Below are 55,220 nucleotides of genomic sequence, written 5' to 3' on the forward strand. Positions count from 1 at the left end.
CTGCATCTGGCGCAGGTTGACCGCATCGGTGGCTGCGGTGGCGTCGGCGACGTGGATGATCTGACGTTCGTTGCCGGCCGCGCCGACCGCGACCGCGTTGGCGCGGTCGGCCACCGAGCCTGCGCCGATGGCGGCGCCATTGGCGGCCTGCACCTGCGCGCCGGCGCCCAGCGCCACGCCGTTGGCCAGGCCGGCGCCGACGTTCGCCCCGGTGCCGATCGCGATCGCATTGTCGGCGCCGTCCTCCACCGCGGTGCTGCGGCCGATGGCGATGGCCGCCTGCGCGCCGATGCCGGTCGCGGTGCCGACTCGGGCCCCGGTCGTGGGGCTGTCGCCGCCGCCGATCGCAATCGAGTACTGCGAGGCCGCCGGGTTCGCCCCCGTGTCGCCCAGCACTTGTCCGTAGCTGCCGAAGGCGCTGCTCAAAGTGCCCGAAGCCGTGTTGAAGTAGCCGAAGGCACTGCTGAAGCCGCCCGAAGCCGTGTTGCTGCGGCCGAAGGCGGTGCTGAAATCGCCCGAGGCCGTGTTGGATTGGCCGAAGGCGGTGCTGGCAACGCCCGAGGCCGCGTTGGAGCGGCCGAAGGCGAAGCTGAAATTGCCCAAGGCCGCGTTGAAATGGCCGAAGGCGCTACCGAAATCGCCCGAGGCCGTGTTAGAGCGGCCGAAGGCGCTGCTGCCAGTGCCCGAGGCCGTGTTGGATTGGCCACAGGCGATGGCGCCAAGACCGGCCGCGGTCGAGCCTCCGGTGCCGCCGGCACCATCGGCGTCGCAGACGTCGCCGGCCACGGCCACCGGCGACAGCCCGCTCGCCGCTGCACACGCCAAGGCCAGGACGCAACCACGCATACCACCGCGCCGCACACGGCGCACAGAAGTCTTCGCGACGAACATGGGTTCACTCCTCTTCGATGGCCCACAGGGATCGGGGAGCAAGCGGGGAGGAGTGCCGGGCGGATGCGGCCGGGGGGAGAGGGGCGAACGGTGGACGCATGCGGCGCGCGGCCACGGCATGGCGCGACGGCCGCTCCCTGGCTCGGCCTCCCCTGTTCCCCTCGTTCGAGTACTATGGATTCGTGATGCCGGCGCAAGCCGGGAGGCGGGCGAGCAGGAATCCGATGCCTGAGGGGAGGCCACGCCTTTCACCCCCCCATCCCGTCCCCGAACGCCACCCCTGCCGGGCCCCTGCCGACCGGACCGCAACCCACCCCTCCGCGGCCGGAGCCGTTGTCCTGTCGCGTTCCCCATGCCAGCCGGCACGCCTACGCGCCCCGCCCATGATGCACTGTGGAAGCTCGATCTCGCTCAGGGCGATCTGCTCGTCGTGCTCGGCGGGCCGATCGGGGCGGAGGAAGACGCGCTTTATCCGTACCTGACCGGGGAAGTCCGAAGGATCCGCGGGCGCATCGACAGCGGTCGGCCGCTCGGGTCGAGGCCCTCCCTGTGTCGCTGCGGCGTCCTGCGTCTCGATCGATGGATTCCGTTGTCCTGAGTGGTTGGTCATGCAAGCGCGATGGACAACCGATGGCAGCGGCGCACGCGCAAGTCACCGACGCAGAAGGCCGCCTGCGTGTGCTCCGGCGAAGAAGCTGGCGCGGGTTTCGAGAGAACTGAGAGCGAAGGAAAGTCGAACCGGGCGGTTTCCGGACGCGGTGTCACCACCGCGTGGCACAGGCAGATCGGCGCCGAACTCCCCGTGGTGTCGCGGAACGCAGAAATGAAAACGCCCAACCGGTAAAGGTTGGGCGTGAAAGGGTGGTGGTGGACTTTACCCAGAAAGAAAACCGGCATCTACAACGAGTGCGGCTTCGGGCGGAATCCATCGCGATGGCGCGGCAATCCTGGGGCCCTACGCCGGCATTTCACCGACCGCCAGAAAGTCGCCTTGATCGTCATCTCGCAGACTGACGTACTCTAGACGCCACTGATCCACGCGGCGCAGATCAGCCAGCGTCAAGTGCGTGTCTGCCACGGCTTCGCAAGCGTCTAGCGCGATCTCCGTGGCAACGTCGGGCTTGCCGTAGGTCTTTTCGAACAGCTCGCGCAGCTGCCCAGCGACACGCTCAGCCGACCCTCTCGCTTCGCCGCCTCCCTCGGTGGCGTCGTAGACAACGGACACAGAAAGCGTGTAGGGCTCCCCTTCGACCACTTCTGCGCCTCGCTGCTCACCCAGATCGAAGAACAGCCCGACCAGATACTTCGCATCAGGCTCCAGAATCTTTGCGATCATCTGCTCGACGGTGCGCTTGCCAGAGAGCTTGCGCAGCCGCTCCTCGAAAGCGTTGGGGAAGGCTGGTCGGCCGTATCGCGCAGCAAGCCATTGCTTGAGCGCACGCTTCGCGTCGACCGGCAGCGCGAGGCTGTTATCTTTGACTGCGCGCTCTGCGAAGTCGCCTTTCGGTACACTGCGGCGATCACCATGCCGGAGCTCAAGAATCAACGGCGCAGCGTCGGTGCCCTCGTAGGCGAGGTGGAGTCGTCGCGGGTTCTTGGCGTAGGAGAGCTGCGGGTCAGGCCTGGGTTCCTTCACGACCAACTCGGCGACGATGACCTCGACGCACAGCTCGCTGTCATGCGGCAAGTCGCAGTCATGGGTGATGACGATGACGCGGCGCCCGTGGTCGGTCGCGCCGACCAAACCCAATGCAGCAGCGGCCTCGCAAGTTAGAAGATCACCCTGTCGCCAGTCCGTATCGCGCGCCAGCATCCATCGCCCCCCGACCTATCGCTCGGGGGATCCGGGAATGGACACCTCGGTACGCCAATCGTCCGAGGGCTTCGCTTTCGACTTCGCCAAGCCTGATCGGTCGTAAGCCGCATCCATCGCCTGGGCTTCGGCGATCAGCGACTGGATGTGCGACGGCAAGAGCTGACCGGCAGCAGCGAGGTCCATCAAGGACCGGCCTTCAAATGCCTTCATCTTCAGCATGGAAGACGCGCGAGTGATGCCCGCGCCTCGGAAATCGTCGGCTGCATGGCTGAGGGCGCGAATCCGCTCGAACTTGTCGGGTTCGGGCGTCGCTTCCTCGCCGATCCACTTGTAGATCGCCTGTCTGGAGACGCCGAACACAGTGGCCAGATCCGCGATGGCCGGATTCAACACCTGGCGGATGTTGCTGAGGTGGTCAGATGCTGATCGAACATCAGGGCGTTGCTCCTGGCTGTCATCAGCCATCCCGACGTCGACGTGGAAGGGAACTCGCGCCTCCAGCATCCCGCGCCAGTCTCCGGCACGGGAGATCTCGAAAACGCTGCCGGTACCACCGACCGCAAGGGCTGAGCAGATCAGCGCAAAGGCTGCGGTCGCGGCAGCCCCAATCGGCGCGGCGAACGGCATGGGTCGATGAGAAGGGAGGATCGCGGTGTACATGGCGTCTGATTTGTCCGGTTCAGGCCCACGCGTCGCGCGCATGATCCGTCGTCGTTGCTCCGAAGACGGACTTGATGGTCGCATGCAGCGAGAGCAGCTGCTCACCTAGCTTGTCCATGTCGATCGGCATGCGGCCTTCGACGAAGTGGTCCGTATCGATGACCGCATGCGCCCGAGGTTCCTTCACCTCGAATTTCGGATTGATCATCAAGCCGTGGGGCTGCAGGTCTGGCGGGAACCCCAAAGACGCGGTCATCCTATACACCCGGGTCACGAGCGTACCCGTCGGCGCCAGTGGACCGGTTTCCGTGCCGAAGACTGACTCCGTCAGCCTGTAAAGCTGCGTGGCATTGAACTCGACCCCATGCAATCCGCTGACGAGGTACTGCTCCACGCTCTCACCGGCGCGAGGCAACACGGCATCCAAATAGCGAAGGCCCAACCGACTGACGTGATCGAGCGTTGCCACCTCGTGCACGGCCGTCAAGCCGCGCAGCAGCTCCGGGATGAACTCGTTGTACGTGTCATAGTGGGTCGTGTGATACGTGATGGCCGACGGTGCCAGGATGAACCCGGCCGTACGGTCGCTGCGCGTGATGAGCCAGGAGACCGTATGCGTAATCTGCGGCTCTGCTCGCTGCCCCTGGCCAGGACCCGGAACAACCAGGTGCGTGACCTGTTGCGGCTCGAACAACGGATATCCCTCGCGCCGCAGACGATCCTGGATCTGATCCACGTACTTGGACATCGCGACGACAGGATTGAAGTGCGCCTGCGCGAGCGCGTAGTACACCGGCGCGTTCGCCATCCTTTCGCTCACTTGTAGGCTCCGATCTCTTCTTGGTTGACAGTTCGGTTGTCAGTTTACACCTTGGTTGACGCGTACTGCCAGAAGGTTTGCGCGCGCGGTGCTCTCCGTACTCAAGCTGCGCCAGCGTTGTTCCGCTGTTGTTCCGATTTCGCTTGACCGCTCGTGCCGACACACCTATGATCCGCTTCGGAACAACAAATGAACAACAAGGTGCGGCATGGAAAAGCGTTTTGTGGCGACCCTGAGCCGGTCGCAGGGTCGCAGTGCATGGGCTGTGATCTTCCGCCACCCAGTTCGGGTCGACCCAAACACTGGCAAGCCGGGCCTGCGAGTCCGCCAGGGGCTCGGAACGTCCGATGAGGCCGAGGCCAATGATCTTAAGGATCAACTCAACCAGCTACTGGCAGAGGAAAGCTTCTGGAGCTTGCCGGCCAGGGCGGAGGCTGAAAAGCGGTTCCATCGCCGGGTCGTCGAGATCTTCTATCACGGCATGGAACCTGAGCAGAGCGACTTCGGTGCGATCCGCGAGTCGATCATTCCCCTCCCGACGTCGAAGGATTCCGACTATCGGCGGGCGCTGCTCCTAGGGACGACCGGCGCCGGCAAGACGACGCTGCTTCGGCAATTGATCGGCACGGACCCGGAGACCGAGCGCTTTCCGTCGACATCGACGGCGAAGACCACGGTGCATGAGACCGAGGTCGTGCTTGCGCCAGGCCCTTACAAGGCTGTGGTGACCTTCTTCCCCGTCGACGAAGTCCGTGAGCATTTGAACGAGTGCATCTCCGAGGCCGTGCTGTCCGCCTACCGTGGCGACGGCGACGGTGAAGTGCTGCGCAAGCTGTTGATGCATGTGAACCAACGGTTCCGCTTCAACTACGTGCTCGGCAACGGGCCGCAGGCGGCAGGCGCCGACGACGATGAGGATGACGAGGACGCCGCCGCGGAGCCGACCGAGGAGACCGCTGCTGACGGCGCGATTGATCTCGACGCCACCAATGCGCTGTTGACGAAGACGTTGACGGCGTTGCGCGCCATCGCCGCCCGCCACGGCGACCAACTGAAGACCGAGTTGGGCGCCACTGACGAAAAGGACCAGCGGGTCGTCGACGAGCTATTCGAGGAGGAACTTGATCGCCGGCTTCGTGAAGACGACGAATTCCACCGCATCAGCGACGAGCTCATGGACGAGATCGAGCTTCGTTTTTCGCTGCTTGCGGATGGCGTGGTACGCCGCAACAAGCAGGGCTGGCCGCAATCGTGGTCGTGGGAGACCGACGACCGTGCGACCTTCATTAAGACAGTCACGCGCTTCTCCAGCAACCACTCCTCACGCTTCGGGCGCCTGCTGACGCCGCTGGTTAATGGAGTCCGTGTGTCCGGCGCGTTCCTGCCGGCGTGGAACGGCGGCCAGCAGCCCAAGCTCGTGCTCCTCGACGGTGAAGGCCTGGGCCACACGCCCAAGTCGGTGGCGGCCCTCTCGACCTCGCTGACGCGGCGCATCGAGTCGACGGATGCCATCGTGCTCGTCGACAACGCTGTTCAGCCGATGCAGGCAGCGCCGGTTGCGGCCATGAAGGAGATGATCACGTCGGGCAGCGCCAGCAAGCTGCTGCTCGTATTCACGCACTTCGACGAGGTCAAGGGCGACAACCTGCCCAACGCGACGGCCAAGGAGCAGCACGTCCTGGCTTCCGCCGAAAACGTCCTCGCCTCCATTGGTGAGGAACTGGGCCCGTTCGCGGAACGAGCACTTCGCGGTCGCCTGAAGGACGCCTGCTTCTTCGTCGGCAGGATCGACGAAGACCTGGACGCCACGAAGAAGACCCACAAGCGGACCATCGGACAACTGCAGGCGCTGCTCGCGGCAATCGATGCCATCGTCGAGAAGCCCGAGCCCGTGCGCGCGAAGCCGGTGTACGACCGGATGAATCTCGTCCTGGCCGTGAAGAACGCTGCCGAGAGCTTCCACGATGCGTGGTGGCCGCGCTTGGGCCTCGACTACAAGCCCGGCGCCAGCAAGGAACACTGGAAGCGCATCTGGGCATTGAGCCGACGACTCAGCACGCCCGGCCTCGGCGACGAGTACGACAACCTCAAGCCGGTCGCGGATCTACGCAAGCAGCTGCAGGATCGGCTGTATGTGCTGCTGCAGAACCCGCTCCGGTGGGACTCCGTCGAGCCGACCGACGACGCGCACAAGCAGCAGGTGTTTGACGGCCTGGCCAACGCGCTGTCCACCAAGACGCTGGACCTCGCTACTCGCCGCGTTCGATCCGAGCGGATGCCGGAATGGCAGTCGGCGTTTAACCAGTCCGGGCGTGGTTCCAGCTACGCGCGCGCGTCGATCATCGGCGAGCGCATCTACGAGAGGGCTGCGCCGATTCCTGACGTCACCCCCTCGCCGGATCGCAATTCCTTCCTGCACGAAGTGGCGGCTGTGGTCGAGAGCGTCTGCGAAGAGGTCGGCGCCAAGCTCGCGTAGTGGACGGTCACAGACATTCGAGGAGGGGCTCGCCCCGGAGCGGGGCTAGGCTTGCGCTTGCCAGCGGTCTCGCTCGGCGGTCACCGGAGCTATCAGTACGCGGAGCTTGGTGACCGCATCCGATGCGACATGCGGCAGGGAGGTGAATACGATCTTCCTGCCGCCATCCAAGCTCCAGGGGCTGAACTGCTCGGCCTGCGGGATCGACGGCTGTGCAGGGTCCAGCGGGTAAGCCAGTATGCCCCAGGACATCCTGCCTACTGCAGGAGTGAACCGGCCGAGGTACGCGGCAATCTGGTACAGATCCTCGCGCTGCGGACCATTCGGCGCGCTTGCGGACGGATGCAGCGACTTGTACTTTGCGTCCACCACCCCTTGAACCTGCCCTCCGGCATGGAGGATCGCGTCCGGGTTCACTGTTGAGCCGTTGCGTGCCTACCGAACCCTCGTGGTCACGCAGCAGTGCGCGGGCTTGTACTCAATGCCCTGTGCGGCGGCGTCGAGCCTTGCGCCGGCCTGATGCCCTGGTCATCCAAGCGCGATGGACAACCGATGGCAGCGGCGCACGCGCAAGTCACCGACGCAGAAGGCCGCCTGCGTGTGCTCCGGCGAAGAAGCTGGCGCGGGTTTCGAGAGAACTGAGAGCGAAGGAAAGTCGAACCGGGCGGTTTCCGGACGCGGTGTCACCACCGCGTGGCACAGGCAGATCGGCGCCGGATCCCGCGTGGTGTCGCGGAACCCGCAAACGAAAACGCCCAACCGATAGAGGTTGGGCGTTGAATGGTGGTGGTGGAGTCCTAAGCGGAACCCAACCGGCATCTACATCGGGGTGGGAATGTAGCGGAAATGGTGGGAAATGAGGGGCGCATGGAGAGATTCGTCGTCCGCGGCCATCCCAAATCTGCGCATTGCAATGGCTGAGGCTGACCAATTGCGGCTGACTGGCAGCGCCGCCCACGACGCCCCAAGCTACGTCGCGGCCCTCATCCGAACAGCCACTTGAACAGTCGCTCGACCACGCCTGGTTGCTGCGACGGAGGTTGATAGGTGTGGCGGCCAGGGGAGACAGGGGGCGGAGTCGGCACTGAAGGTCCGGATGAGGCCCGGATCTTTTGGAGTACCTGCGCGTTCGAGGAGGGGGCTGGAGATGAAGCGCGTGGGCCTGCAGGGCTCGGTGCCGGGCCAGACACGCCCTTGATCTTGTCGAGCGTCTGCTGATTGCTCGTCGTCGCTGCGGTGAAAGCCCCTGCTGCCCTACCTGCGCCAGCCAAGCGCCATTGCGCCTCCTGCTCCGTGATCGGCGTCATCGTCCCTGCCGCGCCGACGGTGATCGACAGGTGTGAGTAGCGGAACTTCTTGTTCACGAAGGGTGGCTCCATCAACCCAACGACGCTGACCCACTTGCCAACCCAGGATGCGTCCGGCTTGGACTTCACGTGTGCCAAACCGTCCGACCAGATCGACACCTTGAAAATGCTGCCTTGCCAGGGGCCGAAGTTGACGAAGATGTAAGGCTTGCCGCCGCGTGTCTTGTCTAGCTTCACCTCGACAATGCGGCCAATGACTTCGACCTTGTCGCCAACAGCTCTGAGACAGGCCGCATAGTCGGTGGCCGAGAGCACGGGATACGCGCCCACGTAGCCCGGTCGGGCCGCGACTGAGATCTGCCCAGCGGTGGGCCTGGGAGGCGCGATGACAATGGGAATGGTGGGAATGTTCCGGCCAGCCAGGAAGTCCGCCAATTCCGGTGCTCGCGCCATCGGCGACTTGCAGACCGCGGCGAAATTCTTGACGTGGGTTGCGAGGCTGGTGTTCCTGGCAACGAGCGCGAATGCGCTGGACCCTGCCGGATCGAGGAAGTCGTTGGTACGGAAGAGGATGGCGTCCGCCTCCGAGTTGGTCTTGCTCCAAAGCGATGCGTCCAATTGCAGAGCGCGGATGGACAGCGACAAGGCGATCAGCGAGAAGCGATCGAGCGACGCATCAAACGGATTAAGGGACTTGCGCTGCGGGTGTTGGAAGTTGACGTGTCCTAGCTCCGCGCTGCCCAGGTCCTTGATCTCGTCGACGAACATGCCGTCATAGTCGATCAGCTGTACCGAAGAGCCGTCGCGGCTCACCATCAGATTGCCGCTTTGCAGGTCGCCGTGTGCGATGCCTTCCTTCTGCAAGTAGGCGGCGAGCTTTGCCAATGCGTCCGCGAGACGGCCAAGCGCCGCTGAATTTCTGAGGTTGTCCTCTAGAAACTCGCCGAGCGTCGTTCCACTCGCCCAGGCCATCTTGACCACCGGATAGGCGGCCCCATTGACTCGGATACCCTACGGCTGAAACTGGAAGTCCAGGAAGTAGGGCGAGCGCAGACTGGCAAGCTTCTTGGAGATCGCCGCGTAGCGTCGCTCAAGACCCTTGGATTCCCGATGAAAGCAGCGGACAGCAAACTTTCCGCGAGCCGTGCTGACCGTGTAGGTCAGAGCGAAGCCTCCGCTGATCGCCAGCGGCAGCCCAAGGCCGCTCTTGGCGAGGGTCCCGGCGCGCAGCTCAGGGTCCGCGAGCAACGTGCCGTGGGCGGAGAACGCTTGGTTGTACTGCTCAAGGGAGGGGTAAGCCAACTGCGTCCTCCCCAGCCCCAAACTTCAAGATCGCCAAAGTCGAATCGTCGACCCGCATGCGCTTCGCGTCGCGCTCTGCGACGACCAGAGAAGTGAGCTGCTCTGAGCTTCGGATGGCCAGAAGATCGGCCAACCGCCCCGGATCGTCGCTGGCCATTCGAAGTGTCCACTCCCCAAGCGCGTCGGTCATACAAAGAAGCTTGGGCTCGGGAAATGGTGCCAAGTCCAACTCGATACGCGCAAGCGATCCGAAATCGGGCGCCTGCGTGAACTCGTTGTGCGCTCGCAAAGTGGAAAGCAGTGTCGGTCGCTCCTTAAACCTATCCGGGTGATCCAACGGCCACGCGCGGACAACTTCTACGCCCACCAAAAGCACAGCAACGGAGTCGCCGACCCCAAAGAGCGATAGGCGGTGATTGACGGCGTCGTGCTCGACGCCGAGCAAGGTGGCGAAGCAGCCGCGCTCGAAAGCGAGCTGCTGCGACCAAGTCATGGCGGCGAAGTCATGCTCAGCCTGATAGGCCGCCACTGCGCTCTCGATCCACTCTTGGTCGAAGCGCGGATCGTCTGCAAACTTTCCAGCGAGCAAACGCGCCCAGAGCCGTGAGTCATAGGACTCACTGGCTCCGTCACTTAGCGCGAGGCGCTGCCGGTCGACGGAGAATGCGTAAGCATCCTCGTTCGTCTCTGGCCTGTCAGGCTCCTTCGCGCAGGTCCCCACGAACAGGGCCCGCATGGCGTCTGGTCAGCGAAGCTGGGACGCGCGCGTGCCAATGTCGAAGAAGTCGACGATCTCGCCGGCCTCAGCATTGAACATGTAGCCTCGCGACTCCGGACTCACCGCGTAGCCCTTGTCCTTCGCAAACGCGGCGACGTGTGGAGGCAGCACGCTCGACATCCGAAACAGCATCTTTGCGTAGCTGTCGGGCAGCCCGGACTCAGAACTCGGGAACTTGATGGTGTCAGAGCCAAGCGCGCTGACATGAATGTTCATCACGACCACCGAGCCGTCATTGGTCCGAAGTTGTCCCAAGTTTGCGGCGATCTCCTCGGGGTCTCCGTCGCCGGATTCGCCGTCGGTGACGTGCAGAATAGTTGGCGGATAGCTCTCGGGGTGGGCGTCGCACCAAGCCGCCAGTTCTTCAGCTGCCTTAGTGAGAGCCGCGCGCATGGGCGTTCCTCCGTCGGCGCGAGGCTCAAACCAGACCGGAAACTTCACCGATGTCTCAACGATGCCGCCCGCTCCATCGTCCATCTTCTTCTTGCGATCCTCCACGCGAGTCGGGTTCTGCTCGATCGCCGACACGGGGTTGAGCACGCGCGCCCCGAGCGCTCCGGAAAAGCCGTTGTCGACACCGCGCCCGCCGTAGCCGATCACGCCGACCTCAAAGTAATCGCGAACGCCCTCCGCCTTCGTGCAGCGGCCAATAAGGTTCATGATGGTACGGTTCAGCGCGTCGGAGACGAATTCCGCCTTGCTCTTGCCGATAGCCATGCGATCCGACATCGAGCCCGACTGGTCCACGACGAAGAGGAACGCGGTGGGGTTGTTGCGGCTGATCTGAGCCTCATGCGACATGAAGGTGCCCTCTCTTGTTCAAGAATTCGACAGCATCTTGCGGGTTACTGCTCCCGCGAGCAAGAATACTCACGGAACCATCGACGTCCCCCCGCTTTGAGTAGCGGGACGGTTTAGAGTCCGGGGTCACTGTAACTGCTTCGCGTAGGCGGCGGGCGTCAGCCCGCCTAATGCCTTCTTCGGACGCTCCTCGTTGTATTCCCGCCGCCAGCGCTCGATCTCGGCGCGTGCGTGCAGGAGGCTGGGGAACCAGTGCTCGTTGAGGCACTCGTCGCGCAGGCGGCCGTTGAACGATTCGATGTACGCGTTCTGGTTCGGCTTGCCCGGCTCGATCAATCGCAGCTGCACGCCACGCTCATGTGCCCAGGTGACCATCGCCTTGCCACAGAACTCCTTGCCGTTGTCACTGCGAATCACCTTGGGTAGGCCACGGCTGAGCGCGAGGCGATCCATCACCCGCGTCACGCCGATGCCGGAGATCGCCCGCTCAACCTCGATGACGACCGCCTCGTGGGTGGCGTCATCGACGACCGTCAGGCACTTCAGGACGCGGCCTTCGGCTGTGCGATCGAACACGAAGTCCATCGACCAGACCTCGTTCGCTGCCGTCGGGCGAGCCAGCGGCTGGCGTTCGGCCAGAGGCACCTTTTTGCGCTTGCGACGGCGCACCTGCAGCCGGGCTTCCTGATACAGCCGCTCCACGCGCTTGTAGTTCACCGGCAGCCCGGCCTGTTTCAGCTTCAGATGGATCATCCCGACGCCGTAGCGCTTGTGCCGCTGCGCCAGGGCCACGATCCGTTGTCGGAGCTCCACGTTGCGATCCGGGCACGGCGCATAGCGATATGCACTCGCACTCATGCAAGCAACGGCCAGCGAGCGCCGCTCGCTCAGTCCCTGGTCGATCATCTGCCGCACCAGCTCGCGTCGAGCCGGTGCGCTCACCACTTTTTTCGCAGCGCGTCCTTGATCACCTCGTTCTCGAGGACCTGCTCGGCCAGCAGCTTCTTCAGCCGGGCGTTCTCCGTCTCCAGCTCCTTCAAGCGACGCGCCTCCGACACGCTCATGCCGCCGAACTTGCTGCGCCACAGGTAGTAGGAGGCCTCGCTGAAGCCGTGCTTGCGGCAAAGGTCCTTCACCGCCAGGCCGGCTTCCGCCTCACGCAGGAAGCCGATGATCTGCTCTTCGGAAAAGCGCTTCTTCACGTCCAATCTCCTTCGGATGGGGGATTGGACTCCAAACCACAGTGCTACTCAAAAGCGGGGGGACGTCGCACCACCGCGTGGCACATGCAGATCTGCGCCGAACCCCGCGTGGTGTCGCGGAACCCGGAAATGAAAACGCCCAACCGATAGAGGTTGGGCGTTGAATGGTGGTGGTGCTGAGGCGACGCCACGCGGCCTATCACGGCTGCAATGAGTTCCGATGAGCACCGTTCAGCGATGATTCTACGCTGATCACCGTCCTTTCGCACTCCTGTGTCGTATCCGGCCGTCTTTTGCGGACGCCGGTTCAATCCCCAAACACGGAATCGAACTCAAGTCCTGAGCGTGGCTACGCTCGTGTTGTTGTAGTCCAAGTTGTGGCGCATAATGTCATCAATTTGATGATGTGAGCTGCCTAGCAATGGACAAACATAAAACCAGTCGCAGTCTTTCGGTCGTCCGCCGTGGATGAGGAACCTTCAGTGACTCAACCCCAGCGCGTCGAGAGCTTGAGCCACGCCCAGCGCGAGCGGCTGGCCTACATCGACTTCCGGCTCTACTTCTTCGGTGAGATCGGTCGCCCAGATCTGATTGAGCGCTTCGGCGTGGCGCCGGCAGGGGCGACGCGCGACTTGGCGCTGTACCGGGAAATCGCGCCGCAGAACATCACCTTTGACGGTAGCCACAAGATCTACCGGATCGGGCAGGCGTTCTCCCCGCTGTTCAACCACGCCCCGCAGCGCGTGCTGTCGGCGCTGGCGCTGGGCTTCGGCGATGGTGTGAACGGCCCGAATCAGTCCTTGCAGCCGCTGCTGCCGTGCGAGTCGCCCACCGCCCTGAGCAACCCCAGGATGGATGTGCTGGCTCCGGTCTGCCGGGCGATCCACGCCAAGCGCCCCGTCGCCATTCGCTACCACTCGATGAGCAGCGGTGAATCCGAGCGCGTCATCGTTCCGTTCGCACTGGTTGATACCGGCCTGCGCTGGCATGTCCGGGCCTTTGATCGCAAGAGCGGAGAGTTTCGGGACTTCGTCGTCACCCGTATCGAAGCGCCGACGCTGCTCGACGAGGAGCCACAGGCCTTTGAGCGACCGGAAAACGACATCCAGTGGACGCGCATCGTCGAGCTGGAGTTGGTGCCGCACCCGCGCCTTGAACACCCCGAGATCATCAGGATGGACTACGGGATGACCGACGGCTCGATCCGGATGCGCGTTCGCGCCGCCGTCGCGGGCTACATGCTGCTGCGCTGGAGCGTGGACTGCTCGCCCGACCACCGCCTCAAGGAAGAACAGTACCGCCTATGGCTCAGCGATCCGCTGGCGCTGTACGGCGTTGAGAACGCAAAGCTCGCGCCGGGGTATCAAGCTCCGAGCAGCCCCAAGAAACGATAGGAAAGAACAAGCGCAATGGCCAAGACACTTGAAGCCCACGACAAGCTGATCCGGGAGATCTTCGAAGGCAGCTACCAGTTCGAGATTCCGGACTACCAGCGCCCCTACGCCTGGACAACCGAGCAAGCGGGAGAGTTGTTTGATGATCTGGTCTCCGCTATGCAGGATGCCCGAGCCAACGGGGCCACAAGCCAATACTTCTTGGGCAGCATCGTTCTTATCAAGAACGACCGCGACCCCAAGGCGATGGTCGTTGACGGCCAGCAGCGACTGACCACGCTCACGATCCTGTTTGCGGCCCTGCGCGCAGCGTGGGAGGCGGCCAACTACCCACCAGGCGTCAAAAGCGTGACCCCTTTCCTCTACGAAGAGGGGGACGAGATGCTGGGCAAGGCCACCGGCTACCGATTCACCGCCCGCGAGGAAGATGCGACGTTCTTCCGTCAGTATATCCAGGAGCCGGGTGGCATCGCACAGTTGGTCGCCAGTACGGACAAGCTGAAAGACAGCCGTCTGCGTTACCGCGAAAACGCCACGCTGCTGCTCGAAAAGGCCAAGGCCCTGTCGCCTGACGACTTGAATGCCCTGTGGAAATTCCTCGCGAACGACTGCTCCCTGGTCGTCATTTCCACACCCGACCTCGAAGCGGCCTACCGCATCTTCTCGGTACTGAACAATCGTGGGCTCGATCTGGCACCCATCGACATCATTAAGGCGGAAGTGCTCGGTTCGATCCGTCGCATCGGCGGGGAGGACAAGGCGCGCGCCTATTCGAAGAAGTGGAGCGAGATCGAAAGCCAGCTTGGCCGCGACGCTTTCGGCGACCTGTTCGGCCATATCCGCACCATCTACGCCAAGCAGAAGCAGCGGGCCACGCTGGTCAAGGAGTTCCAGGAGCACGTCACCGAGTACAAGGCCCCCATCGACCTCGTCGACAAGGTCATCAAACCCTATGCCGAAGTGTGGGACTTCGTGCGCGATGCCGACTTTGAAGCCACCGAGCACGCCGAGACCATCAATGACTACCTGTCCTGGCTCAACCGCGTGGACTTCAAGGACTGGGTGCCCCCGGCACTGGTCTATTTCAAGCGCTTCCGGCAGCAGCCCAAATTGCTCGCCGAGTTTTTCAAGTCACTGGAACGCCTGACCTATTTCCTGCTGGTCACCAAGGTGGGTATCAACGAGCGCATCGAAACCTACGCTGCGCTGACCAAGGAAATCGAGCCGGAGACCTTCAAGGGGGATCTGGCCGCGCTCACCACGCTGACACTGACTGACGCGCAAAAGCGCAAGTTCGTCGCGGCACTCGATGGCGACGTTTACGACGATCTGCCCAAGGCACGGATGGCGCTGGTCTTGCGCCTTGAATCCTTGGTGCGCGCCCCCGGCGTGCAGCTCCAAGATGCCGTGTCTCTGGAGCACGTTCTGCCGCAAACCCCGCCCGACGGTTCGGACTGGATCAAGTGGTTCCCGGATGAAGACGAGCGCAATGGCTGGACGCACCGTTTGGCCAATCTGGTTCCGCTGGATAGGAAGAAGAACTCGTCTGCCAGCAACTACGACTTTGCCAAGAAGAAAGACGCCTACTTCAGAGGTAAGGGCACTGCATCACCATTCGTGCTGACGCAGGAAGTCAGATCGGAAAAAGAATGGACGCCCACGCTCCTGGCCGAGCGCCAGAAACGCCTTGTAGGCGTCCTCAAAGACCATTGGAATCTCGCCGTCTCCACAGGCACGGCGGCGAGCTGAGGAACGTATCGATGCAGAAGAAGCAACAACAAGACCAAAGCCAGATCAAGTGGATCTCCGACTTCATCTGGAACATCGCGGACAACCGACTGCGCGATGTTTATGTGCGCGGCAAGTATCGCGACGTCATCCTGCCCTTTACCGTGCTTCGGCGTCTTGACGCCGTGCTGGAGGAGACCAAGCAGAAGGTGCTGGAGCGCAAGCGCTTCCTCGACAAGAACAACGTCGCCGAGCAGGACGGAGCCCTGCGGATGGCTGCAGGGCAGGCGTTCTACAACGTCTCCGAGTTCACGCTCGCCACGCTCAAGGCCAGCAGCCAGGGCCAGCGCCTGCGGGAGGACTTCATTGCCTACCTCGATGGCTTCTCACCGAACGTCCAGGAGATCCTCACCAAGTTCAAGTTCCGCGACCAGATTCAGACGCTGGTGGATGCGCATGTTCTGGGCTACTTGATCGAAGACTTTCTCGACCCCGAGATCAACCTGTCGCCGCTACCGGTCAAGGACGCCGACGGCCGCATCAAGCTGCCCGCGCTGGACAACCACGGCATGGGCACCGTGTTCGAAGAGCTGATCCGCCGCTTCAACGAGGAAAACAACGAAGAGGCCGGTGAGCACTTCACGCCGCGCGATGTCGTCAAACTGATGGCCAAGCTGATGTTCTTGCCGGTGGCCGATCAGATCCAGTCCGGCACCTACCTGCTCTACGACGGCGCCTGCGGCACGGGGGGCATGTTGACCGTTGCCGAGGAGACCTTGCGGGAGCTGGCCGAGGAACACGGCAAGGAGGTCTCCATCCACCTGTTCGGCCAGGAGATCAACCCCGAGACCTACGCCATCTGCAAGGCCGACCTGCTGCTCAAGGGCGAAGGCGACGAGGCGGAGCACATCGTCGGCGGTGCCGACAAATCGACCCTATCGGCCGATCAGTTCCGTTCCCGCGAGTTCGACTTCATGATCTCCAACCCGCCCTACGGCAAGAGCTGGAAGACCGATTTCGAGCGCATGGGCGGCAAGCAGGGTTTCAACGACCCGCGCTTCATCGTCAGCCACGGCGGTGATCCGGAGTTCAAGCTCATCACCCGCACGAGCGACGGGCAGCTCATGTTCCTGGTGAACAAGCTGCAAAAGATGAAGCGGCACTCGCCGCTGGGCAGCCGCATCGCCATCGTTCACAACGGCTCGGCCCTGTTCACGGGCGATGCCGGCCAGGGTGAGAGCAACATCCGGCGCTGGATACTGGAAAACGACTGGCTGGAAGCCATCATCGCGCTGCCGCTCAACATCTTCTACAACACCGGCATCGCCACCTACGTCTGGGTGCTCGCCAACCGCAAGCCCGAGCACCGCAAGGGCAAGGTGCAATTGATCGACGCCAGCCAGTGGTTTCAGCCGCTGCGCCGTAACCTTGGCAAGAAAAACTGCGAATTGTCCGAGGCCGACATCCAGCGCATCGTCGATCTCTACCTCGGGCCACCGCAGGACACGCCGCAGTGCAAATGGTTCGACACCACCGACTTTGGCTACTGGAAGATCACCGTCGAACGCCCGCTGCGGCTCAAAAGCCAGCTCAAGCGCAGCGCCATTGAGAGCCTGCGCTTCGCCAGCGGCGATGAGGCCCTGCGCGCCGAGATCTGGGCCAAGTACGGCGACAGGCTCTACGCCGAGTTCCCCAAGCTCAAGCCCGAGATCGAGGCGTGGCTGAAGGGCGATACCGGGGAAGAGAACGACGATGCGGAAGGCGATGAGGACGAGGGTACGCCCGCGAAGAAGGCGGTGCCCGAGAAGCGCCGCAAGAAACTGCTCGATTTCGCCACCTGGCAACGCGACAAGACCCTGATCGAGCTGGCGCTGCTCGCGCAGCAAGAGCTCGGCGACGGCGTGTTCGACGACCACAACGAGTTCCGCGCCCGCTTCGAGGCGGTCATGGCCAAGCACGGCAAGAAGCTCGCCGCCGCCGAAAAGAAGGCCATCTTCAAGGCCGTGAGCTGGCGTGACGAAACGGCGCCACCGGTGATTGCCAAGCGCACCAAGCTGAAAAAGGACGAGCCCTTCGAGCCGGGGCTCGACGGCGTGTACCTCGAGGTGGCGGGCAAAGACCGCTTCCTGGTCGAGTACGAGCCAGACACCGACTTGCGCGATACCGAGCAGGTGCCGCTGAAAGAGCCCGGCGGCATCGATGCCTTCTTCCGGCGTGAGGTGCTGCCCCACGCGCCGGACGCCTGGGTTGCGCGCGAGGCCACCAAGATCGGCTACGAGATCTCCTTTGCCCGCTACTTCTACAAGCCCGCGCCGCTGCGCTCGCTGGAGGAGATTCGCGCAGACATCCTCAAACTGGAACAGCAGACCGAAGGACTGTTGCAAAAGATCATTGGAGGGGTGCCGGCATGAGTGAGCGCCAAACCCTGCTGACGGCCATCGCGCAGACGATTCAGGACTACCGCGACGGATCACTACCAAAGCCGATCACCGACCATGTCGACCGCTGGGTGCAGCAGTTCGATGTCGGCGTGCAGCTTCCGATCCTGCGCGAGGTGGATCATGTCCTGAAGAACACCTATTTCTCGAAAGAGAAGGTGTCGGAGTTCCTCCGTGGGGCAATCCTCACGGCCAAGCTCACGGGCCCAAACCCCAAGGAGTTCTGGCGGTCCGCAAACTTCCTGGACATCCAGGGCGGCGGTGCCAGTCAGACCGACATGCTCGCCTTGTTCTCGGAGGTGCTCCGAGAGGAATTCGGCATCGGCATCGAAGATTGCGGCCAGGGCAACGATGTCTTTATCTACCTTGATGACGGCATCTTCACCGGCAATCGGGTGAGGCGCGATCTGGAAGGTTGGGTGCGCGACCTGGCTCCTGCGCAGGCAACGGTGCATGTGATCTGCATCGCGCTGCACAGCGGCGGGCAGTACTACGCGAACGGCAGGATTCAGACAGCCGTGAAAGCGGCTGGCAAGAAGGTCGACATCACCTGGTGGCGTGCCATCGAGCTGGAGGATCGCCGGGCCTACAGCGCGTCTGCAGACGTGCTGCGCCCCACGGCGATCCCGGACGACCAAGCAGTGCGGGATTACGTGGCGGGTATGAAGTACCAGCCGACGCTGCGCGCACCCGGCAGCCCTGGCAATGCCGGCTTGTTCTCCAGCGACGCGGCCAAGATTCTGCTGGAGCAGGAGTTCCTGAAAGCCGGCGTCCGCATTCGGCAGATGTGCCCGAACCTCGGCGACACGCAGCGCCCGCTAGGGCACATGACGCTGGAAACGCTGGGCTTCGGCTCGCTCATCGTGACCTACCGCAACTGTCCCAACAATGCGCCGCTGGCGTTCTGGGTGGACGCGCCGTGGTACCCGCTGTTCCCCCGAACCACGAACACGCAGACGGCTGTGCGAAGGATGTTCGCGGACTTGACTGGGGGCGGGCTTTGATGAGCAGCCGAGATCAAGTCCGCACCTACAGCCGCGCCGAAAGCGTCGTCTTCCTGAAGACCGACGAGCCGTTTGGCGGCCTCTCGAACATGGCCGGGGGCTACCCCATTCGTGTGAATGGCATTCGCATCCTTACGTCCGAGGCGCTGTACCAAGCTTGCCGGTTTCCGCACCTGCCCGACGTGCAGCGCATGATCATCAGCGAGAACAGCCCGATGACGGCCAAGATGCGGAGCAAGCCTTACCGCAAGGACTCGCGTCGGGATTGGGATCACGTCCGCGTCCGCATCATGCGCTGGTGTCTGCGGATGAAGCTTGCCAACAACTGGAGTGCGTTCAGCGAGCTACTGCTCCGGACCGGTGACCGACCGATTGTGGAGGAGTCTCGAAAGGACGACTTCTGGGGCGCCAAGGCCGTTGGCGATGGCAGCACGCTGGTGGGCATGAACGTGCTCGGTCGGCTGCTGATGGAACTGCGCGAGCAGGTGAAAGAACACGGCCGTGATGCCTTCCTGCGTGTTGAGTTGCCTGATGTTCCAGACTTTCAGTTGCTCGGCCGCCCGATTGAGGTCTGGACCTTGAAAGAGGCCGTCGCCCTGGCAACGCCGCAGCCTGGGCTATTTGGTGATGACCTGCCGAGCGTTCAAACGGCGGCCGTCCCTGCATCAGCAACCTTGACCCCGCAAATGAGTGGGCAGCTATCGAAACCCGATGCGTTGAAAGTAGAGGGGGAAGCCGACTGCGCCACGCCGGTTCGCCCTGCTGAGGCGGGTGACCAGGCGAGCGCTTATCCGAGCTACCGAGACTCAGGCCTTCCCTGGGCTCCAAAGATACCTGAAGGCTGGCAAGTGCTGCGCAATGGCCGGCTCTTTAGCCACCGCGTGGAGACTGGCTTCCCCGACTTACCTATCCTGGAGGTATCGCTGCGCACCGGCGTTCGGGTCAGGGACATGGAGAACCTGAAACGCAAGCAGGTCATGAGCCAGAAGGAAAAGTACAAGCGCGCAGCCAAGGGCGACATCGCCTACAACATGATGCGCATGTGGCAAGGCGCGGTTGGCGTGGCCCCGGTGGATGGGCTGGTCAGCCCGGCCTACGTGGTGGTCAAGCCGTACCCGGAAGCCAACTCGGCGTACTTCAGCTACCTGTTCCGGACCAGCGCCTACATGCGCGAGGTCAACAAATTCTCGCGTGGCATCGTGGCGGACCGCAATCGGCTCTATTGGGAGTCGTTCAAGCAAATGCCGTCCCTGGTGCCCCCGCGCGCCGAGCAAGACCAGATCGTCGCCTACCTGCGCGCGCAGGACGCGCACATCGCCCGCTTCATCAAGGCCAAGCGCGAGCTCATCAAACTGCTGACCGAACAGAAGCTGCGCATCATCGACCACGCCGTCACGCGCGGGCTTGACCCCAACGTCCGCCTCAAACCCACCGGCATCGAATGGCTGGGCGAGGTGCCGGAGCATTGGGAGGTCGCTCTCATTAAGCACATCGCGGACGTGCGCTTCAGCGGCGTCGATAAGCACTCGCACAACGATGAAATGCCCGTGCGCCTGTGCAACTACACCGATGTCTACAAGAACGACCGCATCACCGAAGATATGGACCTGATGCGCGCCACAGCGACGGCTGCGGAAATCGCCCGCCTGACGCTGAAAGCGGGTGATGTCATTTTGACCAAGGATTCGGAAACCCCGGACGACATTGGCGTACCCGCATGGGTGCCGGAGGATTTACCCGGTGTGGTTTGCGCCTATCACCTTGGCCTGCTGCGCCCCATACCGGAACGTGTGTTGGGCGAGTTCCTGTTTCGTGCTATTGGATCAGCGCGTACTGCGCAACAGTTTCACGTTTTAGCCACCGGCGTCACGCGCTTTGCACTCAGCAAGCACGATGTGAAGAACGCAGTCATCGCGTTGCCACCCATCGAAGAACAGCAAACCATCTGCCGCTGGATCACCGACGAGTGCCAGCCGCTGGACGGTGCCATCGCCCGCGCCGAAGAGGAAATCAAGCTGATCCGCGAGTACCGCGACCGCCTGATTGCCGATGTGGTGACCGGCCAGATCGACGTGCGCGGCTGGCGGCCAGGGCCGGATGACGTGGCGAGCGATGTGGAACTGGCCGCACTGGGGGGTGAGGAGGAAAATACCGGAGAAGAAGATTTGCACGAGGAGACTGCGTCATGGCCGACATGCACTTGACCCAGGCCGAGGCGGACGCCTTGCTTGCGATGGCCAAACACCGCAGCGACGAGGAGCGCTACGACTTTCCGATGGGCGGGCAAAGCCTTTCCATTCCTCTGCGCTCTCATGACCATCGCGAGCACTTTCTGCTGGACCTGCACCGTGCACGTATCAATCTGGCCAAGGTGAAGTTTCAGAGCCGCGCCCGTCAGGTCGTGGTGCTGGCGCGTCTGGACCTGGGCGGCGCGCCGCATCGAAACCCGGATGACACGGAAGTTCCGGCGCCGCATTTGCATCTTTACCGTGAAGGCTACGGCCACCGATGGGCCTACCCGGTGCCAGCCGAGCGGTTCCGTGATGTGGCCGATCTGTGGCGGACGCTGGAGGACTTCATGGCTTACTGCAACATCGTCGAGCCGCCCATCATCGAGCGAGGGTTGTTCACATGATCGCTGACATTCAAGGCCTGGTGGACGCCTATCACGCTTGGCTGAAGGACAAGACCGTCCTCAAGCAGATCAACGATTGGGTGGAGATCACCACGCCGTATCTCGACCGCCACAACGACTACATCCAGATCTATGCGCGCCGGGATGACGGCGGCGTGCTGCTGACCGACGACGGCTACACGCTGGAAGACCTGCGCGACAGCGGCTGCAAGCTGGATTCTCCCAAGCGGCAGGCGCTGCTGCGGCAAACGCTCAACGGCTTTGGTGTGCAGTTGTCCGGAGATCGGATTGAAGTGCACGCGACGCCGGAGAACTTTGCCTTGCGCAAGCACAATCTGGTGCAGGCCATGCTGGCGGTGGGGGATATGTTCTATCTCGCCGTGCCACTCGTGGCGAGCTTGTTCTACGAGGATGTGGTGGCCTGGCTGGACCTGCACGATGTGCGCTATACGACGAATGTCAAGTTTTCGGGCAAGTCGGGCTTTGATCACCGCTTCGACTTCGTGATCCCGAAATCCCGCCGCCAGCCGGAAAGGGTGTTGCAGGCCATCAACCGCCCCCGGCGCGATGCTGCTCAGGCGATCGCTTTCTCGTGGATCGACACGAAAGAAACGCGGCCCGCGGAGTCACGCGCGATTGCGTTGCTCAATGATTCGGAGCAGAGCGTTTCCGGAGACATTCTGGATGCTTTGCGCAATTACGACGTGCGCCCAGTGCTTTGGAGCCAGCGAGAAACCGTGGTCGAGGAGTTGGCCGCATGAGTGGCATCGAGACCGGGGCACCGTTTGCGCCCGATTGGGTGTCTCCGCCAGGCGACACCATTGCCGATGTGCTGGTGGAGCGCGGCTGGTCGTGCGCTGAGCTGGCCCGCCGCATGGGCTGTGCTGAAACGCATATCAGCCAGATCATCAACGGCGAAGCCCGTATCACCGAAGAGACGGCCTCCGGTTTGGCGCGGGTCATTGGCAGCACCGCAAGCTTTTGGTTGCGAAAAGAAGCTGCATACCGCGCACGACTGTCCGTGCGCACTGACGACACAGGAGCTGGGCAATGATTGCCACGGACACCAGCGAAAAAGGCCTCGAAGCCCTGATCGTGCGGCATCTCGCTGGCATCAGCGAGCATCCTCCAGTTTCTTCCGGTTCCGCACAAGAACCGACCGGCATTTATGCCCCCGGCGGCTATGTGTTGGGGCGGGCGTCGGACTACAACCGCGACCTGGCGCTGGACGTGGTCCAGTTGCTCGCCTTTCTGCGGGCGACTCAGCCGAAGGTGGTCGAGACGCTGAACCTGGACGCCGAAGGCATTCAGCGCACCCAGTTCCTGCACAGGTTGCAGGGCGAAATTTCCAAGCGCGGCGTGGTGGACGTGCTGCGCAAAGGGGTCAGCCACGGGCCGGTCCACGTGGACCTCTACAAGCTGTTGCCCACCCCAGGCAACGCCGCCGCGGCCGAGTCCTTCGGCAAGAACATTTTCAGCGTCACCCGGCAGGTGCGCTACAGCAACGACGAGTCCCAGCGCGCGCTGGACATGGTGATCTTCATCAACGGCTTGCCGGTGCTCACCTTCGAGCTGAAGAACTCGCTGACCAAACAGACTGTTGCGGACGCTGTGGTGCAGTACCAGACCGACCGCAACCCGGGTGAGCTGCTGTTTCAGCTCGGCCGCTGCATTGCCCACATGGCAGTGGACGATGCCGAGGTGCGCTTCTGCACGCACCTGACTGGCAAGACCTCCTGGTTCCTGCCGTTCAACCAGGGTTGGAACAGCGGCGCCGGCAATCCACCGAACCCTCATGGCCTGAAGACCGACTACCTCTGGAAGCAGGTGTTGGCAAAGGAGTCGCTGGCCAACATCATCGAGAACTTCGCTCAGGTGGTGGAGGAGGAAGAGCAAGACGCCAGCGGCCGCAAGCGCAAGACGCGCAAGCAGATCTTCCCCCGATACCACCAACTGCGCACGGTGCGCGCCTTGCTGCGCCGCAGCCGTGTGGATGGTGTCGGCAAGCGCTACCTGATTCAGCACTCAGCCGGCAGCGGCAAGAGCAACACGATTGCCTGGCTGGCGCACCAGTTGGTCGAGCTGAAAACGGATGCGGGGCGGGCGCAGTTCGACTCCGTCATCGTCATCACCGATCGGCGAGCGCTGGACACGCAGATTGCCCGCACGATCAAGTCCTACGACCACGTGGCTTCGATCTACGGCCATTCGGAAAGCGCCGAGGAGCTGCGCACCTTCCTGCGCCGCGGCAAGAAAATCATCGTCACCACGGTGCAGAAGTTTCCGTTCATCCTGGACGAGCTGGAGGACCTCGGCGACAAGAAGTTCGCGCTGCTGATCGACGAGGCCCACTCCAGCCAGGGCGGCAAGACGACGGCCAAGATGCATCTGGCGCTGTCCGGACACAATGCTGAGGGCGGCGAGGAGGAAGAGGAGGAATCGGTCGAGGACAAGGTCAACGCCTTGATCGAGTCTCGCAAGATGCTGGCCAATGCCAGCTACTACGCCTTCACGGCCACGCCCAAGACCAAGACCCTGGAGCTGTTCGGCGAGCGCCAAGTGGTTGGCGACACGGTGCAGTTCCGTTCGCCCGAAGAGCTGACGTACACCACCAAGCAGGCGATTCAGGAGGGTTTCATCCTCGACGTGATCGCCAACTACACCCCGGTGGCGAGCTTTTATCACGTCGCCAAGATCGTCGAGCACGACCCGGAGGTGGACAAGGCCAAGGCGCTCAAGAAGATCCGGCGCTACGTGGAGTCCCACGACAAGGCGATCCGTCGCAAGGCGGAGATCATGGTCGATCATTTTGTCGAGCAGGTGATCGGCGCCAAGAAGATCGGCGGCAAAGCGCGGGCGATGATCGTCTGCAACGGCATCGCCCGGGCCATCGACTACTTCCGCGAGGTTTCGGACTACCTCACCGAGATCAAGAGCCCGTACAAGGCCATCGTGGCGTACTCCGGCGAGTTTGAGATCGGCGGGTCAAAGAAGACCGAGGCCGATCTCAACGGATTCCCGAGCAAGGACATTCCGGCCAAGCTCAGGCAAGACCCGTATCGATTCCTGATCGTCGCGAACAAGTTCGTCACGGGCTTCGACGAGCCGCTGTTGCACACGATGTACGTGGACAAGCCGCTGGCGGGCGTCCTGGCCGTGCAGACACTCTCGCGACTGAACCGCGCGCATCCGCAGAAGGCGGACACGTTCGTGCTCGACTTCGCCGACAACGCGGAGGCCGTCAAGGCGGCGTTCCAAGAGTACTACCGTGCCACGATCCAGGAAGGTGAGACCGATCCGAACAAGCTCCACGACCTGAAGAGCGATCTGGACGCACAGCAGGTCTACAGCTGGCAGCAGGTCGAAGACCTCGTCGCGCAGTACCTTGGCGGAGCTGAGCGGGATCAGCTCGACCCAATCCTCGATGCCTGCGTCGCGGAATACGTCGAAAAGCTCGCTGAGGACGACCAGGTGAAATTCAAGGGCAAGGCGAAAGCCTTCGTCCGCAGCTACGGCTTTCTCGCGGCCATCCTGCCCTATGGGCATCCGGCATGGGAGAAGCTGTCGATCTTCCTCAACTTCCTGATTCCGAAGCTGCCTGCGCCCAAGGAGGAGGATCTGTCCAAGGGCGTGCTGGAAGCCATCGACATGGACAGCTACCGCGCTCAGGCCCAGGCTTCGATGCGGATGGCAATGGACGATGCGGACGCATTCGTCGAACCCCCACCGCCGGGAGGTGGTGGAGGTGGCGGCGAGCCAGAGCTGGACAGGCTGTCGAACATCATCAAGCAGTTCAATGACCTGTTCGGCAACATCGAGTGGCATGACGCCGACAAGATTCGCAAGGTCGTCACCGAAGAGATTCCGGCGCGCGTGGCGCAGGACAAGGCTTACCAGAACGCGCAGGCCAATTCGGGCAAGCAGAACGCGAGGCTGGAGCACGACAAGGCGCTCAACCGCGTGGTGCTGGAGCTGCTCGACGACCATACAGAGCTCTTCAAGCAGTTCAGCGACAACCCGAATTTCAAGCGCTGGCTGGCGGACATGGTGTTCGATTCGACCTACCGCCCAGGACAGAAGCCGTCGGTTCCGCCTCAATCGGGCGCTCAGGCCTGAACCATACCCGGAGGCGATATGCAGGAAAAGCTCAACCTCAGCAAGGCGCTGCTCAGTTTCCTGAAGGAACGTGCGGGCGAGAAATTCACCGCACGGCAGATCGCCGAGTGGGTGTTCGCGACCTACCCGGACGAGTGCCAAGCCAAGAAGGCCAGCAGCAAATTCATTACCGACGACGCCGGCCTGGTGCAACAACTGGTGGCAGAGATCAGTTCGCAACGGCCTGCACTACAGAGGCGTTACCCCGAGTTGAAGACCACTGAGGGACGCCCGCGCAAGTACTACTACTCCGAGAAGTCCGACAGCGCCGAGGTGGCAGCGGCTGAGGCAGGACAAGCTGAGGCGCCCGCTGCCGATGCGGCGGCAGGCAAGCTCGGCGAGCACGCGCTGTATCCAATGCTGTCGCAGTACCTGTGGGAGGAGTTCCGGGTCTTCTCCAAGCGCATCGACGAGAAGAAGTCGTCGAATAAGCGCGGCCCCAACGGCAACCGCTGGCTCTACCCCGATGTGGTGGGCATGGAGGACCTGGGCGCCGAGTGGCATCAGGAGGTGCGCGACTGCGTCAATCAGTACTCCGACAAGCGAACCCGACTGTGGTCCTTCGAAGCCAAGCTGCTGATCAACCGGTCAAACGCGCGCGAGTGCTTTTTCCAGGCTGTTTCCAACTCATCATGGGCCAACTTCGGCTACCTGGTCGCGGCGGAGATCGAGGGCCAAGACACGCTCAAGGAGCTGCGCATGCTTTTCGCGGCGCACGGCATCGGTCTGATCAAGTTGGACACCGAGAACCCGGTCGACAGCCAGGTGTTGATTCCGGCGCGCGAGCGGGACGAGATCGATTGGGACATGGCCAATCGTCTGGCGACCGAGAACAAGGACTTCCTCGGCTTCGTAAAGCTCGTCAAGCAGTTCTACCAGACCGGCGAGGCGCGCGCGGCGGACTGGGATCTGCCCACGGCGGCTGTCTGACCGCGCTACTCGAGGTGCCCGACCACGTCGAGCCGCTGGTCGCCACGCTGGAGCGCGCCGAACCAGGAGTCTCTCGAATCGGCGCGGGCGCGGCTGATGAGCATGGCGAAGCCCTCGCATCCGCGTTGACGAGACGTGGCGAAGTCGGTGGTGTCGAATCGTGCCTCTCTCACCAGCGTGGGCGCGACTGACTTCATGGCATACTCAAAGAATTCGAGCAGGCTGCTCTGCAGCTTGTCGTCGATGTTCGCTGCGGTGACGTCGTCGATGATGGCTTTCCTGAATCGGGGGTTCATAGAATCGCTCCGGGATCGATGGGATGACATGAACGCGCTGTTCCGGCGAAAAGCCAAGCGCGTCTGACCTGCCTTGCATCAGGTGTTGCCGAGCAGCCAGGTGACTTCGGCAGCTCGGCGCGCTACCAAGCCCGGGAGTACCTTTCCGCCGCCGTAGATCCATCGGCGCAGTTCCGTTGCTGCTGCGATCCAATCCCGTTGATTGACCCGCCGCCGCAGCGTCGAGGTCTGCAGCCGCCCGGCGCCGAGGTTGAAGGTGAAGTCCACGATGGCCGCGAGCCGCCCTTCCGGCTCGGTCGCCAGCACAGGGCAGTAGCGCAACGTCGCAGCCAGCGCGATCCTGAGGTCTTCTGCCAGGTAGCGCTCCGCCTCGACCTCCGTGATCGGCGGATGATCCGGATCGCAGAGGTGACCGTAGCCGACTGTCCAGTAGCCGGCTGGGCAGACGTAAGGATGCGCGCGGCCGGGATCGTTCTTCGGTACGCGGTGAAAGCCCTCGAAGCGTTTGGCCAGATCGATGGCCGCCTGCGGGACCGCGATCACGGCCGCACCCGGTCGAACACGCGCCCGAGGAACCAGAAGTTCAGCACCCCGGCCCACAGGGCCTGGTCGGCCTCGGTCCAGGCCGCCTGGATGGCGGGGATCCAGTCCGCCCCGGCCTCGATGGCACCCACGAAGGCGGCAGTCTTGGCCGCGCAGTACAGCGCCATGAACCAGTAGGTGATCACCGGACGGACGCTGCTGGACAGCGCATCGGCCCACTTCACGCCCGAGGGCCGCCCCTGCGCCGCAACCGCCTCGCGCAAGGCCTCGATGGCTCCGGTGTTCCATGCTGCGTCGGCCCCGGCGCCGATCTCGGCCATGCGCTGGGCGCCGCGCAGCTTTTCGAACTCCAAGGCCTTGTCCTGCATGGCGAGTTCATGGCTGCGCTCGCCCTTGCGGTCGATCCACTTCAGCACTTCGGGCGCCAAGCGGAAGGCCCCGCCGAGGAGGCCGCCAAGCAGGGTCTCGATCATTGGCCACCTCCCATCAGCTTGAGCTTGATGGCGGCGCCGACCAACAGCAGCGCCAGGATGCCGGTGGTCGCCACCTTGATGGTGGTCTGCCAGGCGGTCTTGCGGGCATCGCGCCAGGCTTCGAGCAGATCGCGCAGTTCGCGGATGTCGCGCGCGGCGTGGCCGTTTTCCAGGCCGAGGTGGGCGAGCACGCGCTCGGCCCCGCGTTCGGCGGCACGGTCGAGCAGTTCGTCGAAGTCCTCGCGGCGCAGGAGTAGCGTGTTCTCGACGAAGGCGGGGGCTTGGGTCGGTTCAGTCATGGGCGTCTCCAAATACGACGAACCCGCCTCGTGGGCGGGTTCATGTGGTTGCGAAGGGATGGAGATTCAGATGGCGATGCCGGGACTCCAGCCGGTGGCTTTGTAGGCCGAGAGCACTGCCTCGTCCTCGATGTAGCAAAGCCAGCCGATGTTGGGCGTGTGGTACTCCCAGGCATCGGCAATTCGCACGGCGATCTGGTTGGTTTTGCCTGCCCAAACGCCCGTGGCGGCGGCAGGAATGAGGTAGCGGTCGCCGTTGGCGGGGCTGGCCGGTGGCGTGGTCAGGTCGCGGTCTTTCACGGACAGGCCAACCACTGCGCCGAGGCGCTTGAGATTGGCGTCCATGCCGGTGTCCCAGCCGCTCTCGCCGAGCGTCCAGCCGTAATTGAGTCCAAGGTTCGGATCGGTTGATGACATGGTCTATCTCCAGAGATTCGATGCGTGGCCGATGGTTTGACGTATTCGCCGGACAGCTTCCGGGTCGCCGATGCGATGGCTTTGCTGCGGGTGTTGTCGCCAATGACGCCCAACGATGGGCAGGTACAGCACGCCGCCGCGCTTGGCTACGAGCAGGGTCAGCAGCCAGTCGGCGAAGTTGTTGAGGTCGGTGGTTTCCTTGAGCACGGCTTCCACGGCAGATCGGCGCATCACGATCAGGCCGTGAACGTGGCTGGCGCTGTTGGCGTGCTGCCAACGGCTGTAGGCCAGACGCCGCACCGCGATGTCCTGGCCGTTTTCGTCGGTCAGCGCTTCGTCGGTGTAGGCCATCACGGCCTGCGGGCAAGCATCCAGCGCATCGGCCAGTTGGGTGAAGGCACTCGCTTCGTACAAATCGTCGGGATCGACGAAGGACACCAACGGCAGCGTGCCTTGCGCATAACCTGCTGCGCGAGCCTCGCCAATGCGACCCGGGATGCCGGGTAGAACGTGCAACTGGATCGGTCCGTCCTCGAGGCTGGCGATGCAGGCCTCCCGCCATTCGGCAGGCTCGTTCAGGGTGAGCAGATGAACATCGATGCGCGGCTCCATCACACACCTCCCCAATACTGTCCCCAGCGCAGGCCGTAGCCCGCACGATCCATGACCCGCACCTGCGGCTGCCAGCTACTCAAACCATCGCGCTCGGCACTGATCTCCACCGTGATGCGGTCGCCCAGCGCAGCGGCATCCAGCGCGGCCACTGCTGCCGTCCAGATAAAGGTGGTGCCGAGCAGTCCCGTTTCGGTGTGCGCCAGCACGCCATTGCGATTGCGGATGCGTAGCGTGTAGGTCACACCCAGTTCCGGCCCGATGTCGCCTTCGTCTTGCTGCACGAGATAGGCGGTCTGCTGCGTGCGGTCGCGATGCGCCCACGCGACGGTGAGGTCACCGGCCACCACGGCAGGCTCGGTCTGGCCATTGAGGCGGATACGACCGGGTGGATACGGCAAAGCCTGCCGACCGGCCAGCACCATCGGCTGCCCATTGGCAGCCAACACAGGATCGCCCTGATCGGTCGACGTGCGAGGAATCGCGCCCACGAACACCGATTCGCCTGGAGCGCGCTCCGCACCTTCGGATGCCAGCCATTCGCCGACACCGATCAAACGAGTCCCCGAGGCATGTGCTTGGGGTGTGGTGTCGAGCACGCCGCGTGCGAGGTCAACCGTGGCCGCAGCGGTATCGAAGTCCAGGACAGCGACGGCTTCACGGATCTCACCGCTGCCATCGACCAGATAGGCGTAGTCACCCACGGTCAGCCTTTCCGGCTGGCTGATGGCCGTCACCGGCACACCGATGGCATCGACCTCGCTGGCAGGCAAGGCTACATCGAGCGTCAGCAGTGGTGCGTAGTCTTCGCCCACCACGGCAGCGAGATCGCCGCTCGTAGCACCGGTGGCCAGTTGCCAATTCAACTGCCCGGTGCCACCGGCGGCGGCCAGCGCACAGAGATAGGTGTCCGTGTCGGTCAGGTAGGCCAGATCTGCGCGCGACAAACGCCGGGCCAGCTCCCAATACGGCACCTCGACGGCCAGCACCAAGGCAGGCGGCAAAGGCTCAATGGTCGGCTCCTCGACGTGCGGTGGCGGGGGCGACAGCACGGTGTTGCTCATCCCGAACACATCTTCCATCGCTTCGATGCGCCACTCGGCCGCGCCCAAGGTGCCGGTGTCGATGCCGGTGACGCGCACGACCATCTGGTCTAGCCCTAAGCGTGGCCAGTTCAGCAGGAACACGTCGCCCGGCAGCGGCGCACGCTCCAGCGTGTCGCGCGCTACCGTCAGACTCATCCGGGCCAGGGGCGAACCCAAGGCGCGCAGGTCACGCAAGGCCAGCCGCGCGGCCAGCGGCCCGTAGTTCACACCCGGGTAGTCGCGGCGCTGATTGATCACGCCGCCTTGCAACTGGATGGCGGCCAGGTTCTCGACCGTGACGGTGGCATCACCGCCGGTTTGCCAGTCGGTGTAGACCACGGTCAGTTCGTTGGGCAGCTCGCCCCACTGGGCACGCTCGAAGCGTTCCAGCCGCACAATTTCGTCAGGCCCCAACTGTGGCAGGCTGTCGATCCAATAGTCGTCGCGCAGCAGCTTGAGCTCAAACGTGCCTTGCTCCGGGTCGGTGTAGAGGATGCCGCCAATGTGGTCGATGACCTGGCCGATGAAGCTCTCGATGGGCTGCTGCCGTGTCCAGATCAGATTGAGGCCGAAGCCCTCACTCGACAAAGCCCATGCCGCGTTCCAGAAGCTCCAGCCGATGGTGCTCTGCGGATAGCCCATGCCCCAGTGAGGATCGGTGAGGCACTGCACCAGGATGTGGGCCGGGTTCATGCCTACGCTGACCTCACGGCCTTCGTCGTCATCCCAGACCCGCACCTCGGCGTTCCACTCCATCCACGGCGTATCGAACCAACCCGCCGTGAAGCGCCGGACGCGCACTGCCCACGGTTTGATGTAGGGGTTGTTGGCTGCGAACAGGATCTTGCGTGCCACCAAGGACAGCACGCCCCGAAATGCCGGAATGGAACTCCCGAGGCGACTCATCAGATAGTCGTTGCGTCCTTGCCCGGCATGACCAGAAAGCACATCGATGGTGCCGACCACGCCGCCTTCGCGCTCGTCGCCGCCAAACAGAGTGGGCTTGTTGATCGAGAGGCTGGTCAGCCCATGCCCGCTGGACAGCGGCGCACGGTCGGCATCACCCCACGCGGTACGGTCGCCCATCTGGATTTCCTGCACGGCATCGACCGGGCCTTGGCACAGGGCCAGATGCAGCCCCATCCGATAGCGGTAGCCGACGGTTTGCTTCTTGCTGCTGCCACCCATCAGCCTTGCTCCCGCTGGCTGGATCGATTGCGGGCGTGATCGACCACACGTTGTGCCATTGCATCGCCAGTGGCCAGCAAGGTGTCGGCATCACAGCCATCGCGCAGGAAGGCCCGGAAATCCAGATCGTGACGCGCAAACCAAGTGCGCGTGCCGTTCACGCACAGGCCCACGGCGCGCACGTGATCGATGGTGATGACGGTCTGAGTGGTCATTTCTTGCCACCTTTCTTCTTGATCGGATCGGCTTCGAGATCGCCATACCAGACGACGTTGGAGCCACGCAGCAGCACGGTGCCGAACACGACGGGAATCGGTCGGCCTTCTTCTGCGGTGGGGGCATCGACGTCAGACAGGGACGCCGGTTTGGGTTCGGGCGGTTTCGGCGCGAGCGCGACCGAAACCAGCGCCGCCACCACGATGACGACGAGGTACCACATGGCGATTTCTCCAGGGATTCAGAACACGCCCGTCGAGAACGGGTTTTTGCTCGGGATGGCGGGAAAGCCACCGTAGTTGTCGAGGTTGCCGAAGCGCGACTCGCACGTGGCCGTGCTGTGATCGCAGCCGACCGTCAGCAGCACCTCGGTGCCGACCTCAATGGCCACCGGATAGAGCAACTCCACACCACCACCGTAGTCATTGACGATCATGTGGCGCGCACCTTCCGGGGTTTGCAGCCAGCCACCGGCCAAGCCACCACTGACGCTGCCGGGCGTGCCACCGTCGAGATCGACGTTGCGGCCATTGCTGTTGCTCACCAAGGCGCTGGCAGAAATCGGGGAGGCACCACAGGCAGCCGAATACAGCACGTGGGAACACTTGCGGCTATAGAGCCGCCGCAATCCGATACGTTTGAGACTGACTTGCGCCGACTCGCAGCGAACGCGAGCGACATCGTCAGCGACCTCTACGCCCAGCACCCGGCCCATCCAGCGCGTGCCCGAGATCCACCAGTAGTCGCCCCAGGAGTCGCGCCGTCCGATCCGCAAGGTGACCGAGGTGGTATCCCCGGTGAGCGACGTGGCCAGCAGGTGGCGCACGAGATCGCAGTCGGGTGGCAGTTTCAGATCCAGCGCCGATTTGGCGGCTTCAGCACCCAGCGCCAGTTCGTTGCGTTCCAAGGCCAGGCTCTTGTAGAGGTTGCCATCCAGATCAACATCGAATTCGTGCGGCGTCAGATAGAACTGCGCGCTGTTGCTGGCGAAGGCGTATAGCTCGACTTCCAGCAATGGGTTCTGGCTCATCGTGCTTACTCTCCCTCGTAGGTTTGACGGTCATTTCCGCGTGGTTCGGGCAACTGGCGCGCGGTCAAGGTGATCTCCAGCAGCGTCGGGCTGTGCCAGTAGAGGTCGATGGCGTCGTGGTCGAGGCGGCAGCGCACGAGGCGAATGACGCGGCTGCCTGCAGGCACTTGAGTCTCAAGACCCGAGCGCAGCACCAGCACACCGCCTTGATCCAGATGGCAGGTCGCCGTCAGGACGTACTGCCGATAGCCGTCTGGGTGCACGATCAAGCAGGCGGCGGGGCGATGCCAAAAATCCGAGATTCGCGCGGAGATGTTTTTGCCATCCACGCGCAGGAAGCCATCTTCGGGATCGGCTTCGACGTTCACCCACAGGATCGGAGCCAAGCCATCTGGCAGCCAGAAGGCCTCCAGACGGCCTTGGGTGCGCCACAACCGCGCCCGCCAGATCTCGATTTCATCGAGTGAGCTGGCCAGATAGCGCCGCTGCAAAGTTGTCGTCGCCCACGGATCGTCCCGGCGCGCCCACGGATCTGCAGGCGAGAAGTCTTGGCGGGTGATCGTGGCCTGCGCGGCGGCTGTCGGATCGTCACGCCAGTTGCCATCTGGCCAGACCGGGATCTCGTCGAGCCATGGGTCATCAAGAACATCCTGGTCGGGCAGTGGCGCAGGCTGGATCTGTATGGGAATGTTGCCGCCGACCATGCCGGGTACCCACTGCGTGAGATCCGCCGGATCGATGGCCTTGCCCCACACCAAGGGCATGATGGTGCTGCCCACGGCAGCGGCGCGTGCCAAGGGCTCCGTCAGCCACAGCAGATCGCTTTCCACACGCTCAAGTTGGGCGATCTGCCAGCCATCGGCAGCGATGATCAAAATCCAGCGGCCATTGTTCTCCGTTTCCTGCCAGCCCTGCACACCGTCGTAGGTCAGATGCACGTTGGCCGAGAGTGGCCCGAACTGTCGCCCGTCAGACTCCGTCACATTGAGTGCCAGTGCGCCACGTTCGCAGGACTCGGTCAGGTGCACCGCGTACTGCGGCAGCGGCCACAGCGCCATTTGACCAAGATGATCGGCCAGCCAGTCGGCCACCATGGCATCGGTCTGACGAGCGTTACCCACCTTGTAGGTGAGCCAGCGCCGGGGAACGCGTCGCCGCGCCTGACGGGATTCGTTGCCACTGGCCAGCCGCGTGACGCTGGTCTGCCACTCCAGCCGTTCTACAAGGGGCTCCATCCAATCATGACGGAAGGCAAACACGCCACGCTGCGCTTGGGGCCAAGGCAGGTTGCCGAAGGCATCCATGCCGGTGGCGACAATGGCGCTCGAAGCCGTATCCCGGCGCAACACTTCGACCAGAAAGATCGGTGCATCGATGGGTGGCCAGGGGCCCGCCAAGGATTCCGCCAGCAGGCTGGCCGCCAGATTGGGCGGCAGCGGAGCAACAGCTGTTTCCGGCATGAAGCTGGCTGCGCTCGCCCCAAAAGTGGCGCGCGAGAGCACTTCACTCTGGAAGGCGGGCAGTTCGCCTCCCGGCGTCGGTTTGCTGGAAACCTCCGCGAGGTCTTGAACGACGACGCGATCGGTCATGCCGACTCCACGCCGAACTCAGCAGCATTGAAGGCGGCCTCCGTCCACTGCACGTTGCCGTTCGGGTTGCGCTCGAAGAGTGCCGTGTGCCAGGCCAGTTGTTCTTGCAGGATGACGTCAGTGCTGACGGCGCTTTGTGCACCGCTGACCACGAGGCCTTTGACCTTGCCCAGACCGGCGTCGGTCTTGCGCGCCAGCATCGTGAGCTGGACGCCATGGATGGCGGGCGTGGCCATCACCGGCAGCGGCTCAATATCGAAGGACTGGCGCAGCCCTGCAGTGGCCGCACGGATGGCCGTGGCTTCGTCGCCGTCGCTCACGGCTTCCCATGCGGCGGTACCGACCGGGCTGGCCGTCCACTGGTTCAGGCTGCCATCGGCCTGTGCCTGCAAGGCATCGACGCGCACATCACCGAGGAAGGTGTTGTTGATCGTGCCGCTGGTGTCGGCGATGTAGAAGTCGTCGACGTCGATGGTGAGCGGACAGCTCTGGCCGGGCACGGCACCCACAAATGCCGTGAGCAGTTGGCCACCGCCCTGAATGGTGTTCTGCGCGGTCATCTGGATGGCCAGGATGCCGTTGATGCGCACTGACAGAATGCCGTTGCTGGTGCCTTGCGTGACCTGCAACTCGATGTAGTGCCAGCCGTGCGCCGGAGCGCTGGCGACTGAGACAGAGATCAACTGGTCATAGCCGTATTGCCAACGGTAGAGCTTGAGCCGACCGTCCTCGCCAATTTTCACGAGGTGCGCAACCTGCGAGTTGGCATCGCGCACGCCGAGTAGCAAGGGCTCGGTGTAGGTGTTTTGGTACGGCACCACGCGAATGGCCGCCCCGACGATCAGGCTGGTCTTGGTGGCGTCGAGGTTCTTGACGTAGCCACCCCCAGAGCCTTCCGGCAAACGCAGGGCATAGGACGACGGGCGACGGCCCTGGATGCGGGTGGCCTGCGGGGACAGATACGCCGCCTTGCCACGCGCGAGCCACGGATCGCCAAAGCTGTCCACGGCCTGCGGGTCGTAGTGATCGAAACCGTCGATGAACAGAAGTGCCATGAGATTTACCCTTGCAGCGCCGCACGGATGGCACGTGCATTGCGCCCGATGATGTTGACGATGACTTTCTCTCCGGCAGGCGACTGCAGGTGGTCGTGGGTGACACCCGGATCGACCGCGTTGACGATGCGCACCGCCTGATTCATCTGCGGCTGCGCGGGCGGCACTTTCACCTCCGGCACCAGTCCGCCCGCTGCGAAGGCCAATTCGCCACCCTTGAAACGTGGGCCTGCCGACAAGCCGTTGATGGAATCGAGGAAGGCCACGCCGACCTGGCGCACGGCGGCCGCCCGCACCACGTACTCGCCTGCGGACAGACGCGCCGGGATCGAATCCGACGTGGCGCTGCCCGGCCCTGAAACCAGACCGCCCGTCGCAAATTTCTTCACGTTGCCGAGCAGCGCCATCACGGCGGCCACCATGGCCACCATGGCGGCAATCGCGAGTCCCGGCCCAACGATGGGGATCGAAGCCTGCGAGGCGGCCGCCCCGGCACCGGCCTTGGCGGCATCCATCGACACCACCGCAGAGGTTTCAGCGCTCTTTTGTGCGACCTTGGCGGCGCTGGCTGCCGCATCGACGGTTTGCTCCTGCTGGATAAAACCGAGCTTGAGCGCCAGCATCCGCGCCTGCATAGCGATCCACTGCTGGAAGGGCTGGATCACGATCTGCTGCAGGAAGGCATCAGCCACCTGCTGGAAGATGCTGGCCAACGCGCTGCGCCAGGACTGTGCACGGGTGATCATTCCGCCCAGTGCACTGCCGAAGCTCTCGCCGATGCGATTCCATAGGGGTGCCAGTTCGTCGACGACCAGCTTCGTGCGCTCCAGCTCATTGCGCCACGCCTGCACGCGAATCACCGCATCCGGCCCGATGGCCTGCGCAGCTTGCTGCATGGTCGGCAACAGGCGCTCCATCTCAGTCGCCGACTGCAGTTGCAGCGCCACGATCTGCCGCCGCGCCTGGGCTTCGGTGAGCAGCCCGGCCTGCTGCTGGGTCTGAATGGCCTCCTGCGCATTGCGCAGACGCTCGGTGACCTGCCGCCATTGGGCTTCGAGCGCCGCCAGATTGGCCTGTGCAGCCTTCACATTGATGAGCCGATCAACGAGCGACACGCCGTCAGCATCACTCTCTGCCGCCAGTCGCGCCCGCAGATCGCGGTAGCTGCGCGCTATGGCCGCCTGCCGGTCAGCATCGGTAGCCGTGCCGGTGATCTGTGCCAGTTCCTCACGGGCCTGCGCCAAGGCGTCGGCCAATTCGCGCTCGGCTTGTGCTGCCTTGCGGGCATTGGCCTGCTCGATGTCTGTGCGCCGGTTGTTGAGCGTGATCAGGTCGGCTTCCGCCTTGGCGACCTCGGCCTTGGCTTTCAGTCGGTCGTTTTCCGATTTGCCGGTATTGGCGACTTGCTGACTGCGGGCCAGCTCCTGCTGCTTGCGGGCAATCTCGGCATCGACCTCGCGCTGCTCGATGGCTGTTTTCTGCGTGTAGTAGTCGCGCACCGAGACCAGACGATCCTCGAGTGCCGCATCCAGCGCAGTTTGTTGCCGGGTCAGACCGTCCTTGAGCAGGGCGAACTCGGCGTCTAGCTGCGCTTTCATCAGCGTGGTTTGCGCGCCGGTCGTGTCCTGCGCAGGCTTGGCAGCCTTGGGCTTGGTCAGGCGTTGAAGCAGTTCCGGATCGGCCTGGATCTTGGGTGCCTTGACCTCGATGGGCTTGGGGTCGAACAGGCTGTCACGAAAGGACGCCAGTTCATCCAGCCGTTTGACCAGATTGCCTTTGAGGTCGGCAATGATGGCCTTGGCCCCATCGGTGTTGCCCTTGAGCGCCTCGACCGCCGCCGCCACACCGGCACCAATGGCCTCGCCCAAGGCGACGAAGGCCTTGCCAACGGTGGCGGCACCCAGTGCAAGGGTCTTGAGCACCAGCACCACGCCATCCAGGATCGCGCGCAGTGTGCCGCCTTGCTTGGCCGACTCGACCATGCCACCGGCCATATCGTTCAGGGCGGGCAGCAAGGACGCGATGATCTGGTTGCCAATGCTCTGGGTGGCCAGCTTCAGCTTGTCGAGCGCGTCGTTGAAGTTACCTGCCTGGGCGGCGGTGTCGGCGGACAACTGCAACCCCAGTTCAGCCGCCTCCTGCTTCAGCGCACCAATGCCCTCCCGCCCTTGATTGAGGAAGGGGATCATTTCCGCACCGGCTTTGCCGAAGATATCGACCGCCAGCGCTGCTTTCTCCGCGCCATCGGGCATGGCCTGGAAGCGGTCGGCCAGATCCAGCAATACCTGTTCGCTGTCACGTAGAGTGCCGTCCTGGTTCTGGACCGCCACACCCAGCGCTGCGAAGTTCTGTGCCGATGCCTCCGAGCCGGTTGCGGCCTCCAGCATGCCGGTGGCCAGCTTCTTGAGCCCGGCTTCGAACTTCTCGGTGGACACCGCCGACAACTCGGCGGCAGGCACCAGCAGCGACAGCGATTCGACGGCAATGCCGGTACGCTGCGCCATCTCGTCCAGCGCATCCGCCGAATCGATGCTGGACTTGATCATGGCCCCGATGCCCGCCAGCGAAACGCCCGCACCGAGATTGGCCAGCACGCCGTTGACACTCTTGGCGGTATCCGTCAGGCCGCCCAGCCCGCGCTTGATCGAGTCGAAAGCGGTCTTGGTCTGGTCGACGGCACTGATCAGGATTTGGGCACGGTTGCTTGCCATCAGACTTTGTCCAGTTCTTGTTGAATCGCCCGAGCCAGTGCAGGCAAGGCGCGTTGCACGCCACCCGCCAGATTCAGTCGTCGTTTGAGATCGACGCGCTTGACCAGCACGGCGATGGGAATCTCCTGGCCACGCTTGATCTGCTTGGCCCCGGTACGACCACGCTCGGCACGCTTGAAGCGGTTGAGTTGTGATGCGTTCTCTTTGATGTTCTCGGCCATCAGCAGCACGCGTCCGTTCTTCTCGATGAAGAAGGCATTGCCCGAGCGCATCAGGCCGTCAATGACCGCCTTGAAGCGCTTGGGGCCGATGCGCCCGGGCAGCAGCGGGATCAGCAGGTTGCCGCTGACCGTGCCGCCTCTTTCGTGCAGGCCGAGCCAGGGAATCTTGCTGCCGACCAGCAAGGCAGGCAGTTGCTCCGGCTTCTTGTCGAACACCTTCACGCCCATCGAGGAGATGAAGCTGTTGCGCTTGACGGTGAAAGCACTTCGCATCTCGGATCGCGCCGCATCACGCACTCCACGCCCGCCCGATTGCATGCCCTTGGCGACAGCGGTGTGGATGGCACGACGCCGCTCGGTACTCCACGCCGCCAACTGGCGCGGGTCCAGCAAGCCGGTGGTGGTGAGCGAGAGACGCATGGGTCAGTCCTTGAGCAGATCGCGTTGCAGTTGTTCAATGCCACGCTTCTCGCCCTGGGCTGCCACGGCATGAATGCCGAGCAGCTGGGCAAGTTGCTGCCGTTCGATCTGGCCGTCGGCATCCAGAAAGGCTTGCGCCTGCGTGAGCGTGTAGGCCATCACGTCGCCCAGGCGGTGCCCGGCGCGGATCAGGCGGGCGACGGCAGCGTCCCAGCCGAGGTCGTCAGCGAGCGCAGCGTCGGGGCGAGTCGCTGGGCCGCGCCCTGAATCGCCGGGACGACGTGCGCCACGAAAAAATCCGCGTTCACCTCGAACACGGCGGCGGCCAGTTGCACGGCGTCCTCCAGCGACAGGTCGTTGATCCACGCGCGTTCACGCCGGGTGGTGATCGCCAGCAAATCCAGCACGGCATCGCCGTGCCGTCCCAGCAGCGCCATCCAGTCCGGATCACTGGTGATTTCCTCGGCCAGCGGGCGCACCACGGCCAGCAGCCGTGGCAACTCACCCAGCCGGATCGGCGTCAGTTCCAGCGCGGTGCCAGATAGCGTGACGACCACAGGCTCAGGGGGGAAGGTCTTGAAGCCGTCCATCACAGCAGCACCAGACGTCCAAACTGACCGAGATCACCGCCGACTGGCTTGGTCAGATCCGCCAGTACCTGGCCTGACAGCTCAAACTTCAGCAGTTCGTCCGTGATGATCGAGAGTTCCTTCGCCGGGTTGATGGCCACGCGGTACAGGTCAATCACCACCTCGCGGTTGCCGTCGGCGGTGTTGAGCCCCTCGAAGCGAATCCAGCGTTCGGGCAAGGGCTGGGTGAACATCGCCGTGCTCTGCGCCGCGCCATAGGCGTAATCGACGGTGAACGGCTCGGTGTACGGACCGCCCGACGTGGCATCGAGCACCACCAGTGAACCGTGCTTGGCATTGACGCTGTACTGGCTGACCGGGAGCGTCTTGGGCGTGGCATCCGAGTCTTGGATCTGCACGGCGGACACGTTTTGCATAGCCAACGGATACAGACTGCCCGGCGTGACAGGGTTGGGCAGTAGTTCGCCAGTCACCGTACCGGGGGTGATCGTGGTCGTGGTGCCATAGAGCGCGAGCGCCAGGTTGGTGGCGATCAGCTCTTCCAACGTGCAGGCGAACTCGCCTTTCTTGGTCTTGATGAGTTGCAGGTCGGTCAGGCGCTGACCCGACTGCGCTTCCTGGTGCTCGATGGTGTCGACCGACAGCGACACCTTCAGCTCGGGCACGTTCCCAACGAAGGTGAGGCCTGCCGGGTTGCCGAGTGCATCGCGTGCGCCGATGTAGACGCGGCCTTGTCCGGAAAAGTAAGCCATGTTCAGTCTCCTTGGGTGGCTGCAGTTGTGGAAACACCGGACGTGGCATCACGGCGGGTGGGTTTGGAATCGGTGGCGGGGGTGGCCGCTTTGGCCGTGCCTTGTGTGATCAGCCAACGGGCACTGGCGTCATTCAGGTCAAGGCGATCACCCACGGCGAGGCGCTTGCCTGCGTGGGTATGGGGTTTCAGTAGTTCGATGTGCATGGGTTCATCCTGTTTGGGTGAGGTCAATGGCATGGGTGCGGTAACGAATCTCGTAACGGGCGGGCAGCGCGACGGCCCCGGCGTCGGCGTCGTCGAACTCCCATTCGCAGTCGATCTCGCGCACGGCGATGGCCAGACCGCCCAGATTCGGGTCGGCGAGCATGGCCGCGTGGGCCGCGACCAGCGCCTGGTCGGCGACGTCGAAGGCGTCCGCACCGCGTGCCACCACGGCAAGCCGGACAGACAGCTGCCGGTCGACCAGGTGGTTGGCGTGGGCGGTGATGCTGTCGCCATCGACGAACAGCAGCAGCGCTGGACTGGCCTCGCGGGTGACCGGCACGGCAGGCATGCGTAGCACCGGTGTCGGTGCAATCGCAGATGCCAGGCGTGCGACGATCTCCCGCAAGACGCGCTCGCGGACGGAGTTCATGGCGTACGTCCCTGTGCACCACCCTTGCGGGCGCCCTGCGAGCGTGCAAAACGCCAGTCCTGTCGTTTTGTCATGGGAAGTTCCTCAGAGTTGAGTGAGCGAGGCGCGACGCTCGGCGCCGTCGCCGATGGCGCGCACGTCGCGCACCTGATAGGTATTGCCTGCCACCTCGACCGTGTCCCCGGCAGCCAGCGTCAGCCAGGACGCCGGGTAGTCGATCTGGTAGTCCCGCGACAGCGCAAAACCATCCAGCACGGTTTCGTCCGGGGCACGGAAGGCGCAGTGCACGGTGCTGCCAGCCACCGTGACGGCGGTCAGCAGTCCGGCATTGCGGGCCGATTCGTAGAACAGCTCGACGGCCAGCATCAGGACGCCAGCACCTTCACCAGCACCGCAGGCCGGTGACACATCGGCAGCGGGTTGGACTGGGTGTGAATGTCGGTGCCCCGGTCGAACTTGCGCGGCTCCTGCTTGGCGTAGAGCGGCTGTCCCAGCGTGTTCGCCGTCTCGTTGAAGTCAGCCGGAGCGAAGTAGGTGGCGAAGGTATCCACCGTGCCCAGCGGGAAGGCATGGCCTTCGCCGGCGGCAATGAAGCGGCGGACGTTGTCGTCGCCGTCGCTGGCCTCGCCCGAATATTCCTCGAAGGTGACGCCGCCGAAGGTGAAGCCCGAGCGCAGATCGGAGCGCAGCGCAACGCCGTCCTGCCAGCGCTCGTAAGCCGCGACGACCTTCTCGTGGCTGGTCAGCGCATCGAAGAATTCCTCGGACACCAGGCAGTGGACGCCGGTCATGCGCTCACCCTTGAGGTTTTTCTCGAGGTAGCGCTTGAGCTCCAGGCATTTCTTCTTGACGTCCGTGCCGGCGTTGCCCAGCTGGAAATTGATCACCTTGGGCGTGATCCCGAACAGATCGAACAGGTCGTAGAGCACGGAACCGTCGGCGTCGAGGATGACGCCCTTGAGCGCGCCGATGCGCAGGTGCTCGAGCGTGATCGCGTGCTTGTTGCGCATCGTCTGCAGGTGCTCGGCCATGACCGAGGCCACGGTTTGCAGCTCGGTTTCCGAACCGAAGGCGCGGATACCCTGCACTTCCTCGGGCAGCACCACGTCGTCGTGCGGGATGTGCGGAATGGCGAAGGAGCGCAGCTTGCGCTTGCCGTGTTTGCCCACAGTGCCGGGCGAGCCGACCGGCATCGTCGGCAGCAGCGTCAGGATGCCGTTTTTCTCCTCGACAACCACGGAACGGAAGCGCACCGGCTTGGCCGGGAACAGCCCCATGCTCTCCATCAGCCCGTAGTTGTTGGGCAGGATGTTGATAGCGGCGGTCAGCGCCGACATCGAGAACGCGGGATTCTCGAAAACGTTGTTCATGGTCAGACTCCTTTGCGAACGAGGATACCGAGGCTCTTGAGCTGTGCGATGGCAGCCAGCTTTTCTGCGGCGGTGATGGCGGCTGGCCACGCCAGGGCGTGATCGGCGACGATGGCGTGACGGGCCAGCATCAGCCCGTCCTCACGGTCGATCAGCGTGGCGTCGACGGCCTGCATCAGCACGCCTGCGGCGTACTGACTGCCGTCGGTGGCCGAGGGGTCGATCTGCTTGACCTTGCCGGTGGCGGTCACCAGACCGACTACCGCACCCAACGGCAGGTTCTGGCCTGCGCCGACGGTGACCTGATCGCGCGAGTAGAGATTGGGCGCTTCGTACTTCAGAAGATCGCCCAGGTTGAGGCCTTCGGTGATGACGGGCATATCACTTCTCCTGTCCGGCGCGGGCACGGGCCGCCAGCACCAAGGGGTTGTCGTTGAGGGATTGCGTTGCCGTGGTGGCTGCGCTCGGTGTGATCAGGCTGTTGATCTCTTGCCCGGTGGCGCGCGCGGCCAGCAGATGGCCACGCACCGCCGATGGCGACGTACGTGTAGCCAGAAAACCGGCGATGCGCTCAGGGCAGCCTGCCAGCGCACACAGCTCGGCGATTTCCTGCGCGTCCTCGATGGTCATCGGCGGGTGCGCGCCATCAGTGCGATCAGGATCAGCGCCAACCCCAGGGTCAGCAGTGGTTCCGGGTTCATTCATGAAAGGCTCCAGTCGTGGTGGGTGAAGATGTCCCGACGCCGCAGTTGCAAGCGCCGGTGGGGGTGAAAGTGCGGCGGTGAGTTCGGCCAGCAGGTCGTCGAACGTGCCGACGGCATCCGCCAGTCCTACTGCGACGGCGTCCTGCCCGAAGAACACGCCCGCTTCGGTGGCGCGCACCGCGTCACTGGTGAGCCCGCGATGGCTGGCCACGGTGTCGACGAACAAGCCGTAGATCCGATCCACCTCGCGCTTGAGAAACGCGTGGGCTTCGTCCGAGATCGGCTCGTGCGGGTTGAGGTCGTTCTTGCGCGCTCCGGCAAAGACGGTGGTGTAGCGGACGCCGTCCTTGGCGTCCTTCACCGACTGATCGGCGTGCATGGCAATGACGCCAATCGAGCCGACGCCGCCGGTGCGGGTGACAAAGAAGCGGCTCGCCGCCGACCCGATGGCGTAGGCCGCCGAGTACGCCATGTCATTGGCTAGCGCCCAGACCGGTTTGATCTGCGCGGCAGCACGCACGCGGTCGGCGAGATCGAACACACCACCGGACTCACCGCCCGGGCTATCGATGTCGAGCACGATGGCCGCCACCGACGGATCAGCGATGGCGCTGTCGAGCTGACGGGCAATGTCCTGATAGCTGGTCAAGCCAGAGGCGGCATCCAGCCCCACTGTTCGCCGCACCAGCGTGCCATAGATCGGCAGGACGGCGATGCCCGCATCCGGTGCGGGTGGACTGCGCGTAGCAGGTGAAGGAAGTGGCGTGCCGTTATCCGTCAACCCGATGCGTGGCCCCAGTACGGCGAGGATCACCTCGAGTTTCGGGCGATGAATCAGCAGCGGCGCGCCAAAGATACGCGCCGCCATATGCGGTAGCAGGGTCATTGAAAAACCTTCAGGGGGGCGACGGATTGCTGTCGGTCGCCTGTGAGTTGGGTTCGGCGCTGCCGCCATCCTTGGAGGTGCGGCGCGGATCGGAGTCGAAGATCAGGCCAAGTTCATCGGCTCGCTGGTTATCCAAGGCGATCTCGCGGTCAACGTCCTCGGCATCCATGCCGAACGCCGAGATGGCTTCCGAGCGCGACATCAAGCCCGCGCGGATCGCCAGCAGCATCGCCTTGAATTCCTTCTCGGGATCGACCCATTGCCAGCCCTGCGGAATCCATTTGCAGGCGATGTAGTCACGCCGATGTCTGGCATAGCCTGGCGCCGTGAGGCTGCCGGACAGCACTGCTTGATCGAGCCAGGCATTCCAGACCGGGCGACACAGCTGATGCACCAGAACGCCATGCTGAATAGCTTCGGTGCGACGGCGGAACTCCAGCATTCCGGCGCGGATCGAGGAGTAATTGACGCCGGAAAGATCACCGGTCAGCTGCTCGTAGGTCACGCCAATGGCGGCGGCGACCGCGCGAAACTGCGCGCGCAGAAATTCGCCGTAGCTGCCACCCACGTCGGCGGGATCGGAGAACTTCACGTCCTCGCCGGGTTCCAGGATTTGCAGCGTCCCGGGCTCCATTCCCGCCAGCGCGATGCCTGCATCGTTGGCCACGCCTTCACCCAGCAGGTTGTCCTCGGGAGACAGGCGCGTGATGAAGCCGGCGAACATCGCGGCGGTTTTCTTGCGCACGAGCTCGGCGTCGTCGTACTGGTCGAGTTCGTTGAGTTTCACCAGGGCGCGCGCCAGCCACGGCTCGCCCCGGATCTGTCCGGGGCGCAGCACGCGGTACAGGTGCATGATCTCGGCCGCCGGCACGCGCACCGTGTCCTGGCCGCCTTGTCCGGACATCGGGGAAAGCCGGCCGTCCTCCGGATGCGAGCGGTACAGGTGATACGCCACCCGCCGCCCCATCGAATCGAATTCGATACCGGAGCGCACGACATTGCCGGACGGCAGTTCCGTGTTGAGATTCAGTGGCAGGTGTTCGGCCTCGAGCAACTGCAGCTGCAGCGGCACGACCAGACCGTCCTCGGGGCGGCGGGGGCGCAACCGGATCAGACATTCACCCCCTTCGCACATCGCCCGGGCAGCCAGCGCCTGCAGGCCGTAGAAATCGGTCTGCCCGCTGGCGTCGGCCTGCTCGGTCCAGTCGCGCCACAGCGCTTGCACGTCAGCGCGGAAGGTTTCGTCCTTGGCCATCGACTGCGGCTTGATGCCGGTGCCGACTGCGTTGGACACGAAGGCTTCGATTCCGGCGTTGGCCCAGGCGTTGCGGCGCACCAGGTCACGCGATTTCACACGCAGCTCGTGGGAGGTCGCCAGCATGGCGGCCACGGCGCCCGGATTGCCAGGCATCCACGCAAGGGATCGCCGCCCGCGTCCGGCTGCTTCGTGAACAGGTGACGTGCCGAACAGGCTGCGGATTTTGGAATACCACGCCATGTTCAGAACCCTTTGCCGGTGGTGACCCGGATCTGGCGTGGCGCGCCAGGCCACAGTCCGGTGTCCACGGCCTGCTCGAAGAGGTCGCGCTTGACCGCGCGAATGGCGGCCTGGAGTTCCTCGACGCTGCGGTACTCGACGGTCTTGTCGCCGAAGGTCACGCGCTTTTCGCCCTTGACCAGCGCCGCTTCCAGTGCGTCGAGGTGTGCTTGTGTGTAGGCCATCAGCGGTACACCGTGAGGTTGATTTCTGATGAATCAGAAAACGACGCTGAGGTCGTCGCGCAACTGATGTCGACGAACTGGGCGGTCTTCTGGTCGGTGCTGGATCGCACGATGGCGATGCGCTGCGTGCCGCTGTTGGTGCTGCTGCGGGCAAGCGCCGTCCAGCAATAGTTGGCGTCGGGCATGGCAACGGCGAAGGTCACGCGGTAGCGACCCGCCGCCGTCCGGGTCACGCTGGCCACGTTGTGCGATGCACGCACGACGACCTGCGTGCCGACATAGCCGAAACACACCCACGCCCGGGCCACGCCGGGGTGGGTTGCGTCGATCTTGGTCTTGACCTCGAGTCCGACACGACTGGCCAACGCACTGATGCGCGATGCGAGGCTCATCAGACCAGCGCACCCACAAAGACCGCGACGAAGTCTGTGTCGGTATTGCCGACATCGGTGGCTGCGACGGCACCGATGTTGCTGCGTGCCTGAAGTTGCTCGGCCACGGTCAGCGACTGCGCCGCATCGAAGCGCACACGGTTGTTGACGGCGGCCAGCAGCGCATCCAGACCACTGGTGCCGTTCTGCAGCAGTTGCTGGATCTCCAGCAGCGTGTCGTAGGCGTCGTCGGCGCCGCCCAGGATCTCGGCTTTGAGCGCGTCGAGCAGCGTGACGATCTTGCTCGAGGAATAGGTGGTGCTCGTGCTGATCTGTGCGTCATCGATGGCGCTGGATGCGGCAACGGCAGCCTGCAGTTCATTGATGGCCGCCACGAGATTCGACTTGTCAGTCGTGGTGAGGTTGGCCAGGTTGCCCGCCTTGGCGCGGACGTCGTTGAACTCCTGCGCGACGCGGATGACCAGGCTTTCGATGCGAGTGGCGAGGGACATGTTTTCTCCTTGAGGTGTCAGGACAGCCAGCGGCTTTTGATCACGCGCCGACCGGTGTTGCGATTGCCAGAAACAGCGAGGCCACCGCGTTGGGTGGCCTCGTTGATCGATTCAGTAGGTGTTTCAAGGGCTGGCGGACTGGCCAGCCCCAGTTGTCGCTCCAGTTCCCGCCAGTGACGTTCCTCGAAGCGATCCAGACCCGCCGCCGATGCAGCCGCACGGGCGTAGACGTAGCAGTCGAGCGCCTCATTGCGCTCACGCATCTTTTGCCACTCACGCACCGGAAAGCCGTTGCGGTCGCGGCGGGTGATCAGTTGTTCCGCGCAGAGTTGCTGGATGAACTCAGCGTCGATCTTGGGCAGATGGACGAACCCGGCCGGGTAGGTCACCGTCACGCCGTCCTCGGCCACCTCCGCGCTCTTGCGCAGGTTGTTGTAGAACTCCAGCTTGGCGATGCTGACCGCCACCGAGTACACCTTGATGCCCCGGCGCAGCTTCTTGCCACCCTGCGAGACATCGATGGCGGTCGGCGTGCCGATCAGGGCTGCACCACGAGCCACACCCTTGACCGCCATCACACGCGAATCGCGGCAAGCCCGCACGAAGGCGTAGGCCTCCTGCGTTGCAAACCCGGTATCCAGTGCAAAGCGGGCCAGCGGCATCGATGCGCCCGAGGCATGCGTCCAGGTTTCGGCCAGCATTTCAGCAAGGCGCTTCCACACCGTGTCGCGGGCGGTGTCACCCATCAGCACGCGGTGCTCGATGAGCCAGGACTCCTTGCCGCGCCCAAAGGCCCAGATCGAGGCCTCGATGCGATCCTTCTGGACGTCGGCCGCACCCACCAACAGCAGGCCGCCCAGTGGAACGGTGCCCACGGAATAGTCCTCGCGGCGCTCGACCAGCCGTTGCCAGTCGGGCGCTTCGCCTTCCTCGACCCAGGTCTCGCCCAGCTCGGTGTTCTTGAAAGTCTTGATCGCGGCGGCCGATCCCGACTCTTTACTGACGGCGGCTTCCCACGCAGCAGCGATCTCACGCCACGAACGCCAGCCCACCGGGCTGTACAGCGACGACAGATGAAAGCCTGCCGTCTTGGCGCTGTTCTTGTTCTCCGGGGCCATCGCGCGCCACTCACCGTGCTCCAACATCCACGTCTTATGGTGCTCGGCAATCGCGGTGTCACACGACTCGCAGAGGTAGGCGGCGGTCTCCGGTTGCCCTTTGTCCCAGCGCAGTTGCTCGAAGCGCAACCACTGTGGGTGGTTGCAGTGCGGGCACGGCACGAAGTAGCGACGTTGGTCGCTGGCCTCGTACTCGCGCTCAATGGCCGATGCCCCCGAAATCGTCGGCGTCGAGACGATGAAGATCTTGCGCCGCGCAAAGGTGCGCGTGCGCGCCTCGGCCAGCGAGATCGCATCGCCTTCACCCTCGACGTCCAGCGGATACCCGTCGACCTCGTCGAGAAACAGATACCGCACCGGCATCGAGCGCAAGCCCACCGCGCTGTTGGCCCCCGTCATCACCAGCACGCCGCCCCGGAACTCCTTAGCCAGGATGGTGTTGCCCGAGTCGCGCGAGCGTGCCGGGGCGATCAGTTCCGAGAGCACTGGCGACTCCTCGATCAGCGGGTCGATCCGCTGCTTGGAGTTGCGCTTGGCCATCTCCACCGTCGGCCATACCGCCATCATCGGCCCGGGTGCGTGGTGGATCACATAGCCGATCCAGTTCGATCCCATTTCGGTCGCGCCAAGCTGCGCGGCCTTCATGAACACCACACGCTCGACCGGCGAGGTCGGCGACAGGCAGTCCATGATGGCCTTGAGGTACGGCGTGCGGCTGGTACGCCAGCGCCCTGGCTCGGCAGAGGCCTTGCTGGAGAGCATCCGGTGCCGATCCGCCCATTCGGACACGGTGAGCAGCGGATCGGGCGTCAGCCCGTCGCGCCACGCGCGTTCAATCTCGTCGGCGCCTTCGTAGTCATCCATTGTCAATCCACCCGCGGGCGCAGCTCGCCCAACTCGATCAGGTGCTCACGCACGGCGGCCTCCAGCGCCACGTGCATCGTGTGCGGGTCGACGCCGAGCGTGGATGCCATCTGCCCGGACACGCGCGCCGGCCAGTTGAGCCAGGCGTCGCGCTCGATGCGCGCCAGCTTGAACACGTGCGCGACCGCCTGCGCCCGGTCGACCAGTTCCCTTTTGCGGTGGGCCAGCTCCACCTTGTTGAGCTGGGCCTTGAGCACCTCGTTGACGGTACGCGCCTGCAGCAGCGAGGTGCCGCCCGCCGATAGCGGCGGCGTAGCGACCTCCGGCGTTTCACGAGGAGGCGGTGGCGTCGCCGGTTCTACGCGCACTTTCGTTGCAGGCGCCTTGTCGGCTGCTGCGGCCTTGCGCGGCTGCAACGTGTTTTGTGCCCACTGCGCGTCGGCCGCCTGCGGATCAATGGTGCCGTCGGGAAGCGGCGTGATGCGCCCGGTGTCGATGGCCTTCTTCACGGCCACGTGCGACACGCCACGGTGGCGCGCGTAGGCGCGAATCGAGAGCCCCATCGTCACCTTCTTCAATCATTTGTTCGTCATTCCTGCGTTTCGAGCTTGGCTTCACCGGCGAACAGCGCGTTCATCACGTCACGCCAACCATCCCTCGAGAGGAACACGCCATGAGCCAGATCGACACCATCCTCACCCTCATCGCCCAGAAGCATCTGGGCATCGACACCCTGCAAACCCGCCACGCCGACAGCCTGGACTTCCACGACACGGCAGTGTGGTGCCTCAAGGACGCGTTGGAAGCAGCCTTCCAGGCCGGCGTCGAATTTGCCGCATCGAACCCGAAGGCCAAGGACGCGGAAATCGCCAAGGACTGATCGGAAACCGACGAAGCCAAGCAGAAATCGCTTGGCTTCACTCTTGAACAGCGCGTTCATCACATCGTCATCACCACCCAGAAGGAGCAGCAAATGACCACCGTCCAACTCACCCCGGCGCAACACGCCATCCTGGCATACGCCATCAACCACACCGCCGGCAAGATCGACTGGTTCCCCGACAACATCAAAGGCGGCGCACGCAAGAAGGTGCTCGACGGGATGTTCAACCGCGCCCTGATCACGCCCGACGGCGACGGGTGGTGTGTCGCCGCCGAGGGCTACGACGCCTTGGGAATGAAGCGCCCCACGATCCCGCAGCCGACGCCGGAAGTCGATGCCGAACTGGAGCAGGCTGTTGCCGCCGCCGAAGCGACGTGGACGCAAGCGCCGACAAAGGCCAAGCCGCGCACGCGCGACAACAGCAAGCAAGCCGAAGTGATCCGGATGCTGCAACGCCCCGAGGGCGCGACCATTGGCCAGATTTGCGCCGCCACCGGCTGGCAGGCGCACACGGTGCGCGGCACCTTCGCCGGGGCGTTCAAGAAGAAGCTGGGCCTGACCATCGTGTCGGACAAGCCGCAGGGCGGCGAGCGGGTCTACCGCATTGCCTGATCAGAAAGATCGAGAAAGAGGCCAAGCGGCGCTTGGCTTCTCAATCGAACAGCGCGTTACTACGGGTGTCGCAACGATCAACCCGAAGGAGCCAGAGATGAACACCACCACGCAGATCCCCGCCACCCAGAACGAGGCCTGGGGCTTTTGGGGCACGATGAGCGAACACGCCAGCGCCGCATGGCCCTTGGCCATGAACGCCATCTCGGACGCCACCGGCCAGCCCCTCGAATCGGTTCGGGCCTTCCTCGACAGCCGCCACGGACGCCACTTTGCCGACGACGTCCAGAACGGGCGTTACGAGGGCAAGGCCCTGGCGGACGCGATCAACGCAGCCACCCAACGCTGGATGGGCTGGACGATTGGCCGCCAGACCAGCAAGCAATACGGCATCCCGCGCGGCCTGCCTTACCTGACGGGCTTCGTGATTCACTGCGAGATCGTCGACGAGTCGCTCGCCGCCTGATCAAGCAACGCGCCATCCGCCTCGCGGGTGGCCTGCTTCCCGGTGAACTCTTCCCACCGACGCACGATCACATCCACGTACTTCGGATCGAGTTCGATCAGTCGCGCAACGCGACCTGACTTTTCCGCTGCGATCAACGTCGTGCCAGAGCCACCGAAGGGGTCGAGCACCACGTTGCCGGGGCGGCTCGAATTGCGGATCGCGCGCTCGACCAACTCCACCGGTTTCATCGTCGGGTGCAAGTCGTTCTTCTGCGGCTTCTTGATGTTCCAGACGTCGCCTTGGTCGCGGTCGCCACACCAGTGCCGCTGCGCGCCCTCCGGCCATCCGTACAGAATCGGCTCGTACTGGCGCTGGTAGTCGGCGCGGCCCAGCGTGAAGGTGTTCTTGGCCCAGATGATGAAGGTCGACCAGTGACCGCCCGAGGCGCGAAAGGCCGCCTGCAGTACATCCAGTTCGCTGGACGACATCGCCACGTAGATCCCGCCCCGGCAATGCGCCACGGTGGGCGTCAATGCCGCCAGCAGGAAGTCGTAGAACCCGTCGCCCAGGTTGTCGTTCAGGATCGCGCGATCCTTGCCGCGCAGCTTGTCCTTCGGGCTGCTCCCGTAGTTCACATTGTACGGCGGGTCGGTGAAGACCATGTCCGCCAGGTCGCCCTGCATCAACCGCTCGTAGCTCTCGACCACGGTCGAGTCGCCGCACAGCAGGCGGTGCTGGCCCATGATCCAGACATCGCCCGGACGCGAGATGGGCGTCTCGCCGACCTCGGGCACCGCATCCTCGTCCGTCTGACCCTCGTTATCCGGCTCGTCGCCCGCAATCAGTTCGGCCAGCGCGTCGGCGTCGAAACCGGTGATGTCCAGATCGAAGCCTTCGAGCTGCAAGGCTTCCAGTTCGATGCGCAACATCGCGTCGTCCCAACCCGCGTTCTCGGCGATGCGGTTGTCCGCGATGACCAGGGCGCGGCGCTGGGTCTGGCTCAGATGGTCGAGCACCACGACTGGTACCCGTTCCAGACCCAGCTTCTGGGCGGCAGCGAGACGACCGTGGCCAGCGACGATGATGCCGTCGCTGCCCGCCAGGATCGGATTGGTGAATCCGAACTCCGCGATGCTGGCGGCGATCTGCGCCACCTGCTCCTCGGAATGGGTGCGCGCGTTGCGTGCGTAGGGCAGCAACTTGGCGGTCGGCCACTGTTCGATCTTGTCGGCCAGCCAGTTCATGGCGCACATCCCTGTGCGCCACCCTGACGGGCGCCCTGCGGGCGTGCAAAACGCCAGTCCTGTCGTTTTGTCATGCGGCCACCTCGGCATCAGGGGTGGTGGCGCGCTCGGCGGCGACCTGCTCGAAGAACTGGCTCGTTGCCAGCAGCGTGACCGGCACACCAGGGTGGTTCTGCTGGAAGCGCTTGATCGCCACATCCACGTACTCGGGCGCGATCTCCACCGTACGGCAGATGCGACCGGTGCGCTCGGCGGCCAGCATCGTCGTGCCGCTGCCGCCGAAGGGTTCGAACACGATGTCGCCCGCGTCCGTGTAAGCCTCGATCACGAATTCCGGCAGCGCCACCGGGAACACGGCTGGGTGATCGATGTCCTGACCGATCTTGCCCTTGTGGCGCATCACGCGGATCACAGAGTCGGGGATGCGGGTGTCTTGCGTGGGCAGCCCCTTGTGCGTCCAACCGCCCACCTCGCCATCCTTACCGCGCATCGCGGTGGACGACCCGTCAGCGCGCAGGTGGGATTCCTGGCCTGCGTGCTTGCAGGGGACGATCTTGTTCGGCTTGCGGCTCTGCCGGTTGAAGTGGAAGACGAACTCGAAGCTCGGCGCGAAGCGGCCCGCCCAGTCGCCGGGCATGCCTGGCCCCTGGTCCCACACGTACCACGCAAAGCGCCGCCACCCCTGCTGGCGCATCCAGCCGAGCCACGCGTCCCAATACGGGATCACCTCGTTGTCGCGGTGGATCAGGCCCAGGTTGACCAGCACCTGACCGTCGTCGGCCATCGGCAGGTGCGCGAACACGCCGCGCATCAGGCCATCCCAATCTTTGATCCCGCCCGAGGTGTAGTCGCGCTGGTTGTCGTAGGGCGGCGAAGTGAAGCACAGCCGCGCGCTGTCGCCTTGCATCAGCGCGGCGATCACGCTCGGGTCGGCGGCGTCGCCGCAGATCAAGCGGTGTGCCCCGAGCTGCCAGACGTCGCCCGGGCGCGACACCGGCACCACCGGCGTACCCGGCACGTCATCGTCGGCGTCGGGCTCGGCATCAGCTTCCGCATCCTGCTGCTCTGGCTCATCGGCAATGGCGGCATCGGCCAGCAGCGCGTCGATCTCGAACCGCTCGAAGCCGGTCAGCGCCAGCTCGTACCCGGCCTCGGAAAGCTCGGCCAGTTCCAGCGCCAGCAGCTCCTCGTCCCAGCCCGCATCCAGCGCCAGCCGGTTATCGGCGATGACGAGCGCGCGCTTCTGCGCCGGGGTCAGGTGCGCAAGTTCGATCACCGGCACCTGATCCAGGCCGAGCTTGCGCGCAGCGGCCAAACGCCCGTGCCCGGCGATGATGCCGTTGTCGCCGTCGACCAGGATCGGATTCGTCCAGCCGTACTCGACGATGCTGGCCGCGATCTTGGCGATCTGGCTTTCGGCGTGCGTGCGCGGATTGCGGGCGTAGGGAATCAGCGCCTCGACCTTGCGGTACTCGACGTTGAGCGTGTTCAAAGTGGAAGTCCCAAAAGCAAAACCCGCCGAGCGTTGCCGCCGGGCGGGTTGAGTGAATGAAGATTCTGGTGGGGTGGTAACTGCGCCTGGGGGTGGTAACCGGAGCCGGTAACCTGCCGACTGGTAACCTTGCCCGCGCCCTGACGCTAAAAAAGCGTCGCGCTCGCGCCCCCCGCATTGGATTTCGGCCAGGAAGGACCCCTTTTGCCTCGTGCCGTCCTCGCTGCCTACACCGCTGTCCAGAAGATAGCTGAAATACTACCCCAGAACGGGCCGCTTTGTTGCAGGGGCAAAAACCGCTCTTGGTAGCTGATGGCAGCACATGGCAGCTTGTTCGCGCCTATTCGCGTTCAAAGACTACACTGCGACCACGCATCCGTTCAGGTGGTCGGTTACGGTCTGCAAGGCGCGCTGCCAGCGCCGCCACGCCGTGGTGCGGTCGCAGGCGAAGCGAATGCAGATCTCCCGCCAGCCGTAGTGCTTGGCCCGCATCCACACCAGGTGGCGCTGCTCGACTTCGAGCCATTGCACCCAGCGCATCGTCTCCAGCATGCGCTCGATGGCCTCGGGGCTGGGCGGAAACGGACGGTACACCTTCTCGTCGGCGGCGAACGCCTCCCACTCCTTGCGCGCGAAGGCCGGCCAGGTGTTGAAGTAGCCCTGGACGCGAACGGGCGGCAGGCGGCGGCCCGTGTTGGCAGCCTCCTCGAAGCGTTTGGCGACGTCGTCGATGGTCCACTCAGCCATGACGACCTCCCTGACGGGGCGTGCCGTACAACCGCTCGCCGATATTCTTCAGCAGTTGCCGCTCCATCCAGTCCAGTCGTTCGTCGTCCTGCGCCACGACCAGCAGGCCCTGCTCGCGCCAGCCGCGTTCCTTGAGCGCCTCCAGATCGGTGTGCTGCGGTTGCAGTCTGCCCAGCGGGCAGCGGTAACGGTTGCTCGGGATGTCCATGTCACACCTCCTGCGTGTCGATGGCCCAGGCCAGCAGCGCCAGTGCGTCGGCTTCGTTGTCGTCGGCCGGGGCATGGCCGCGCGCGCGGATCGCCGCGATCACCTCGCCCTTGCCTGCATTACCCTTGCCGGTGACGTGCTTCTTGATCGTGCCGACCGGCACGCCCTGGTAGGGGATGCCGTGGTGCTCGCACCACGCGGTGAGCGTGGCCAGAAAGCCGCCGTAGGCGTGTGCGGCGTCGGTTGATGCGTGGCGGCGCACTTCCTCGAAGTGCAGGCAGTCGATGCCGTCGCAGGACTGCTTGATCTCGCTGAGCCAGCGTTTGAAGCGCAGGAAGCGCATTCCGCCGCCTTCGAAGCGCTGCGGCTTGAAATGCTCGGTGCCGCTCGTGATATGGCCGTCGTTGTCGCGCAGCGCCCAGCCGGTGGTGGTGCCCAGATCGAGGGCAAGGATGGTCATGGTCATCGTCATTGCTCCATTTCCGGTGGGTGAGTGACGGATTTGACGGGTTTGCCGGAAACTCTCCATGACGTGCGCGTGCGCGCACGCGTGAGAGGTAAACCAGCAGACCTGTCAAATCCGTCACTCGCCCCTGTGTTCATTGGGTTGGCTCAGTCGTCCCGATAGGGGTAGGCGTGGCTGTACGGCTTGGGGCGCAGGGCGATCCCCGCGATGCCGCGGGCGCCCCCGGTCAGCCGGCATTTCTCGAACTTGCGCGCCGCCATCAGCTCGGAGAAGCGCTTGACCGAGCCCACGTATTCGCCGGCCCGTTCGGCCCATTCGCGCCAGTCGGCGAACAGTTCGGACACGCCTTCGCGGTGGCTGTTGGCGAGCAGACAGCGCTCATCGATCCACTGCCCGAGCGCGTCCTCGGCTTCGAAGTACTCCTCCGTCGCCGATACGACACAGGCGGGCGGCTTCAAGCCCTCGCGCCTCCATTCGAGACAACCGGCGACGGCCCAGGCAAGGATGCCGTCGCGTTCGGCGAGCAGCTTCTCGGTCAGTCGGCCGTCGCGCTTCTCGGGCGGGATGGTCACCGTGAACGGGACGAGGTGCATGCGCCGCTTCATCGCTTCGTCGATGTTGCGGATGGCGGGCTTGTGGTTGCCGACGATCACCGGCTTGAACTGCGGCACGTACTCGAAGAAGTCCTGGCGCATGAAGCGCGCGGAGATCTTGTCGCCGCCGGTGATCGCCTTGACCTTGGACTCGTTCCAACGCCGTCCCTGTTCGGTTTCGATGGCCGTCACGAAGCGGGCGCCGCGCAGTCCGGCGAGATCGGTCGGATGGCGGTCGCCGCGCGTCTCGACGAAGGTGTCCATCGGCGCGGTGGAGGCGTAGTCGCCGAGGAGGGTAGCGACCACGTTGGCGAACACGCTCTTGCCGTTGGCGCCGGTGCCGTACAGGAAGAACAGCGCGTGCGCACTGGTCACGCCGGTCAGGCAGTAGCCGACCATTCGTTGCAGGTAGGACTGCAACTCGGCGTCGCCACCGGTGATGTCGGACAGGAAGGACGTCCATCGCGAACATTCGCCCGCCGGCGTGGCCGTGGTGATCTTGGTCATCCG

Annotated in this window: 59 protein-coding genes and 1 pseudogene (1 of these 60 cut by a window edge); 14 read left to right on the forward strand and 46 right to left on the reverse strand. The window is 64.0% G+C overall.

The features are described from left to right. The 5 genes and pseudogenes from MBSD_RS11340 to MBSD_RS11355 form a co-directional block, all read right to left on the reverse strand. Positions 1 to 891 (reverse strand): annotated as a pseudogene (locus MBSD_RS11340) (hypothetical protein); the annotation flags it as partial. A 606-nt stretch (positions 892 to 1,497) separates the two neighbouring features. Continuing rightward, a complete protein-coding gene (locus MBSD_RS15800) occupies positions 1,498 to 1,788 on the reverse strand; it encodes a hypothetical protein (RefSeq protein WP_237071795.1) in 291 nt (96 codons plus the stop codon). Positions 1,789 to 1,846: 58 nt separating this feature from the next. Continuing rightward, the gene (locus MBSD_RS11345; RefSeq protein ID WP_062537430.1) at positions 1,847 to 2,704 is read right to left on the reverse strand and encodes a hypothetical protein; all 858 of its coding nucleotides are present in this window, start codon (positions 2,702 to 2,704) and stop codon (positions 1,847 to 1,849) included. A gap of 15 nt (positions 2,705 to 2,719) precedes the next feature. Then, a complete protein-coding gene (locus MBSD_RS11350) occupies positions 2,720 to 3,367 on the reverse strand; it encodes a hypothetical protein (protein ID WP_062537487.1) in 648 nt (215 codons plus the stop codon). A 19-nt stretch (positions 3,368 to 3,386) separates the two neighbouring features. Further along, on the reverse strand, positions 3,387 to 4,187 hold the full coding sequence (locus MBSD_RS11355) for a TIGR04255 family protein (protein ID WP_201797489.1): 801 nt from the start codon (positions 4,185 to 4,187) through the stop codon (positions 3,387 to 3,389). A 208-nt stretch (positions 4,188 to 4,395) separates the two neighbouring features. Here MBSD_RS11355 and MBSD_RS11360 point away from each other — a divergent pair, with 208 nt between their 5' ends. Continuing rightward, a complete protein-coding gene (locus MBSD_RS11360) occupies positions 4,396 to 6,663 on the forward strand; it encodes a hypothetical protein (protein ID WP_062537432.1) in 2,268 nt (755 codons plus the stop codon). Between the two features lie 45 nt (positions 6,664 to 6,708). Here MBSD_RS11360 and MBSD_RS11365 read toward each other — a convergent pair whose 3' ends face one another. The 6 genes from MBSD_RS11365 to MBSD_RS11385 form a co-directional block, all read right to left on the reverse strand. Continuing rightward, entirely contained in the window at positions 6,709 to 7,080 is a 372-nt protein-coding gene (locus MBSD_RS11365; protein WP_114693259.1) for a 5-methylcytosine restriction system specificity protein McrC, read from the reverse strand. 566 nt (positions 7,081 to 7,646) lie between these two features. Further along, positions 7,647 to 8,942, reverse strand: a complete 1,296-nt coding sequence (locus MBSD_RS11370; protein ID WP_062537434.1) for a hypothetical protein — start codon at positions 8,940 to 8,942, stop codon at positions 7,647 to 7,649. 39 nt (positions 8,943 to 8,981) lie between these two features. Then, the gene (locus MBSD_RS15630; protein WP_201797490.1) at positions 8,982 to 9,272 is read right to left on the reverse strand and encodes a hypothetical protein; all 291 of its coding nucleotides are present in this window, start codon (positions 9,270 to 9,272) and stop codon (positions 8,982 to 8,984) included. Beyond that, positions 9,253 to 10,008, reverse strand: a complete 756-nt coding sequence (locus MBSD_RS11375; protein WP_062537436.1) for a hypothetical protein — start codon at positions 10,006 to 10,008, stop codon at positions 9,253 to 9,255. The genes MBSD_RS15630 and MBSD_RS11375 overlap by 20 nt, the downstream gene beginning before the upstream one ends. Before the next feature lie 9 nt (positions 10,009 to 10,017). Beyond that, positions 10,018 to 10,851 carry a vWA domain-containing protein gene (locus MBSD_RS11380; protein ID WP_062537437.1) on the reverse strand — a complete coding sequence of 278 codons (834 nt, stop codon included), beginning with the start codon at positions 10,849 to 10,851 and terminating at the stop codon, positions 10,018 to 10,020. Positions 10,852 to 10,977: 126 nt separating this feature from the next. Further along, positions 10,978 to 12,053, reverse strand: a protein-coding gene (locus tag MBSD_RS11385; RefSeq protein WP_425478115.1) for an IS3 family transposase whose coding sequence is annotated in 2 segments (ribosomal slippage) — positions 10,978 to 11,795 and positions 11,795 to 12,053 — 1,077 coding nt in all. Because the reading frame shifts where the segments join, the coding sequence is not laid out codon by codon here. A gap of 482 nt (positions 12,054 to 12,535) precedes the next feature. On the opposite strand from MBSD_RS11385, the gene MBSD_RS11390 reads away from it, so the two are divergent. From MBSD_RS11390 to MBSD_RS11440, 10 genes are read left to right on the forward strand one after another with little or no spacing between them, the layout of a single operon-like run. Beyond that, positions 12,536 to 13,447, forward strand: a complete 912-nt coding sequence (locus MBSD_RS11390) for a WYL domain-containing transcriptional regulator (RefSeq protein ID WP_187300663.1) — start codon at positions 12,536 to 12,538, stop codon at positions 13,445 to 13,447. 15 nt (positions 13,448 to 13,462) lie between these two features. Beyond that, positions 13,463 to 15,196: a DUF262 domain-containing protein gene (locus MBSD_RS11395; protein ID WP_062537439.1), complete on the forward strand. Its 1,734-nt coding sequence runs from the start codon at positions 13,463 to 13,465 to the stop codon at positions 15,194 to 15,196. Between the two features lie 11 nt (positions 15,197 to 15,207). Then, positions 15,208 to 17,586: a type I restriction-modification system subunit M gene (locus tag MBSD_RS11400; RefSeq protein WP_062537440.1), complete on the forward strand. Its 2,379-nt coding sequence runs from the start codon at positions 15,208 to 15,210 to the stop codon at positions 17,584 to 17,586. Then, positions 17,583 to 18,617: a phosphoribosyltransferase-like anti-phage protein gene (locus tag MBSD_RS11405; protein ID WP_062537441.1), complete on the forward strand. Its 1,035-nt coding sequence runs from the start codon at positions 17,583 to 17,585 to the stop codon at positions 18,615 to 18,617. The genes MBSD_RS11400 and MBSD_RS11405 overlap by 4 nt, the downstream gene beginning before the upstream one ends. Next, complete coding sequence (locus MBSD_RS15805; RefSeq protein ID WP_237071796.1) at positions 18,617 to 20,821, forward strand: NADAR family anti-phage protein; 2,205 nt, start codon at positions 18,617 to 18,619, stop codon at positions 20,819 to 20,821. Before MBSD_RS11405 ends, MBSD_RS15805 begins: the two co-directional genes overlap by 1 nt. Beyond that, positions 20,803 to 21,252, forward strand: coding sequence for a DUF6978 family protein (locus MBSD_RS11420; protein ID WP_062537442.1), 450 nt, complete (start codon positions 20,803 to 20,805; stop codon positions 21,250 to 21,252). The genes MBSD_RS15805 and MBSD_RS11420 overlap by 19 nt, the downstream gene beginning before the upstream one ends. Continuing rightward, positions 21,249 to 22,013, forward strand: coding sequence for a DUF1829 domain-containing protein (locus MBSD_RS11425; protein ID WP_062537443.1), 765 nt, complete (start codon positions 21,249 to 21,251; stop codon positions 22,011 to 22,013). Before MBSD_RS11420 ends, MBSD_RS11425 begins: the two co-directional genes overlap by 4 nt. Further along, the gene (locus tag MBSD_RS11430) at positions 22,010 to 22,306 is read left to right on the forward strand and encodes a HigA family addiction module antitoxin (RefSeq protein ID WP_082306637.1); all 297 of its coding nucleotides are present in this window, start codon (positions 22,010 to 22,012) and stop codon (positions 22,304 to 22,306) included. The genes MBSD_RS11425 and MBSD_RS11430 overlap by 4 nt, the downstream gene beginning before the upstream one ends. Continuing rightward, positions 22,303 to 25,368, forward strand: a complete 3,066-nt coding sequence (locus tag MBSD_RS11435; RefSeq protein ID WP_062537444.1) for a type I restriction endonuclease subunit R — start codon at positions 22,303 to 22,305, stop codon at positions 25,366 to 25,368. Before MBSD_RS11430 ends, MBSD_RS11435 begins: the two co-directional genes overlap by 4 nt. Positions 25,369 to 25,386: 18 nt before the next feature. Next, the gene (locus MBSD_RS11440; protein WP_062537445.1) at positions 25,387 to 26,337 is read left to right on the forward strand and encodes a COG2958 family protein; all 951 of its coding nucleotides are present in this window, start codon (positions 25,387 to 25,389) and stop codon (positions 26,335 to 26,337) included. 5 nt (positions 26,338 to 26,342) lie between these two features. On the opposite strand, the gene MBSD_RS11445 is transcribed toward MBSD_RS11440, so the two are convergent. From MBSD_RS11445 to MBSD_RS11580, 29 genes are all read right to left on the reverse strand, one after another. Next, positions 26,343 to 26,633: a hypothetical protein gene (locus tag MBSD_RS11445; RefSeq protein WP_062537446.1), complete on the reverse strand. Its 291-nt coding sequence runs from the start codon at positions 26,631 to 26,633 to the stop codon at positions 26,343 to 26,345. Positions 26,634 to 26,711: 78 nt separating this feature from the next. Then, positions 26,712 to 27,176: a lysozyme gene (locus MBSD_RS11450; protein WP_062537447.1), complete on the reverse strand. Its 465-nt coding sequence runs from the start codon at positions 27,174 to 27,176 to the stop codon at positions 26,712 to 26,714. After that, positions 27,173 to 27,649 carry a hypothetical protein gene (locus MBSD_RS11455; RefSeq protein ID WP_062537448.1) on the reverse strand — a complete coding sequence of 159 codons (477 nt, stop codon included), beginning with the start codon at positions 27,647 to 27,649 and terminating at the stop codon, positions 27,173 to 27,175. The genes MBSD_RS11450 and MBSD_RS11455 overlap by 4 nt, the downstream gene beginning before the upstream one ends. Continuing rightward, positions 27,646 to 27,948, reverse strand: coding sequence for a DUF6127 family protein (locus tag MBSD_RS11460; RefSeq protein ID WP_062537449.1), 303 nt, complete (start codon positions 27,946 to 27,948; stop codon positions 27,646 to 27,648). Before MBSD_RS11460 ends, MBSD_RS11455 begins: the two co-directional genes overlap by 4 nt. Positions 27,949 to 28,014: 66 nt before the next feature. Next, on the reverse strand, positions 28,015 to 28,365 hold the full coding sequence (locus MBSD_RS11465) for a DUF2793 domain-containing protein (RefSeq protein WP_062537450.1): 351 nt from the start codon (positions 28,363 to 28,365) through the stop codon (positions 28,015 to 28,017). A 3-nt stretch (positions 28,366 to 28,368) separates the two neighbouring features. Continuing rightward, positions 28,369 to 28,977, reverse strand: a complete 609-nt coding sequence (locus tag MBSD_RS11470) for a glycosyltransferase family 2 protein (RefSeq protein WP_062537451.1) — start codon at positions 28,975 to 28,977, stop codon at positions 28,369 to 28,371. Continuing rightward, entirely contained in the window at positions 28,977 to 31,250 is a 2,274-nt protein-coding gene (locus MBSD_RS11475) for a phage tail protein (protein WP_062537452.1), read from the reverse strand. Before MBSD_RS11475 ends, MBSD_RS11470 begins: the two co-directional genes overlap by 1 nt. Continuing rightward, positions 31,250 to 31,465 carry a hypothetical protein gene (locus tag MBSD_RS11480; RefSeq protein ID WP_187300666.1) on the reverse strand — a complete coding sequence of 72 codons (216 nt, stop codon included), beginning with the start codon at positions 31,463 to 31,465 and terminating at the stop codon, positions 31,250 to 31,252. The genes MBSD_RS11475 and MBSD_RS11480 overlap by 1 nt, the downstream gene beginning before the upstream one ends. Next, on the reverse strand, positions 31,462 to 31,689 hold the full coding sequence (locus MBSD_RS11485) for a hypothetical protein (RefSeq protein WP_009521704.1): 228 nt from the start codon (positions 31,687 to 31,689) through the stop codon (positions 31,462 to 31,464). The genes MBSD_RS11480 and MBSD_RS11485 overlap by 4 nt, the downstream gene beginning before the upstream one ends. Before the next feature lie 18 nt (positions 31,690 to 31,707). Further along, complete coding sequence (locus MBSD_RS11490; protein ID WP_062537453.1) at positions 31,708 to 32,496, reverse strand: DUF2163 domain-containing protein; 789 nt, start codon at positions 32,494 to 32,496, stop codon at positions 31,708 to 31,710. Positions 32,497 to 32,501: 5 nt separating this feature from the next. Next, positions 32,502 to 34,085 (reverse strand): hypothetical protein, encoded by a 1,584-nt coding sequence (locus MBSD_RS11495; protein ID WP_062537454.1) that lies wholly within the window; start codon positions 34,083 to 34,085, stop codon positions 32,502 to 32,504. Then, positions 34,082 to 35,140, reverse strand: coding sequence for a hypothetical protein (locus MBSD_RS11500; protein ID WP_062537455.1), 1,059 nt, complete (start codon positions 35,138 to 35,140; stop codon positions 34,082 to 34,084). The genes MBSD_RS11495 and MBSD_RS11500 overlap by 4 nt, the downstream gene beginning before the upstream one ends. A gap of 5 nt (positions 35,141 to 35,145) precedes the next feature. Continuing rightward, a complete protein-coding gene (locus MBSD_RS11505; protein ID WP_062537456.1) occupies positions 35,146 to 37,851 on the reverse strand; it encodes a hypothetical protein in 2,706 nt (901 codons plus the stop codon). Next, the gene (locus MBSD_RS11510) at positions 37,851 to 38,492 is read right to left on the reverse strand and encodes a DUF6441 family protein (RefSeq protein ID WP_062537457.1); all 642 of its coding nucleotides are present in this window, start codon (positions 38,490 to 38,492) and stop codon (positions 37,851 to 37,853) included. Before MBSD_RS11510 ends, MBSD_RS11505 begins: the two co-directional genes overlap by 1 nt. Before the next feature lie 3 nt (positions 38,493 to 38,495). Next, positions 38,496 to 38,651: a hypothetical protein gene (locus MBSD_RS15520; RefSeq protein WP_009521710.1), complete on the reverse strand. Its 156-nt coding sequence runs from the start codon at positions 38,649 to 38,651 to the stop codon at positions 38,496 to 38,498. Between the two features lie 29 nt (positions 38,652 to 38,680). Continuing rightward, entirely contained in the window at positions 38,681 to 39,082 is a 402-nt protein-coding gene (locus MBSD_RS11515; RefSeq protein ID WP_062537458.1) for a hypothetical protein, read from the reverse strand. Then, the gene (locus tag MBSD_RS11520; RefSeq protein WP_062537459.1) at positions 39,082 to 39,834 is read right to left on the reverse strand and encodes a phage tail tube protein; all 753 of its coding nucleotides are present in this window, start codon (positions 39,832 to 39,834) and stop codon (positions 39,082 to 39,084) included. Before MBSD_RS11520 ends, MBSD_RS11515 begins: the two co-directional genes overlap by 1 nt. A 2-nt stretch (positions 39,835 to 39,836) precedes the next feature. After that, positions 39,837 to 40,040, reverse strand: coding sequence for a DUF7210 family protein (locus tag MBSD_RS11525; protein ID WP_082306638.1), 204 nt, complete (start codon positions 40,038 to 40,040; stop codon positions 39,837 to 39,839). A gap of 4 nt (positions 40,041 to 40,044) precedes the next feature. Next, on the reverse strand, positions 40,045 to 40,470 hold the full coding sequence (locus tag MBSD_RS11530; RefSeq protein ID WP_062537460.1) for a hypothetical protein: 426 nt from the start codon (positions 40,468 to 40,470) through the stop codon (positions 40,045 to 40,047). An 84-nt stretch (positions 40,471 to 40,554) separates the two neighbouring features. Next, positions 40,555 to 40,836, reverse strand: a complete 282-nt coding sequence (locus MBSD_RS11535; RefSeq protein WP_062537461.1) for a head-tail joining protein — start codon at positions 40,834 to 40,836, stop codon at positions 40,555 to 40,557. Beyond that, positions 40,836 to 41,840 carry a major capsid protein gene (locus MBSD_RS11540; protein ID WP_062537462.1) on the reverse strand — a complete coding sequence of 335 codons (1,005 nt, stop codon included), beginning with the start codon at positions 41,838 to 41,840 and terminating at the stop codon, positions 40,836 to 40,838. Before MBSD_RS11540 ends, MBSD_RS11535 begins: the two co-directional genes overlap by 1 nt. 2 nt (positions 41,841 to 41,842) lie before the next feature. Then, complete coding sequence (locus tag MBSD_RS11545; protein ID WP_062537463.1) at positions 41,843 to 42,220, reverse strand: head decoration protein; 378 nt, start codon at positions 42,218 to 42,220, stop codon at positions 41,843 to 41,845. 1 nt (position 42,221) lies between these two features. Beyond that, a complete protein-coding gene (locus MBSD_RS11550) occupies positions 42,222 to 43,430 on the reverse strand; it encodes a S49 family peptidase (protein WP_062537464.1) in 1,209 nt (402 codons plus the stop codon). A gap of 10 nt (positions 43,431 to 43,440) precedes the next feature. Further along, on the reverse strand, positions 43,441 to 44,928 hold the full coding sequence (locus MBSD_RS11555; RefSeq protein ID WP_062537465.1) for a phage portal protein: 1,488 nt from the start codon (positions 44,926 to 44,928) through the stop codon (positions 43,441 to 43,443). 2 nt (positions 44,929 to 44,930) lie between these two features. Further along, positions 44,931 to 45,152, reverse strand: coding sequence for a phage head-tail joining protein (locus MBSD_RS11560; RefSeq protein WP_062537466.1), 222 nt, complete (start codon positions 45,150 to 45,152; stop codon positions 44,931 to 44,933). Next, on the reverse strand, positions 45,152 to 45,544 hold the full coding sequence (locus MBSD_RS11565) for a hypothetical protein (protein ID WP_062537467.1): 393 nt from the start codon (positions 45,542 to 45,544) through the stop codon (positions 45,152 to 45,154). Before MBSD_RS11565 ends, MBSD_RS11560 begins: the two co-directional genes overlap by 1 nt. Next, entirely contained in the window at positions 45,544 to 46,035 is a 492-nt protein-coding gene (locus tag MBSD_RS11570; RefSeq protein WP_062537468.1) for a hypothetical protein, read from the reverse strand. Before MBSD_RS11570 ends, MBSD_RS11565 begins: the two co-directional genes overlap by 1 nt. Before the next feature lie 17 nt (positions 46,036 to 46,052). Next, positions 46,053 to 48,017: a phage terminase large subunit family protein gene (locus MBSD_RS11575; RefSeq protein ID WP_062537469.1), complete on the reverse strand. Its 1,965-nt coding sequence runs from the start codon at positions 48,015 to 48,017 to the stop codon at positions 46,053 to 46,055. 2 nt (positions 48,018 to 48,019) lie between these two features. Next, on the reverse strand, positions 48,020 to 48,586 hold the full coding sequence (locus MBSD_RS11580) for an elements of external origin (RefSeq protein WP_237071797.1): 567 nt from the start codon (positions 48,584 to 48,586) through the stop codon (positions 48,020 to 48,022). A gap of 104 nt (positions 48,587 to 48,690) precedes the next feature. On the opposite strand from MBSD_RS11580, the gene MBSD_RS11585 reads away from it, so the two are divergent. The 3 genes from MBSD_RS11585 (at position 48,691) to MBSD_RS11595 (ending at position 49,978) form a co-directional block, all read left to right on the forward strand. Beyond that, positions 48,691 to 48,897, forward strand: a complete 207-nt coding sequence (locus MBSD_RS11585) for a DUF6900 domain-containing protein (RefSeq protein ID WP_045667444.1) — start codon at positions 48,691 to 48,693, stop codon at positions 48,895 to 48,897. Positions 48,898 to 48,990: 93 nt separating this feature from the next. Further along, positions 48,991 to 49,512, forward strand: coding sequence for a DUF3489 domain-containing protein (locus tag MBSD_RS11590; RefSeq protein ID WP_062537470.1), 522 nt, complete (start codon positions 48,991 to 48,993; stop codon positions 49,510 to 49,512). A 97-nt stretch (positions 49,513 to 49,609) separates the two neighbouring features. After that, positions 49,610 to 49,978: a hypothetical protein gene (locus MBSD_RS11595; RefSeq protein ID WP_062537471.1), complete on the forward strand. Its 369-nt coding sequence runs from the start codon at positions 49,610 to 49,612 to the stop codon at positions 49,976 to 49,978. Here MBSD_RS11595 and MBSD_RS11600 read toward each other — a convergent pair. From MBSD_RS11600 to MBSD_RS11625, 6 genes are all read right to left on the reverse strand, one after another. Continuing rightward, on the reverse strand, positions 49,942 to 51,204 hold the full coding sequence (locus MBSD_RS11600; RefSeq protein WP_062537472.1) for a site-specific DNA-methyltransferase: 1,263 nt from the start codon (positions 51,202 to 51,204) through the stop codon (positions 49,942 to 49,944). The two genes, MBSD_RS11595 and MBSD_RS11600, sit on opposite strands and share 37 nt — an antisense overlap. 70 nt (positions 51,205 to 51,274) lie before the next feature. Beyond that, positions 51,275 to 52,696 carry a site-specific DNA-methyltransferase gene (locus tag MBSD_RS11605; protein ID WP_062537473.1) on the reverse strand — a complete coding sequence of 474 codons (1,422 nt, stop codon included), beginning with the start codon at positions 52,694 to 52,696 and terminating at the stop codon, positions 51,275 to 51,277. A 357-nt stretch (positions 52,697 to 53,053) separates the two neighbouring features. After that, complete coding sequence (locus MBSD_RS11610; protein WP_062537474.1) at positions 53,054 to 53,443, reverse strand: DUF6362 family protein; 390 nt, start codon at positions 53,441 to 53,443, stop codon at positions 53,054 to 53,056. Next, positions 53,436 to 53,651 (reverse strand): hypothetical protein, encoded by a 216-nt coding sequence (locus MBSD_RS11615; protein ID WP_062537475.1) that lies wholly within the window; start codon positions 53,649 to 53,651, stop codon positions 53,436 to 53,438. Before MBSD_RS11615 ends, MBSD_RS11610 begins: the two co-directional genes overlap by 8 nt. A 1-nt stretch (position 53,652) precedes the next feature. Then, positions 53,653 to 54,117, reverse strand: a complete 465-nt coding sequence (locus MBSD_RS11620) for a crossover junction endodeoxyribonuclease RuvC (RefSeq protein WP_045667438.1) — start codon at positions 54,115 to 54,117, stop codon at positions 53,653 to 53,655. A 146-nt stretch (positions 54,118 to 54,263) separates the two neighbouring features. Then, positions 54,264 to 55,220: the end of a phage/plasmid primase, P4 family gene (locus MBSD_RS11625; RefSeq protein WP_062537476.1), read on the reverse strand. The gene runs 1,326 nt beyond the window's last position; only the last 957 of its 2,283 coding nucleotides appear in the window; its start codon lies off the right edge, out of view; its stop codon occupies positions 54,264 to 54,266.

It is taken from the genome of Mizugakiibacter sediminis (assembly GCF_000953855.2).
Classification (GTDB): Bacteria; Pseudomonadota; Gammaproteobacteria; order Xanthomonadales; family Rhodanobacteraceae; genus Mizugakiibacter; species Mizugakiibacter sediminis.

Excerpts from the sequence above, each read along its gene's own strand:
- MBSD_RS15800 (WP_237071795.1), bottom strand. The coding sequence starts at position 1,788 with ATGCCGGTTTTCTTTCTGGGTAAAGTCCACCACCACCCTTTCACGCCC.
- MBSD_RS11345 (WP_062537430.1), bottom strand. The coding sequence starts at position 2,704 with ATGCTGGCGCGCGATACGGACTGGCGACAGGGTGATCTTCTAACTTGC.
- MBSD_RS11350 (WP_062537487.1), bottom strand. The coding sequence starts at position 3,367 with ATGTACACCGCGATCCTCCCTTCTCATCGACCCATGCCGTTCGCCGCG.
- MBSD_RS11360 (WP_062537432.1), top strand. The coding sequence starts at position 4,396 with ATGGAAAAGCGTTTTGTGGCGACCCTGAGCCGGTCGCAGGGTCGCAGT.
- MBSD_RS11370 (WP_062537434.1), bottom strand. The coding sequence starts at position 8,942 with ATGGCCTGGGCGAGTGGAACGACGCTCGGCGAGTTTCTAGAGGACAAC.
- MBSD_RS11375 (WP_062537436.1), bottom strand. The coding sequence starts at position 10,008 with ATGCGGGCCCTGTTCGTGGGGACCTGCGCGAAGGAGCCTGACAGGCCA.
- MBSD_RS11380 (WP_062537437.1), bottom strand. The coding sequence starts at position 10,851 with ATGTCGCATGAGGCTCAGATCAGCCGCAACAACCCCACCGCGTTCCTC.
- MBSD_RS11395 (WP_062537439.1), top strand. The coding sequence starts at position 13,463 with ATGGCCAAGACACTTGAAGCCCACGACAAGCTGATCCGGGAGATCTTC.
- MBSD_RS11400 (WP_062537440.1), top strand. The coding sequence starts at position 15,208 with ATGCAGAAGAAGCAACAACAAGACCAAAGCCAGATCAAGTGGATCTCC.
- MBSD_RS11405 (WP_062537441.1), top strand. The coding sequence starts at position 17,583 with ATGAGTGAGCGCCAAACCCTGCTGACGGCCATCGCGCAGACGATTCAG.
- MBSD_RS15805 (WP_237071796.1), top strand. The coding sequence starts at position 18,617 with ATGAGCAGCCGAGATCAAGTCCGCACCTACAGCCGCGCCGAAAGCGTC.
- MBSD_RS11420 (WP_062537442.1), top strand. The coding sequence starts at position 20,803 with ATGGCCGACATGCACTTGACCCAGGCCGAGGCGGACGCCTTGCTTGCG.
- MBSD_RS11425 (WP_062537443.1), top strand. The coding sequence starts at position 21,249 with ATGATCGCTGACATTCAAGGCCTGGTGGACGCCTATCACGCTTGGCTG.
- MBSD_RS11430 (WP_082306637.1), top strand. The coding sequence starts at position 22,010 with ATGAGTGGCATCGAGACCGGGGCACCGTTTGCGCCCGATTGGGTGTCT.
- MBSD_RS11435 (WP_062537444.1), top strand. The coding sequence starts at position 22,303 with ATGATTGCCACGGACACCAGCGAAAAAGGCCTCGAAGCCCTGATCGTG.
- MBSD_RS11440 (WP_062537445.1), top strand. The coding sequence starts at position 25,387 with ATGCAGGAAAAGCTCAACCTCAGCAAGGCGCTGCTCAGTTTCCTGAAG.
- MBSD_RS11445 (WP_062537446.1), bottom strand. The coding sequence starts at position 26,633 with ATGAACCCCCGATTCAGGAAAGCCATCATCGACGACGTCACCGCAGCG.
- MBSD_RS11455 (WP_062537448.1), bottom strand. The coding sequence starts at position 27,649 with ATGATCGAGACCCTGCTTGGCGGCCTCCTCGGCGGGGCCTTCCGCTTG.
- MBSD_RS11460 (WP_062537449.1), bottom strand. The coding sequence starts at position 27,948 with ATGACTGAACCGACCCAAGCCCCCGCCTTCGTCGAGAACACGCTACTC.
- MBSD_RS11465 (WP_062537450.1), bottom strand. The coding sequence starts at position 28,365 with ATGTCATCAACCGATCCGAACCTTGGACTCAATTACGGCTGGACGCTC.
- MBSD_RS11470 (WP_062537451.1), bottom strand. The coding sequence starts at position 28,977 with ATGGAGCCGCGCATCGATGTTCATCTGCTCACCCTGAACGAGCCTGCC.
- MBSD_RS11475 (WP_062537452.1), bottom strand. The coding sequence starts at position 31,250 with ATGGGTGGCAGCAGCAAGAAGCAAACCGTCGGCTACCGCTATCGGATG.
- MBSD_RS11480 (WP_187300666.1), bottom strand. The coding sequence starts at position 31,465 with ATGACCACTCAGACCGTCATCACCATCGATCACGTGCGCGCCGTGGGC.
- MBSD_RS11485 (WP_009521704.1), bottom strand. The coding sequence starts at position 31,689 with ATGTGGTACCTCGTCGTCATCGTGGTGGCGGCGCTGGTTTCGGTCGCG.
- MBSD_RS11490 (WP_062537453.1), bottom strand. The coding sequence starts at position 32,496 with ATGAGCCAGAACCCATTGCTGGAAGTCGAGCTATACGCCTTCGCCAGC.
- MBSD_RS11495 (WP_062537454.1), bottom strand. The coding sequence starts at position 34,085 with ATGACCGATCGCGTCGTCGTTCAAGACCTCGCGGAGGTTTCCAGCAAA.
- MBSD_RS11500 (WP_062537455.1), bottom strand. The coding sequence starts at position 35,140 with ATGGCACTTCTGTTCATCGACGGTTTCGATCACTACGACCCGCAGGCC.
- MBSD_RS11505 (WP_062537456.1), bottom strand. The coding sequence starts at position 37,851 with ATGGCAAGCAACCGTGCCCAAATCCTGATCAGTGCCGTCGACCAGACC.
- MBSD_RS11510 (WP_062537457.1), bottom strand. The coding sequence starts at position 38,492 with ATGCGTCTCTCGCTCACCACCACCGGCTTGCTGGACCCGCGCCAGTTG.
- MBSD_RS15520 (WP_009521710.1), bottom strand. The coding sequence starts at position 38,651 with ATGGCCTACACGCTCACGCAGGCGCAAGCCTTTCTGGATGCCGACGGC.
- MBSD_RS11515 (WP_062537458.1), bottom strand. The coding sequence starts at position 39,082 with ATGGACGGCTTCAAGACCTTCCCCCCTGAGCCTGTGGTCGTCACGCTA.
- MBSD_RS11520 (WP_062537459.1), bottom strand. The coding sequence starts at position 39,834 with ATGGCTTACTTTTCCGGACAAGGCCGCGTCTACATCGGCGCACGCGAT.
- MBSD_RS11525 (WP_082306638.1), bottom strand. The coding sequence starts at position 40,040 with ATGCACATCGAACTACTGAAACCCCATACCCACGCAGGCAAGCGCCTC.
- MBSD_RS11530 (WP_062537460.1), bottom strand. The coding sequence starts at position 40,470 with ATGAACTCCGTCCGCGAGCGCGTCTTGCGGGAGATCGTCGCACGCCTG.
- MBSD_RS11535 (WP_062537461.1), bottom strand. The coding sequence starts at position 40,836 with ATGCTGGCCGTCGAGCTGTTCTACGAATCGGCCCGCAATGCCGGACTG.
- MBSD_RS11540 (WP_062537462.1), bottom strand. The coding sequence starts at position 41,840 with ATGAACAACGTTTTCGAGAATCCCGCGTTCTCGATGTCGGCGCTGACC.
- MBSD_RS11545 (WP_062537463.1), bottom strand. The coding sequence starts at position 42,220 with ATGCCCGTCATCACCGAAGGCCTCAACCTGGGCGATCTTCTGAAGTAC.
- MBSD_RS11550 (WP_062537464.1), bottom strand. The coding sequence starts at position 43,430 with ATGACCCTGCTACCGCATATGGCGGCGCGTATCTTTGGCGCGCCGCTG.
- MBSD_RS11555 (WP_062537465.1), bottom strand. The coding sequence starts at position 44,928 with ATGGCGTGGTATTCCAAAATCCGCAGCCTGTTCGGCACGTCACCTGTT.
- MBSD_RS11560 (WP_062537466.1), bottom strand. The coding sequence starts at position 45,152 with ATGGCCTACACACAAGCACACCTCGACGCACTGGAAGCGGCGCTGGTC.
- MBSD_RS11565 (WP_062537467.1), bottom strand. The coding sequence starts at position 45,544 with ATGAGCCTCGCATCGCGCATCAGTGCGTTGGCCAGTCGTGTCGGACTC.
- MBSD_RS11570 (WP_062537468.1), bottom strand. The coding sequence starts at position 46,035 with ATGTCCCTCGCCACTCGCATCGAAAGCCTGGTCATCCGCGTCGCGCAG.
- MBSD_RS11575 (WP_062537469.1), bottom strand. The coding sequence starts at position 48,017 with ATGGATGACTACGAAGGCGCCGACGAGATTGAACGCGCGTGGCGCGAC.
- MBSD_RS11585 (WP_045667444.1), top strand. The coding sequence starts at position 48,691 with ATGAGCCAGATCGACACCATCCTCACCCTCATCGCCCAGAAGCATCTG.
- MBSD_RS11590 (WP_062537470.1), top strand. The coding sequence starts at position 48,991 with ATGACCACCGTCCAACTCACCCCGGCGCAACACGCCATCCTGGCATAC.
- MBSD_RS11595 (WP_062537471.1), top strand. The coding sequence starts at position 49,610 with ATGAACACCACCACGCAGATCCCCGCCACCCAGAACGAGGCCTGGGGC.
- MBSD_RS11600 (WP_062537472.1), bottom strand. The coding sequence starts at position 51,204 with ATGAACTGGCTGGCCGACAAGATCGAACAGTGGCCGACCGCCAAGTTG.
- MBSD_RS11610 (WP_062537474.1), bottom strand. The coding sequence starts at position 53,443 with ATGGCTGAGTGGACCATCGACGACGTCGCCAAACGCTTCGAGGAGGCT.
- MBSD_RS11615 (WP_062537475.1), bottom strand. The coding sequence starts at position 53,651 with ATGGACATCCCGAGCAACCGTTACCGCTGCCCGCTGGGCAGACTGCAA.
- MBSD_RS11620 (WP_045667438.1), bottom strand. The coding sequence starts at position 54,117 with ATGACCATGACCATCCTTGCCCTCGATCTGGGCACCACCACCGGCTGG.